Genomic DNA, 52,223 nt, shown 5'->3' with positions numbered 1-52,223 from the left:
GTATATCCGCTGCAACAGATGCGGCTATCAGCTCTCCCGCCAATGGCCAGATATTGCAATATAATATCGTTACCGGCAAATGGGTAAATACAACCCCTGGTTTCCTGAGTTCTTATACGGAAACAGATCCGATTGTAAGAGCCATTAGTGGTATTGTTAAGAGCAACGGAACTACAATCAGTGCCGCTGTTGCGGGTACCGATTATGTAACTCCTTCAGGAAATATCACAGGTAGTGCAGGCTCTTTTACAGGAAGCCTGGCAGGTGAAGTTACAGGCACGCAAAGTGCTACGGTTGTAGGAAATGCAGCAGTAATTGGAAAGGTACTGACAGGGTATACTTCTGGATCAGGAACAGTTGCAGCAACGGATAATATTTTACAAGCCATCCAGAAATTAAATGGCAATAATGCCTTAAAGGCACCGCTTGCCTCGCCGTCATTAACAGGAACTCCGCTAGCACCAACAGCAACGGCGGGTACAAACACCACACAAATTGCGACGACAGCTTTTGTAACTACTGCAGTAAGCAGTGGTACAGCAGCAAATTTTACCGGCAGTCTTGCAGGAGATGTTACAGGCACACAAAGTGCTACCGTTGTAGGAAAAATAAATGGCACTTCCCTGGCGGGACTTGGCACCGGTATTCTTAAAAATACCACCGGTACAGGTGTTCCCTCTATTGCAGTCGCCGCTGATTTTCCAACCTTAAATCAAAATACAACTGGAACAGCTGCAGGATTATCAGCGAATATTGCCGAAAGCCAGGTTACTAATTTAACTACTGACCTGGCTGCGAAAGCACCTCTTGCTTCACCCACGCTTACAGGTGTACCGGCAGCACCAACAGCAACCGCTGGCACCAACACCACTCAAATTGCCACGACGGCTTTTGTAAATGCAGCAGTTAGTGCAGGTACCTCAACGTCATTCTCGGGCAATCTTGCGGGTGAGGTTACCGGCACGCAAAGTGCTACCGTTGTAGGCAATGCAGCGGTGATTGGCAAAGTATTGACAGGGTACACCTCCGGATCAGGAACAGTTGCTGCTACCGATAATATTTTACAGGCTATACAAAAAATAAATGGCAATGATGCTTTAAAAGCTCCAATTGCGTCACCCTCGCTAACAGGCGTACCGGCAGCACCAACAGCAACTGCCGGTACCAACACTACACAAATTGCGACAACGGCCTTTGTAACGAATGCAGTAAGTAGTGGTAGTGCCGCAAATTTTACCGGTAGTCTTGCAGGAGATGTTACAGGTACGCAAAGTGCCACCGTTGTAGGAAAAATAAATGGTACAGCTTTAGCCGGATTGGCCACCGGAATATTAAAAAATACTACAACAACAGGCATACCCTCTATTGCTGTAGCCGCTGATTTTCCTACCCTCAATCAAAATACAACAGGAAATGCCGCAACGGTTACTACTAATGCCAATTTAACTGGGGAAGTCACAAGTATTGGTAATGCTGCAACAGTAACCAATGCTGCAGTAATCGCAAAAGTATTGACAGGCTATACTTCCGGTGCAGGTACAGTTGCCGCAACGGATAATATTTTACAGGCCATCCAGAAACTAAGTGGAAATGATGCTTTAAAGGCACCGCTTGTCTCGCCATCATTAACCGGAACTCCGCTTGCACCAACAGCAACAGCGGGCACCAATACCACACAAATTGCAACAACGGCTTTTGTTACAGCCGCCGTCAGCAGTGGTACAACTACCAATTTTACAGGCAACCTTGCAGGAGATGTTACTGGCATGCAAAGTGCAACTGTAGTTGGAAAAATAAATGGTACAGCTTTATCCGGATTAGCGACCGGTATTTTAAAAAATACAACAACAACCGGCGTGCCCTCCATTGCTGTAGCTGCAGATTTTCCTACATTGAATCAAAACACCACAGGAACCGCAGCGGGATTATCAGCGAATATTGCTGAAAGCCAGGTAACCAATTTGACTACCGACTTAGCAGCTAAAGCTCCCGTAGCCTCACCAACGCTAACAGGAATACCGGCGGCACCAACCGCTACGGCGGGTACTAACACTACTCAAATTGCAACTACAGCGTTTGTAACTGCCGCAGTTAACAGCGGTACTGCTACAGCATGGAGTTTAACCGGCAATGCAGTTACTGCAGGATCACAGTTTTTGGGCTCAACCAACAATGTGTCGCTTAGAATGAGAACCAATAATGTTGAAAGGATGGTGGTTGACAGTACAGGTAAAGTTGGAATTGGAACAGCTAGTCCGGCACAAATTCTTCACGTTGCGGGAGAAAGCGATAACGCGGGGGTTGGCCCTTTATTAATAAAATCTCTGGCCGGGCAAGGCGCCGTCGGAACATCATTGACTATTGATAACACAGCTGCGTCTGGCGGCTATAAATACTCTATAATCTCAACAGGATCATCCGCTGGCGGTGGTGCAGGTCAGTTGGGCATCTATGGTGGAGCTGGCCCTGGATATGTTTTTAGATTAAATACAAATGGGCAATCTATAGCAGGATTAAATAGTTATACTTACCTGGGTCAATTGACTGCTTACCCTTATGCCGCAACAATACCAGGCATAGTTGTTCAGGGATTTACAAGCCAATCCGCCAATTTACAGGAATGGCGCAATTCATCCTCTACTGTTTTAGCTGAAATTTCAGCAAATGGTAAGCTCGGCATTAATCAAACAACACCCACATCACTATTGCATCTCGGGGCAGGTACTGCAACTGCAAACACAGCTCCCTTGAAATTTACAACAGGCACAAATCTTACCACTCCTGAAGATGGAGCAGTAGAATACAATGGCACCCACTTTTATGGAACAATAGGATCTACCAGATACCAGCTGGATCAGCAAGGCGGTGGTACTGTGACCAGCGTTGCTGCATTATCGCTCGGCACAACCGGAACAGACGTATCTTCTTCTGTTGCCACAGGAACAACCACACCTGTTATTACCCTGAATATACCAACCGCATCGGCAGCAAACCGCGGTGCTTTGTCGGCCGCAGACTGGACTGCTTTTAATGCCAAGCAAGGGGCCCTTACGCTTACCACAACGGGAAGCAGTGGTGCTGCTACCCTGGTAGGTAACACACTAAATATCCCTTCCTATACACTTGCAGGTTCGGCCTGGAGTTTAACGGGCAATGCTGCAACCGCAGGATCAAATTTTTTAGGTACAACCAATAATGTTTCGTTAAGAATGAGAAGCGCCAATGCTGAAAGAATGGTGATAGACAGCGTAGGTAATGTAGGCCTTGGCGTAACCAATCCGGGGGCCCGGTTTGTACTTAAAGACAGTATGGAAATCAGACGGGTTGGTTCTGTAGCTCAGTTGCTTTTTACCAATACTGCAGGCTCTGGTGACTTTAGAATTGGCGGCGATGGAAATGATATCTACTGGCAGGGTGGTGGCGGAAGATCTTTGCAAATGGGATCTTACTGGGCAACCATCATTGGTGGCGACAGGCAATTAGGAACACTTCCCGCATTCGTTAACGGAATTACAGGCACAAGTGTAATAGCTCAATCGTACCGGGATGCAAGTGTTCCTTTAGCTGTGCAGGGTAACAGCGCTACCCAGTCGGCCAACCTGATGGAATGGAGAAACTCCAGCGGTGCTGTACTTGATTTTATAGATAAAAGTGGCAATGCCAGTTTAGGTGGAACTACTTTAAATACCACCAACCCTGAGCAATTGCTGGTGGATGCCGGAACTACTACTTCTGTAAATGCCATCGTAGGCAAAGGTTCTATTAACAGTTATCTGCAATTAAATATCCAAAATAATTCCTCAGGCACCGCCGCATCATCAGACGTGGTAGCTACAGCCAACAATGGCGATGAAACCACCAACTACGTGGACATGGGTATCAACGGCAGCGGAAATACAAGTAATATAATGGGTGGCGCAGATGATGGCTACCTGTATACCATGGGTAATAATTTTTTGATTGGCACAGGCAATGCGTCAAAATCCTTGATATTTATGACGGGTGGTACTTCACAGTCAACCAACGAAAGAGTGCGCATTGATGGTAATGGCAATGTCGGCATCGGCAATACCAGTCCTAATTCTACTTTATCCATTACAGGCTCACAGAGTGTAAGCTACAGGAGTGGTACCGGTGCATATACTGTTTTAAATACGGATTACGTAATTATTAATACCGGTGGAAGCACGCCTACATGGACTTTACCTGCAGCCAGCAGTTATGCCGGAAGAGTGTACCGGTTAATAAACCACGGTACTACCAGCGTTACCTTATCGCAGCCGGTTACCACAGCCAATGGAACAACATCTACAACACTTTCAAATACAGCAGGGAGCAATACGTATGAAATAATATCAGACGGTTCTGTGTGGAGAAAAATCAATTGAAAATGCTATCTGTCATTGGTTTTGTTAAAGGGTATTAATTTTTTGATATTGGACCTTTCTTAATTAATGCCCCTTATAACTCCTATACAGAGCGATGGACAGAGCATGGATAAGCCCATCCCTGGAAAGCATAAAATACCCGCTAAAGTCCACACCTTTCAAAGCTTTGTTTTACATTTAAAGATGGAACATATACTTCACCTTAATAAAGACAAAAAGCTTAAAAAAATAATCGCCTTGCAGGAACCATATGTACTGGTAAAAAGAAAAAATGTGTACCTGCATTTGTGTAGTTCCATCATGAGCCAACAGCTAAGCACCAAAGTAGCTGCTGTTATTTACGACCGCTTTTTAAATTTATACAAAAACAAAAAGCCCACACCGCAACAAATTATTGACACGCCGGTTGAAACACTGCGCAGCATTGGCCTGTCCAATGCCAAGGCGCAGTATGTCCAGAATGTATGCAGGTTTTTTATTGAGGAAAAAATAACGGATGCAAAGCTGTACAAAATGAATAATGAAGACCTGATCCACTATCTCTCCTCCATAAAAGGTGTCGGCCAATGGACAGTTGAAATGATATTGATGTTTACCTTGGGAAGAGAAGATGTTTTTGCATTAGATGACCTGGGTATTCAACAAGGAGTTGCCCGGTTATACCAGCTGGATATGACTGATAAAAAAGCACTAAAAGAAAAAATGCGGGAGATTTCAGCAAAATGGAGTCCTTACAGAACTTACGCCTGCCGCTACTTGTGGGGCTGGAAAGATAATGAGCCAAAAGTTTAAAAAACGATGGAAGCAACAATTTCTTCCAGGTACTGCTGATCTGTTTCATCAAACCAGTTTTCTTTTTCGCTATCTGCATCCAGCACACCAATTACTTTATTGTTGCGTATAACAGGCACTACAATTTCTGATACAGATAAACTGCTGCATGCAATGTGGCCCGGAAATTTTGCAACATCCGGTACAATAATAGTTTGAGCTTGCTGCCAGCTGGCACCACAAACACCACGGCCTTTTTTTATCCTGGTACAGGCAACCGGTCCCTGGAAAGGCGCCAGCACCAGCTCTTCTTTTTTAACCAAATAAAAACCAACCCATAACCACTTGAATTGCTCTTTTAATGCAGCAGCAATATTGGCCAGGTTAGCTACCAGGTCTACCTCTCCTTCAATCAGCGCTTTTATTTGTGGCAACAGTGCTTCATACATTTCCTGTTTGGTGCCTTTTACTATTTGTAAATCGTCTGCCATATTGCGAAGTTAATAAAGCAAAATGGCAACGGTTAACCCACTGCCATTTTACTATTCTGTTAAAAAATAAATGCTTCCTATTCACAATTGACCATTCACTCACTGACCATTCACTAAAATATTGTTTTAAAAAAATCCTTCATATCGTTCCATGATTTTTTATCCGCAGCTTCGTTGTAGGCAATTGGCATATTGAACTTTTTGCCATTGGCTGTAGCATCCGGGTTACTGAATGCATGCGTAGCATCGGGATAAGAAATAAAAGTGTAAGGCACTTTTAAAGAATCAAGATTGCTTTTAAAATTTTTTATATCCGCATCGCTGATAAATTTATCAGCTGCACCATGGCACACCAAAATCTTTGCCTTTGTAGAACCGGCAGTGGCGGGTACGGTAGCCAACCCGCCGTGAAAACTTACCACGCCTTTAAAATCCATACCCAGCTTAGCTGCATTCAATACCATTGAGCCGCCAAAACAATATCCAATCGCAGCCATTTTTGTGGCGTCTGTTTCCGGGTATTCTTTTAATTTATTCACAGCAGCTGTAATTCTTTCCTCACCCAATTTTGGATCTTTATAAAAGGGCGTTGCATAGTCCTGTGCCTGTTTGGGATCCGCGGCTATTTTGTCGTCACCATACATGTCCACCGCAATAGCAATATATCCCAGTTCCGCCAGCTGATGTGCCCTCCATTTGGAATATTCATTGTTACCCCACCATTCCGGCACAACAACAATGGCTGGTCTTTTTCCTTTTTGATTACCATCATAAGCTACAAAGCTTTTACAGGTAACGCCGCCAGATGTATAGGTTACCTCTTCGGTTTTTATACCGGGTTTATTTTGTGCCGAAAGGGAAAGTATTGAGCTCATAAAAATGGCTGTTAATAATAAATGAAGTTGTTTGATCATTGTGTAAGTTTTAGTTGATGTTATAAAGAAACATTTATTCTGACTGATTGTTTACAGCAAAAATAAAACCGTAGTTTTTTGTACTACGGTTTTTGTTAATTTATTTAATCAGCTTCAACTCATTAATAATGTTTTTTGCACCTCCTAATTTGTCAATACACCAAAGTACATAACGTACATCCACACAGATGGTACGATTTAAATCCTTGTCAAACGCAATTTTGTGGCTAAGCGCCTCGTAGTTACCGTCAAATGCAAGGCCTATCAAATTTCCGCTGCCATCAATTACCGGGCTGCCGCTGTTACCGCCGGTAATATCATTGGTGGTAATAAAATCAACCACCAGGTCGTTCCTGCCCTTATCGATATACTGGCCAAAATCTTTTTTCTTCATCAGCTCAATTTGTTTGGCAGGTAAATCAAATTCATAATCGCCTGCTTTGTATTTTTCTATCACGCCTCTACCCGTAGTAACATAATCATAATGCACAGCATCCCGCGGATTGTAGCTTTTTACATTGCCAAAACTTACCCGCATGCTAAAGTTGGCGTCAGGATACATTTTGCTGGCTGCTGCCGGATTCATTTCCATAATACCCTTCATATAACTTTTACCCAGTGCCGCATTGGTACTGTTAAACGCAGCATACAAGGGCGCATATTTCAGATTGTAGTTTTTTATAAAGGCAGATGCATATGCAAAAGCGGGGTCCGCCTGTAAAACAGTGGCGTCGGGGTTGGCAACAAAAGCAACCCATTTGGCATCATCTAAAATCATCGTTTTATCAAACACATTACCGGCCCATTTTTTAAATGTCAGTTCTTCTTTTAAATCGCCAAATCCGTTTCTAATGCCATCATAAAAACCAATCGGGTGCTGGCTTTTATCAATATCTGTATAAAAGAGCCGGGCTGTTTGAGCCATAATTTTTTCATCGCTTGGCCTGTCTTCAGCAGCCAAAAAAGTTTTCCGCGCAGCAGTCGCAGCATCAACCGATTTTTTGATATCGGCAGAAGAAATACCCTGCTTTACAAGGTTGGTTTCGACCCCGATTAATGAAGCTGCAAAAGCTGCAAGTGGTGAGCCCATGATGCCTTCGTTAATGTACTGCCGTTGTTTGCTATAAGGTGTCCATGCCGCATAGTTTTTTGCATAGTCTGCAAAAATATTTTCATAGTCAGCTTTGCCTTTTGCCCATGCGGCAAACTTATTTTCATACTCCTGTTTTTGCTCCTGGGTATGAAACTTAATCAGCTGTTTTGTTTCGCCATCAAAAAATTTCCAGTAATTGGCAATGCTGGCATAGCTGCTCGCCAGCTTTAATTTTACGGCCGGATCTTTCAGCATTTGTTCATGCATAATTTTTAAACGCACATCCCTCAAATTAACCAGCGAAGGATTTTCAATTTCATTTTTTAATTGAATGCCATAGCTTGTTTCGTACCGGTTGGTACCGCCGGGGTATCCGTAAATCATTGCATAGTCGCCGTCTTTAATGCCTTTGATACTTACAGGCAAAAAGTATTTGGGTTTTAATGGCGTATTGTCTTTGCTGTAATCTGCGGGCTTGCCGTCTTTTGTTGCATATACCCTGAAGATAGAAAAATCGCCTGTGTGGCGGGGCCATTCCCAGTTGTCGGTATCTCCACCAAACTTGCCCACGGTTTCCGGAGGAGCACCTACCAGCCGGATATCCCGGTAGGTTTTGTACACGTACATAATGTACTGGTTGCCTTTAAACATCGGGTATATTCTTCCCGCCAGCGCATTCTCTTTGTCCAATACTTTATCGGTGATAGCCTTATATACTTCCGGCATTTTAGCAACCCGGTCTGACCAGGCCAGCCCTTTCACCGCGGCTTCCACATCAGCGGTAACGTCCACAATCCTGTCTAAAAACTGCACCGTCAATTCACTTTTTATTTCCTGGTCTTTATTAAATGCATAAAAGCCATCCTGCAGGTAATTGTGCTCTACTGTACTGGCATTGGCGATAGCTGAGTAACCGCAATGGTGATTGGTAAAAATGAGGCCTTCGCTACTCACGATTTCACCGGTACAGCCGCCGCCAAAAATTAAAATCGCATCTTTTAAAGATGATTTATTAACTGAGTACAATTGCTCTTTTGTTAATTTTAATCCTTTCTTTACCATGTCATTGTATACCTGCTGGCCCAACAACATTGGTAACCACATTCCTTCATCAGCACTTGCTTTTAACAGGGAGAAGGATAACAGCATTAATACCAAAACTTTCTTCATATCGTTTAAATTTAATGAACAAACCTACGCCATATTGACGGATGAAACATCAGTTATTTGTATTATTAACCTCGATTTTTAGGATATCTATTGATAGTACTTTTGTATATTTTTCCCGTAATTGTTACCATTGTCCGGCACTATTTTCCGTTTGTAAATTATTACCTGTAAGCCAATTGTAAACAGTAAATTTGTTGTATCATCAAGCACGATATGCATGGCAATTATTGATTTAAAACTTCCGGCAAGCATTGCAAGGGCGCTCAACCTGCCCATCAGTACGCCGCGGAGTCAGCAATTACGGGTTCTTAAAAAGTTGTTGCGCAAGGCCAGGTTCACACAGTTTGGGCAGGCATACAGGTTTGATGAAATTTTAATGAGCAGGCACAGCGGTAAAAAATTTCAGCAACTGGTACCGACTTATAATTACAGTAAAATATACAAAGAGTGGTGGCATAAGGCAGTGGAAGGAACTTCCGATGTTTGCTGGCCGGGCGTGGTAAAATATTTTGCGCTCAGCAGCGGTACCAGCGAAGCTGCGAGTAAATACATTCCTATTACAAAGGACTTAATCCGCAGCAATACCATTACCAGCTTCAAACAATTATTGAGCTTAGCCAAATACCAGGACGTTCCCAAAAGTGCCATCGGCAAAGGCTGGTTATTACTGGGTGGCAGTACACAATTACAAAAAGGAGCCACCTATTATGCAGGCGACCTCAGCGGTATTCAGCAAAAAAATATTCCTTTCTGGTTCCAAGGATTGGGCTTATATAAACCCGGGAAAAAAATTGCGAGGGAAAAGGACTGGGAAAAGAAACTGGAAGAAATAGTAGAGAATGCCCCTAACTGGGATATAGGTTTTATAGTAGGCGTACCTGCATGGCTGCAGTTGTGCATGGAAAAAATTATTGAGCGATACCAGTTAAAAAATATCCATGAAGTGTGGCCCAACCTTGCCTTTTATGTGCATGGCGGCGTGGCGATGGAACCATACAAAAAAGGTTTCGTAAAACTATTGGGCAAACCCATCACCTACATTGAAACTTACCTGGCAAGCGAAGGCTTTTTAGCCTATCAAAACCGGCAGGATTCAACCGGTATGCACCTTGCATTGAATAACAATATCTTTTTTGAATTCGTGCCTTTTGATGAAAATAACTTTGACAGTGAAGGAAACATGGTCGACAATCCGGAAGTATTGATGATACATGAGATTGAAGAAAACAAAGATTATTCTATCTTAATCAGTACCAACGCCGGAGCCTGGCGCTATGCCATTGGCGATACGGTAAAATTAATCAATAAAGAAAAAAGTGAAATTATCATCACAGGTAGAACCAAACACTTTTTGAGTTTGGTAGGCGAACATTTAAGTGTGGATAATATGAACAAGGCCATCGAGATGGTGAGTGAGGAGTTGAATATTTCTATTCCCGAATTTACGGTGGCCGGTGTACCGCATGAATTATTTTTTGCGCATCACTGGTATGTTGCTACAGATGATGCGATAGACAAAGATGTATTACGGTTACGCATAGACGAAAAACTAAAAGAATTGAATGATGATTATGAGGTAGAGAGAAAACATGCGTTGAAAGATGTGTTGATAACCGTGCTTTCAGAAAATACTTTTCTGGAGTTTATGCACTCCAAAGGCAAAGTAGGCGGACAACACAAATTTCCCCGCGTATTGAAAGGCAAGATGCTGGAAGACTGGCAAAAGTTTTTGCAAAACAATATGTCCGCTGCAGCATATGCCGAACTTGGCTGATGCAATCATTGAAATGCATTTTTCTAAAAGATGTCAACTATTTACACTCTGATCAAGTTGGTATTGTACCACATTTTATAAATAATCAGAAGCGATTTAAATTCCTGTAAGACCGCTTTTATTTAATCAATCTCACAATTTGTAACGCATCCGTAGCGTCTATCATCATTATTGTATTCCTTTGATGCTTATCTTTAAGCATAATAAAAAGTCAATGACGCAACAACCAATTACACCAAATGAGGGCTCTGCAACGGAATTAAAAAGAACACTTGGTCCGGTAATGTTATGGGGATTGGGCGTTGGTTATGTTATCTCCGGGATGTACTTTGGCTGGAATCTCGGGCTACCGGTTGGTGGCACTTTAGGGTTGGCCATTGCCACATTTTTTATCATCATCATGTATGTTACATTTACCTTTTCTTACACGGAACTGGCATGTGCCATACCCAAGGCCGGCGGTGTATTTGATTATGCTACCAGGGCGATGGGAAAAGACATTGGCTTTGTAGCCGGCATGGCGCAGATTATAGAATTTGTTTTTGCACCACCCGCTATCGCTGCGGCCATCGGTGCTTATTTTCATATTTTTTTACCGCAGTTTTCTGTTACCGGCATTGCTGTAGTTGCCTACTTTATTTTTACCGGACTTAACATGTATGGTGTAAAAGCAGCGACTACTTTTGAACTGATCATTACCGCCTTTGCAGTTTTTGAGCTGGTATTATTTAGCGGCGTTACCCTTCCGCATTTTCACTGGACCAATCTTACACAAAATGCGTTCCCTAATGGATGGGAAGGTGTTTGGGCTGCAACACCTTTTGCAGTTTGGTTTTTTCTCGGGCTGGAAGGCGTTGCCAATGTGGCGGAAGAAACAGTAAATCCCCAGAAGAACGTATTAAAGGGTTTTGGTTCTGCTTTATTGACGCTGATCATTTTGTGTGCGCTGGTATTTATCTCCTCTGTTGGTGTTGGGGGATGGGAAAAAATAGTCTATGCAACTCCCGGAGCAGATGCTTCTGATTCGCCGCTACCACTGGCTTTGGGACAAATTACCGGTAACAGCGGATGGTTATATCATTTACTGATTACGATTGGTTTAATGGGGCTGGTTGCTTCCTTTCATGGATTGATACTGGCTGCAAGCCGGGCTACGTATGAGTTTGGTAAAACCGGATGTATCCCTGTTGTGTTTGGTAAAATTCATCCCAAATTTAAAACGCCTGTCAATGCGCTGCTGCTGAATATGGCCATCGGTATCATTGCCTTGTTCACGGGCAAAACCGGCGACATTATTACTATCGCCTGCTTTGGCGCAATTGTGTTATATATATTTGCCATGATAGCGGTGTTGGTGTTGCGTAAAAAAGAGCCCCAAATGCCAAGGCCATTTAAAGTTCCCCTGTATCCCTGGTTTCCTGTAACAGCACTGATCATTGCTGTTATTTCTCTTGTAGCCATGACAAGCCTCAACATAAAACTGGCCGTGATCTTTTTTGCTATACTTGCACTTGCTTATATTTGGTTTCATTTTATCGTAAAAAGAAAAACAGATGTCCAATCAACCACAGTTAATAGATAAAGTGTTGCGGCTGTTAGCTGAACAAAATACCGAAAAAGTAAAACTCGCCATCACCGATATGGATGGCATACTCCGCGGCAAGCTGATGAGTTTTGAAAAATTCAGCGGCATTGTTGAAAAAGGATTTGGCTTTTGCAACGTGGTGTTTGGCTGGGATTCGGCAGATGTGGCATACGATAACAGCCAGTATACCGGCTGGCATTCCGGCTATCCTGATGCAACCGCAGTGGTTGACCTGAATACTTTTCGCCAGGTGCCGTGGGATAATGAAACTCCTTTTTTCCTGGCAGATTTTTGCGATAGTAAAGGCAAAGGGTTGGAAGTTTGTCCCCGCAGTTTATTAAAGAAAATTATCGGGCAGGCTAACAGCAACGGCTACACGCCGTATTTTTCACAGGAGTTTGAATGGTTCAACCTGCAGGATAATACAGAAGAATTATATAACGGAAAATTCCGCGATACAAGGCCGATGACGCCTGGCATGTTTGGTTATTCGTTACAAAGGGTGGCACAAAAAAATGACTATTTTAACGACCTCTTTGATTTGTTGAAAAAGTTTGGCGTTCCCATCGAAGGCCTGCACACCGAAACAGGCCCGGGTGTATACGAAGCAGCCATCACTTATTCAGAAGTACTGGAAGCCGCAGACAGGGCGGTACTTTTTAAAAGTGGTGTAAAACAGATAGCCCATCTGCATGGCGTAATCGCCACATTTATGGCTAAGTTCAACGAAAATTTGCCGGGTTGCAGCGGGCATGTGCACCAAAGTTTGTGGAGCACTGCAAAAAAACAAAATCTTTTTTACGATAATAAAAAGACAACGGGCATCAGCGGTTTAATGGAAAGTTATATGGCCGGTCAGCTGACCTGCCTGCCGTTTATACTGCCTATGTTTGCGCCTACAGTTAACAGTTATAAGCGTTTGGTAGAAGGAGCCTGGGCGCCCACAACCTTAACCTGGGCCATCGACAATCGCACCACGGCTTTAAGGGCTTTACCCGGAAGCAGCAGCAGCACGCGGCTGGAAACAAGGGTAGTTGGTTCCGACAGCAATCCGTATCTCGCAATGGCGGCTTGCCTTGCGGCTGGTTTGTATGGCATTAACAATAAATTGAAATTAAAAACGCAGCCAACAGTTGGTAACGGTTACGCAGACATCAGGAATGGTACGCTGCCCAGGAATTTATGGGAAGCAACACAGGCAATGAAAACTTCACCCATTGCAGCTGAATTATTTGGTGCCACATTCGTGGAGCATTTTACTGCAACAAGAGAATGGGAGTGGAGACAATTTTCAAAAGTGGTCACCGACTGGGAACTGAAAAGGTACCTGGAAATTATATAAAAACATTTCGAATTGAAGTGGTAAATGATTTTTTGTCCGGGCCAGTACAGCTATGTGGCTCTTCAGTTGCGTCGCACACTTTTACTTTTTCAGCTTTATGGTACACTTCCTAACTTTGAGGTTTTACGTGGCTTTCGAAAAATTCAAAAACTAAAAAATCCGCGGTGATCCGTCCAAATCAGTATCATCAGCGTTCCTATCAAAAAAATAATTTGTATGACAGATTTTAATGTAGTAAGACAATTTAATTTCCCCACCATTGTCCGCTTTGGCGCCGGTGCCATCAAAGAATTACCGGATCATTTATTGACCAACGGCTTAAGCAGGCCGTTGCTTGTTACCGACCCAATGGTTAGCGGTCTGGACTTTTTTAAAGATATAAAAGATAGTCTTGCTGCAAAAGGAATTTCTGTAGAAGTGTTTGCCGATATTCATAAAAACCCGGTTAAGAGTGATGTATTAAAAGGGGGAGAAGCATACAACGAAACGGGGAGAGATTGTATCATCGGCATCGGGGGTGGTGCAGCAATGGATGTGGCCAGGGCCATCGTATTGCGCATCAACCATCACCGCGATTTATTTGATTACGATGACCTGATTGGCGGCGATCAATATGTTACTGAAGACGTTCCCTATTTTATAACAGTGCCCACAACTAGTGGTACCGGAAGCGAAGTAGGCAGAAGCGCCATTATTTCTGAAGATGATACACACCGCAAAAGAATTTTATTTGCTCCCAAATTAATGGCCAAAATAGTTTTTGCAGATCCGTTGCTTACAATGGAATTACCGCCGTTTGTTACCGCAGCTACCGGCATGGATGCACTGACACATAATATGGAGGCATTCATCGCCAAAAATTTTCATCCAATGGCAGCAGGTATCGGGCTGGAAGGAATTTTCCTCATCAACCAATCCATTGCTGAAGCGGTAAACAAACCCAGCCTGGAATCAAGAAGTAAAATGATGATTGCCTCATTGATGGGCGCCGTCGCTTTTCAAAAAGGATTGGGCGTGGTGCACTCCCTTGCGCATCCATTGTCGTCCCTGCTTGATACACATCACGGCCTGGCCAATGCTGTGAATCTTCCATTCGGTATGCGTTTTAATGCACCGGGGCTGGAAACAGAGTTTAAAAGAATGGCGCTGGCCATGGACCTGGAAAAAACAACCGGTGAAGCCGTAGTCAATCACTTGTTTGAACTAAACCAACGGGTCGGCTTACCGGTAAGATTGCGTGATATTGGAGTCAAAGAAGAACATATCGAAACATTGAGTGATTTAGCGCTGGCAGATTTTTGCCATCCCAATAACCCTAAGCCCGTCTCAAGAGCGGATTTTAAACAATTGTACACCGAAGCTTTGTAATGATGCACCCTGCAATAAAAATTGGCGTTACCTATACCGGGTCAGATGAAAAGCATAGCAACTATGTACAATGGTTAAAAGGCAGCGACCCGATAGAAATAATTACCCTGCAGCCGCAGCATACAGACTTAAGTTCTATCAAGGATTTTGATGCCATCGTTTTATCCGGCGGAGTAGATATGCACCCCCGGTTTTATAATAATCCTAATATTATTTATCCAAACGCACCGTTACATTTTCATGAAAAAAGGGATGAGTTTGAAATTGCTGTTTTTCACGAAAGCCAGCAATGCCAGTTGCCCTTATTGGGCATCTGTCGCGGTATGCAGTTGATCAATTGCATACAGAGCGGCACTTTGCGGCAAGACATTGGCACAATTTCTAATGCGATTCATCGTTTTGAAGAACACGATAAAGCGCACGGTATTAATATCGTTAAAGGCACTTTGCTAAGCGAAATTACCGGCGTTACCAGAACCATGACCAATAGCGCCCACCACCAGTGCATTGATTTACTCGGTGAGGGATTAACTATTAACTGCGGCTCTGATGATGGCATTATTGAAGGAGTTGAATGGACGGAGAAAGAAAACAGACCTTTTTTTTTGGCAATACAATGGCATCCTGAGCGGATGTATAAATTTCATTTGGGTGAATTGCCATCTGCCAAAAACATCCGCGATCGCTTTTTGAAAGAGATTAAAAAAATTGCCTGATAAGCTGGCCTTGATTGTTGCACGTCATTTTAAGTAACTGCGTCTATGAGTCAATCAGCGACATTATACAGAGTTTCACAGGCCATTTTTAGACAGTTAGAGCAATCAATAAAAGAAGGACCTTTTGATATTGATTCAGCAAAAAGCTACACAATATTCCAAGGCTCTTTTATGGGACTTGAATTTATTTTATCTAAAGGACAAGATGCTTCAACTGCAAAACTTGTGAGTGAAATTTTCAATCCGAGCCAATCATTTGGGGGAGAGGAATTTAAAAGTTTAGCGTCTGAAGACCGATTTGATTTTTATGAAAGTGGAAAATTAATTCCATACTTAGACATAGCAACAATTTCTAAGCTTGATGAGTTCTTGGGTAAAGTATCAGAAACTGGCATTGATATGAATTATGACTCAAAAGAATTAAATAATAATGGAATTTATCCGGAAGTTTGGCACGATGACAACGCTCCGAATACGCATATAATAAACGGCATATCTTGGAAGATTTAGCGGAGCTTAAAAAAACTATAAAACAAGCAACCCAAGAAAACGATCACATTTTAATTTCGTTGGTTGAAAAAAAACGGCGTGCAATAAGTTACAAGTGTAGCGTTTAAAACGCCTTACAATAATAATTTATAGGCAATTTTTCAGCTAAAATAAATAACTTGGTGAGCCCTCCCGAAAGGAGGGCTTATCAATTATTAAAGAGCACTAAAACACTATCATGAAAGTAATCAACCCGGCAACAGAAACCGTTATAACAGAAATTGCAGAAGATACCAGTCAATCTATCCTCGAAAAATTTGATCTACTGACAAAAGGACAGCAGGCCTGGTCCAAAATAAATATTACTGACCGCATAGCTGCTATTCAAAAATTTTACGACTTATTGGATGAAAATAAAGATGAACTGGCGGCTACGCTTACCAGCGAAATGGGCAAGCCGCTGCAACAATCTTACAATGAGTTGAATGGTGCCCGGGGCCGTATTAAATATTTTATCGACAATGCTGTCAAATATTTGGCGGAAGAATGGGTTACAACAGAAGGCGCTACCAAAGAAAAAATTGTATTTGAACCGCTGGGTGTGATCGCAAATATATCTGCATGGAATTATCCCTTTCTTGTAGGCGTAAATGTTTTTATTCCGGCGCTCATCAGCGGCAATGCTGTTTTTTATAAACCGTCGGAGTATGCCACGTTAACCGGGTTGCACATACAGTCGCTCTTATATAAAGCCGGCGTTCCTGAAAATTGTTTTCAAATGGCCATAGGCAAAGGTTCTGTTGGTGAGCAGTTACTGTTGTTGCCGCTGAATGGTTATTTTTTCACCGGCAGTTACCGCACCGGAAAATACATTGCTGAAAAGGTAGCAGGCAAGATGGTTCCCTGCCAGCTGGAGCTCGGCGGAAAAGATCCTTTGTATGTAGCTGATGATGTAGACAATATTAAAAAAGCTGCGGCAGATGCGTTGGAAGGCGTTGTCTATAACAGCGGTCAAAGCTGCTGCGCCGTGGAAAGAATTTATGTACAGGAGAATATTTACGATGATTTTGTAAACGCCTACGCTGAAGAGTGTAAAAAATTAAAAATCGGTGATCCGCTGGATAAGGGTACAGATATTGGTCCGTTGAGCAGAAAAGAACAGCAAGCCTTTTTGGAAACCCAGGTAGATGATGCCGTTATTTTGGGTGCCCAAATAGTATGTGGTGGAAAAATACCGGATCGTAAAGGCTACTATTTTGAACCGACAGTGTTGGTGAATGTAAATCACAACATGAAGGTGATGATGGAAGAGTCTTTCGGACCGGTGGTTGGTATACAAAAAGTAAAAGATGACGCTGAGGCTATTGCGTTGATGCAGGATACCAGCTACGGGCTTACCGCAGCAGTATTTTCAAAAAGCTTTGACCGGGCGGAAAACATCATGCAGCAAATGAACACCGGCAGCGTGTACTGGAACTGCTGCGACAGGGTTAGCGCCTCTTTACCATGGTCGGGCAGAAAACATTCCGGTTTAGGTGCTACTTTATCTTACCAGGGTATCAGGGCATTTGTTCAGCCAAAGGCATACCATATCAGGGGATAGCTTCTCCAATACTGGAAAATTGATCAATATAAAAGCCAGCATAGAAAGCAACGTTATTGGCTTGTTTTGCGATTGAATGTTTTGTAAGAGCATTTCAATTTTTAAACAATTAAATAACTTGCGTATGAAACGTTTTTCAATCAATCAATCATTATTTGTAAAGAGTGTTGCAGTCATTTTTATTGCAGCAGCAGTTGCATCCGGCTGTCAAAAAAATCCCAACAATTTAAAAAAGCAGGATGGCCTTTCGGAGGCTTCTTCAAAACATGTAAAATCCAAAAAGAATTTTACACAGGTCAACCTGGTTGCTTCCTCCGCTGAATATGGCCCCGGGAGAATAGACCCTTTATTGCTAAATGCCTGGGGGCTTTCCTGGAGCACTACGGGTGTTGCGTGGGTGGCCGCACAGGCTGGCCACGTGAGTACGGTATATAGCAGCGAAGGTTTGCAGGTACGGCCGGCCGTAAATATCCCTTCTCCCGGCGGAAAAACTGGTGGCAACCCGACTGGTACTGTTTTTAACGGAGGTACCGGTTTTGTACTTCCGGCACCCAATAATCAACCGGCACGTTTTCTTTTTGTTGGTGTTGATGGTGTGCTTTCCGGGTGGAATGGAGCCGCAGGTAATAATGCGATGCTGATCAAAAACAATGTGGCTACTTCCGCCTATACTGGTCTTGCAATAGCGGCAAGTAATGGCGCCACTTATTTATACGCTGCTGATTTCAGGGCAGGCAAAATTGCTGTTTTTGATAATGCTTTCAATACTGTATCCATGAGCTTTACCGACCCGGGTCTTCCGGCCGGTTATTCTCCTTTTAATATTCAGAACGTAGGCGACAAATTATACGTGATGTACGCAAAAGTAGGATCCAACGGACGGGATGAAGCCGGAATGGGCAACGGTTACGTGAGTATTTTCAACAACGACGGCTCATTCGTAAAAAGGTTTGTTTCCGGCGGCCAGCTAAATGCACCCTGGGGTATAGCGCAGGCTCCAGCAGGGTTTTTTGAAGATGACGACGATGAGCTGGAAACATCGGAACATACTGTTTTGCTTGTGGGTAACTTTGGCAACGGGCATATCAACGCATACAGAAATGATGGCAAGTTTATGGGTGAACTGGCGCTTCATAAAGAACCGTTGGTAATTGATGGTCTCTGGGCGCTTTCTTTTCCCCCGGTTACAGCCACCACGATTGATCCTAACAGGCTTTATTTTACAGCTGGTCCTGACGAAGAAAGCCAGGGTATTTTCGGCTACATTCAGAAAAAAACAGATGATTAGCTGTTGGATCTAATTGCGTAATTATACCATACAAAAAGCTTCCTGCTACAGTCAGCAGGGAGCTTTTTTGTATAAACACCGCTCGTAATTTACAGCTTGAAACATCTCAACAACATCGGAAATTACGGTTTATAATTTAAGCAAAATCACTCTAGGCTTGGCTTTGCCTATTTGCTATCTTTATAATTCAATCCTATCCTATGCAAAGTAAAACAAGCTCCCGGCCTGTTGCGCTCAGGCTTATTCAATTGCTGTCAACTTTTTTCGGTAACCTGTTTCTTTCCCGATCAGAAAAAAATTTTAAACGTCTAAAAGATTTTATCTGCTGATATAGTTTAATGGGAAAACCAATTGGTTCAGATCTTGTTTACAATTGATCTCACCAGGTCATTTTCGTACCCTTTCTGAAGCAAATGATCCTGCAGTTTCTTCTTTTTTATAAAAATGTTTTTTTCACCTTTCAGGCTTTTTAGCTTCAGTTCTGCCAGCCTGTCCAGGGTTTTTAAGTATTCATTCTCATCAATAGAACTCAATGCTTTTTTGATACAATATGCGCTTACCTGCTTCTTTTTTAATTCATATTTTATTTTTATCCTGCCCCAGTTTTTGGTGCGAAAATGTCCCCCGGTATAATGCACGGCAAAGCGTTCTTCATTTAAATAGTTATCCGTAATAAGTATAATGGTAATCTCTTCCACTTCATTTTTATTCAGTCCATAGCCATATAATTTATCCTGCACTTCGCTGTGGCAACGCTCCTGGTAGGCGCAGTAATTCTTTGCCTTAGGTAATGCCTGTTGTGGCGTTAGGCGTTGTTGCATTTTATCTGTCATTCGTTAACCGAAAATAATAAATTTCAAACCGATGTTGCTGTCAAAAAGAAAGCGTTTGATTTTATCGCCATGCGCATTGTCAACTCTGTCGGCTAATCCGCAGGGGTGTGTCATATGTCGCATAACCTGATAACAGCTGGCGGTACAATCACGGGTACTTAAAAATTATACGCCCAATCAATCTTGAAATCTAACCTGCTGTTCTTTTTTAGTTACTTTAGCCGTCCGCGTGTGAATAACCGGTTACAAATAATATCTTGGTTTCATTACCGTCATTATTTTATCTTTGATTTTTAATAAAATATATTATGAAGTTTATTGTTTCTTCTTCCGCCTTGCTTAAACAACTGCAGCAGATCAGCGGTGTTATCAATGCCAACACCGTATTACCCATTCTGGAAGATTTTTTGTTTGAAATCGATAAAAGCCAGCTAACTGTTGTAGCCACCGACCTGGAAACAGTAATGAAAGTACACCTGGATATTGAGGCTAAAGACAGCGGAAGAGTTTGTATACCTGCAAAAATATTGCTGGATACACTTAAAAATATCGCTGAACAACCGCTCACTTTTACCATTGATAAAAACTTTGGCGTAGAAATTACAAGTGATAATGGTAAGTACAAGGTAATGGGCGAAAACCCCGATAACTTTCCTAAAGAACCTTTGGCCGATGATGCCAACTCTTTTACCATGACCTCAACAGCACTCGTTACAGCCATCAACAAAAGTTTGTTTGCTGTAAGTAATGACGATTTGAGACCCGCCATGACCGGAGTTTTTTTTGAACTGGATAAGAAAGGATTGACCTGTGTAGCAACTGATGCCCACCGGTTGGTGAAATATAAAAGAAGTGATGTTAGTTGTCCAAAAACGGATACATTTATTGTTCCCAAAAAACCGTTGAATCTTTTAAAAAGTGCTTTGCCGGATAATGCAGATGAACTGACTTTATCTTATAACAGCAACCATCTTTTTGTAAAGCATGGCGGAACAGAACTGGTTTGCCGGTTGATTGATGCCCGTTTCCCCGATTATAAAGTGGTTATTCCTGTTGACAATCCTTATAAATTAACTGTTAATAAAAGTGATTTTCAAAGCGCCCTGCGCAGGGTAAGTGTATTCAGTAATAAGAGTACCAACCAGGTTGCGTTAAGTATCAGCGGCAGTGAATTGCAGCTTGCGGCACAGGATGTTGACTTTAGTTTTGAAGGCAATGAGCGGATGGCCTGCCAGTACGATGGCGAAGATTTGCAGATTGCATTCAATGCTAAATTTTTAATTGAAATGCTGAACGCTGCCGAAACACCGGAGATCGTTATTGAATTAAGCACCCCAACAAAAGCAGGTATTATTAAACCTACTGAAGTAGATGAAAACGAGGAACTGCTGATGCTGGTGATGCCTCTTATGTTGAATAATTAAGCGCTCAATCAAGTCTTTTGATATAACAGGATCTGCAAAGCCGCAGATCCTGTTTTCGTTTTGAGAAACGATAAAAAATGATTGCCTCAAAATGGATGCCGTGGTGAATTTCAGGCTGGGTGTAGTTCTTTACCTTACCTTGCGTAAAATAACTAGCCATGCTATTAATCATTTTGGGATTCATCATCTTTATTGCCGTCAATGTGGTGGCAAAAACCAACCCGGTGGCTGCAAAATTTACGGGCGCCGGCCGGATATTGGGACTGGTGTTTGTTTTGCTCGGTATCTCCTCTGCCTGTGTTAAACAGATAGATGCCGGAGAAATCGGTGTAAAGATTTTGTTTGGTAGTATTCAGGATGATGTCATGGGTAGCGGTTTGCATTTTATCAACCCTTTACTGGATGTAAAAAAGCTGGATGTAAAAACACAGAACTATACTATGAGCGGCGTGAACGATGAAGGCAATAAAGCCGGCGACGATGCTATCAAGGTGCTGACAAGTGACGGGTTGGAAGTAACCATTGATTTGACGGTATTGTATCGGGTTGTTGGCGCAGATGGCCCAAGGCTGTTGAGAGAGACTGGTGATGACTACAGGGACAAAATTGTTCGGCCCATTACAAGAACCAAGATCCGCGACAATGCCGTGTATTACCAGGCCGTCGATTTATTCGGGTCAAAAAGAGATGAATTTCAGCAGCGCATTTATAAAAGCATTGAAGATGATTTTAAAAAAAGAGGGCTGATGCTGGAACAATTACTGGTAAGAAATATAACATTACCCAACTCAGTAAAAGCATCTATTGAATCGAAAATAAATGCAGAGCAGGATGCAAAAAAAATGGAGTTTGTTTTACTAAAAGAAAAGCAGGAAGCGGAAAGAAAAAGAGTAGAAGCACAGGGCATTGCCGATTACCAAAAGATCATCAACACCGGCCTTACTGACCAGCAATTACAATATGAACAAATCAAGGCAATGAAAGAACTAGCACTCAGCGCTAACGCCAAAGTAATTGTGATGGGTAAAGGAAATACACCCTTGATCATTGATGGTAAGCAATAGCACCCTTTAAATGAAATTAAAACACCCATTCTGTTATTATTGCGATACACTATGCAAGTATATTAAATTTTAGTCCCCATTTTCCTAATAACTGGCAGTAGAAAGCCGAATCATTACCCGGTTTAACAGTTTGTTTTGAAGCCGCATGCTGCGGTATGCGCAAGCCTGATAAACCATCCTTAGCACCAAAGACCGGGAAAACCCCTATCTTTGCCGCCTACTCCACTTTAATAATGCGGCAAGTTGTAAGCCGGGTGGTACAAAAATTTCCGCTGATTCAGAAAATGCAACGTCTTTCCAGCCTCAAAAAAATCAAAACCATTTAATGGCATTTAGAAAATTAGAATTAATTGAACCTATCCTTAAAGCATTGGCTGAAGAAGGATACACTACACCGACACCCATCCAGCAGCAATCCATCCCGTTGATACTGGAAAGAAGAGATTTGCTCGGTTGCGCACAAACCGGCACCGGCAAAACTGCCGCATTCGCTATCCCGATTCTGCAGATTTTACATGAAGAAAAATTGGCCGTTCGTGGACCAAAACATATTAAAACGCTGATATTAACGCCTACAAGAGAACTGGCTATACAAATTGGTGAAAGCTTTGCTGCATACGGAAAATATACCGGCTTAACACATACTGTGATTTTTGGCGGTGTCTCTCAAATGCATCAAACCAACCAGCTGCAAAGAGGCGTGGATATTTTAATCGCTACACCCGGCCGCTTGCTCGACCTGATGAGCCAGGGTTATATTGGCTTGCAGCATTTAAAAATATTTGTACTGGATGAAGCAGACAGGATGCTTGACATGGGTTTTATCCATGATGTAAAAAGAGTGATAATAAAATTGCCTGCGAAAAGGCAAACTCTTTTCTTTTCAGCAACAATGCCGCCCGAAATTCAAACGCTGGCGAATGTATTGCTCACCAATCCGTCTAAAGTTGAAGTTACTCCGGTATCTTCTACGGTTGACGCCATTGAACAAAGTTTGTATTTGGTTGACAAGGCCAACAAGCCGGGACTGTTGTTGTATCTTTTAAAAGATAAAGCAATTGTTACCGCCTTGGTTTTTACCCGTACCAAACATGGTGCAGATAAAGTGGTAAAATTACTGCAAAAAGAAAATATTACGGCTGCGGCCATACATGGCAATAAGTCACAGAACGCCCGCCAGCATGCACTTACCAATTTTAAAAGCGGCAATCTTCGCGTATTGGTGGCAACAGACATTGCTGCCAGGGGAATTGATATTGATGAACTGACCCATGTGATCAACTTTGAATTACCCAATGTTCCTGAAACCTACGTGCATCGTATAGGACGTACCGGCCGTGCGGGCAATACAGGTATTGCAATTTCTTTTTGCGATCATGAAGAAAAAACAGAACTAAAGGATATCCAGAAACTCATCGCTAAAAACTTACCGGTAGTGGATAGCCATCCTTATCCCTTAAGTGCGGCAACATTTATACCCCAGGTAGCTGGTCCCAAAATCAAACCTTTCAACCGTAGCGGACGCAGTATGCATTCCAGCGACAGGGGTGGCAGAAAAGGATATGGCACCCAGCGCACGGGAAATAAATAAACCTGTTTTATTAAATAAGTATAACGCTGTTTAGAAATAAACGGCGTTTTTTGTTATAAGAACAGGCCGCTGCCTGTTCTTATAACCCCTCAAGAAAGCATTATATAATTTAGTTTTAATTTATTGTAATTTTGATTGTATAAAAATCCACTTCATGTCTTCTCTTACACTTACTATCATTCAAACAGATCTTAGTTGGGAAAACAAAGCTGCCAACCTTCAACGGTTGAAAGAAAAAATTGAGGGCATGGAGCAAAGAACGGAAATTGTTGTACTGCCGGAAATGTTCAGCACCGGTTTTACAATGGTGCCTGAATTATTTGCCGAAACTATGGATGGGGAAACTGTGGCGTGGATGAAAGATGTAGCAGAAACCAATAAGATAATTGTTACCGGAAGCCTGATTATAGAAGAGGATGGATTGTATTTTAACCGCTTAATCTGGATGTTGCCCAATGGCCAGTCGGGCCATTATGATAAGCGGCATTTGTTTGGTTATGGTGAAGAAGACAAGCATTATACTGCTGGCAACAAAAGGTTGATTGCTTCGGTAAAAGGCTGGAGAATTAACCTGCAGATTTGCTATGACTTGCGTTTCCCGGTGTGGAGCCGCCAGCAGCAGTCAGCAAGCGCAGAAAGTGAATACGACCTGTTGATTTATGTAGCGAACTGGCCGGAAAGAAGAAGCCATGCCTGGAAAACGTTGCTTTGTGCAAGGGCAATAGAAAATCAATGTTTTGTTGCTGGTGTAAACCGCGTTGGCAATGATAATAAAAACGTGTACTACAGTGGCAACAGTCTGGTGATTGATCCATTGGGACAGGTCCTTTATCATATGGCCGACGAAGAAGATGTATTTACCATTACCCTGCAAAAAGAAGATGTTGATAAAGTACGAGCTCAATATCCCTTTTGGAAAGACGCAGATGTTTTTACCATCCACTAAACTGCGTTTACCCGTAACCGTTAGATTATCCTGATTTCTTTTTTAAAAGAAATTCATTCCTGTTTTATTTGTTGACTGGACTTGATAAGGCTTTTTACAATTTCCATTTTTCTGTCAGCAGATCTTCGAACACCGTCTACCGTTGGCGCAATGAAAAGATCCGGCGGTACGCCGCGGCCATTTTTTATGGTATGGTTAAACTGTACGATTTTAAAAAAAGGAAGCCGCACTTTTAATTTTGTATTCGGCAGGGTTATGTCCGGAATCAGCAAGCCGCTGTTGCCATACCACCCTCCGCCTGTTTCTTCTCCCGCAAGGGTAATATTGCTTTGGCCCTTTACGGCATTGCAAAATATAGTGGTGGCTGAAAAACTGGGGCCATTGATAAGCACGTATGTTTGGCCATCAAAATGGTTTCTTATTTTGGGCTGAAACCAATGCCGCTCCCAGTAACCAAAATGTATATTACCATCTTTTTTCTTTTTGGAGATAAACAATAAACCAATATTACTAAGCAAACCCTGGTGAATATACTTTGAATACGGGCCAAAAGATTTTGCAACAGCATAAGCCGTATCGACCACTTTAAACGGAGCGTTCCGCAAGTATTTTGTAAGCAGGGCAGACATGTTAATATCCCCGCCACCATTACTTCTCAGGTCGAGGATACAATTTTTTACCTGCTGTTTTTTTATTTTTTTAAACGATCGCCTCATAAATGAACGCAGGTGTCTTCCTCCGCCGTTGCTGAACGTATTTAATGTAATAACAGCCGTATTGATAGTACTGTCTATTTCCATAGACCGGTAACTCTCCCTACGCTCTTTATTCAACTGGCTGCGGGGTGGCTTGGGTTCCATGGGCGGTTTCCGGCGCCGGAAAAATGTATCAATCACCGGGTTAAACATCGGCAGCAAAATTGTTTTCTCAACGCCGGAACTATCTGTATATCCAACACGATAATTTTTATAAATGCCGTATATGTTTCGATGGTAATAGGGAAAGTTACCGCTGATGCGTACATAATTTACATTGTCTGAATAACCATCCAATGGAAGGTATTGAAACATCTGCCGGATCATTTCATGATTGCGGATGCCATTGATGGAATTGATCAGCATCCCTTTTTTTATGACAGAATCCTTGTGGTTCAAATTTCCGGTCACCACCATCGTATCTCCCATCACTTTTAAAAACAGGGGAAAGGATGGCGTGATTTTATCACTGATGTACTTGTTCCAATGTTTGCTCATACTAAAACTGGTATGACCACAATGAATATTGTGCGTCAGTGGCGCCAGTACCTGCCAGCCGAATTGCAGCTCGGTCATTGAATCGGCAATGGCATTGTAACAGCTGTCGAAATAAAAATTCATGCTGTCTTTTGGTGTGTACCAATAAAGTGCGGGATGTTTTTTTTCTAAAATATTTCTAAGCAAAGCGTAATCTTCCTGTAATTCCTGGCGGGTGTATTTTTTATTGGGGTTATAATTTTTATTGCTTACAGCACATCCTGTAAAGAAAATAAAAGCGGTTAAAAGAGGAAAGAAAAACTTTTTAATCATGTGAAGTATTGACTGCATGCGCCGGTTCAATAACAATAAACGCGTCAATTTATTGCGGTGGCTGATTCATATGGTTCCAGCCCTGTGCAACCAGCTGGTGCTTATTACCGCCCCTTGTTATTATATGGGTTCCCTCTTCTGCTTCCGTCATGTAACCAATTACGCTAATTTGCTCATTCAGCACAATTTTATCATAATCGGTTTGAGAAAGCGTAAACAACAATTCATAATCCTCGCCGCCACTTAACGCACAGGCAGTAGGATCCAGTTCCAAAGTGTAAGCAAACTGGCGGGCATCTTCATGTATAGGTATTTTATCTTCATAAATAACACAGCCCAAATTGCTTTGCTTACAGATATGAAGCGTTTCGCTGCTCAGGCCATCGCTTACGTCAATCATGGCCGTTGGCATAATTCCTTTTTCAGCAAAAAACTCAACGATATCTTTTCTTGCTTCCGGCTTCAGTAAACGGCCAACAATGTAAGCCTGGTTTTCCAGGTCGGGCTGGGCGCCGGTTTCAGCAAAAATTCTTTTTTCTCTTTCTAATATCGTGAGGCCCAAAAATGCGCCTCCTAAAAAACCACTCACGCAAAGCAAATCTCCTTTTTTAGCCGAGCTTCTTTTTACAAAAGTATCAGGGGTTACTTCGCCGATGGCGGTAACAGAAATAACAAATCCTTTTTGAGAAGAAGTTGTATCTCCGCCAACAAGGTCTACACCATATCTTTCGCAGGCCGCGTAAACGCCTTCGTAAAATTCATCCATTGCTTCCAGGCTGAAACGGTTGCTGAATGCAATGCTGAGTGTTATCTGCGTTGGCGTTGCATTCATAGCATACACATCACTCAAATTGGCTACTACAGATTTATATCCCAAATGCTTTAAGGGTGTATACATCAGGTCGAAATGAATTCCTTCTATCAGCATATCCGTAGTTACCACAATTTGTTTACCGAAATGATCCAGTACCGCTGCATCATCGCCAACACTTAAAACCGTGGAAGCATTTCTTGTTTCATTATTTTGAGTAAGATGATCTATTAATCCAAACTCGCCCAATGCATTTATTTCTGTTCTGTCGTTGCTCATATTTCGTTACTGTTTATTGTCCCGCTTTTATTGACCTGGCTTTCTTAAAAGCCCTGATTTACAAAAGGATCATACATTGCGTATTCGTCAAAATTAACAAAACTGCCTGACACTTTCCGTTGAATGCATAACCATAGAGCCTTTTCATTGTTTACTGTTGGTTATTAAACTGTTGACTAATACTTTTTATAAGTCGTGTAAGTTTTTTATCTTGCTGGGAATGAAATTCCTTTCTCCTACGATATCAAGGCTTGCACGAATGCGTTTTTGGCGCATCAAAAACTGGAGTAACCATCCGGTGGCCAGCCAGCGGGAGGTTTTACAGGAACTGGTAACCGCAGCCCAATACACGGAGTTTGGAAAAAAATACAATTTCTCCCGGCTGTTTACATTAAAAGATTTTAAACGCAATGTGCCGATACAGGAGTACGACGATGTAAAACCATACATTGAGCGGATGATGAACGGGGAAGAAAATGTTTTGTGGAATACACCCGTTAACTGGTTTGCCAAAAGCAGTGGCACCACTTCTGCAAAAAGTAAATTCATTCCCATCAGTGAAGAAAGCTTAACAGATAACCATTTCAAAGGTTCCAAAGACGTAATCACAACCTACTATGAAAATTTTCCTTCCAGCGATCTGTTAACAGGAAAAGCGCTTGTTATCGGCGGCTCACATCAACTCAGCAAAGTAAAAGACGATATACAGTTTGGTGATTTAAGTGCCATCCTGATGCAAAATTCCCCCTTTTGGGGCCAGTGGCTGCGTACGCCAGAATTAAGTATTGCCTTATTGGATGAATGGGAAAACAAAATTGAAAAACTGGCCAGGGTTACGGCAGATGAAAATGTTACTTCTATTGCCGGCGTACCCACCTGGACCTTGCTGCTATTAAAACGCATACTGGAAATTAAAGGAAAGCAAACCATTAAAGAAGTTTGGCCCAACCTGGAGTTATACATCAATGGCGGCGTTTCGTTTGTGCCTTACCGGGAGCAGTTTGAAAAAATCATTGGCGGCAAAGTAAACTACCTTGAAATTTACAATGCCAGCGAAGGTTTTTTTGCAGGTCAGCAAAAGCCGGATGATGATGGTATGTTGCTGTTTACCGAGCATGGCATTTTTTACGAGTTTTTGCCTGTCGAAGAATATGGCAAACCGAATCCTCAAACTATCGGATTAAAAAATGTTGTTCCCGGAAAGAATTATGCGCTGGTAATTAGCACTACAGGCGGCTTATGGCGATACCTGATTGGCGATACAATACAGTTTACTTCTATCAACCCATATAAAATAAAAGTAAGCGGACGGTTAAAACATTACATGAACGCTTTCGGTGAAGAAGTAATTGTGGACAACAGCGATAAAGCGATTGCGATCGCAGCGGAAAAAACCAATGCGATTGTAAACGATTATACGGCCGCTCCTGTTTACTTTAGTGAACACAATAACGGTGCCCATGAGTGGTTGATTGAATTTGATAAAGAACCAGCAAACCTGCACCAGTTTACTGTTGAGCTTGACGCTGCGTTAAAAAATCACAACAGCGATTATGAGGCCAAGCGGCAAAAAGACATTGCTTTGCGTTTACCCATCGTACATGCTTTGCGAAAAGGGATTTTTACAGAATGGTTGCGTAGTAAGGGCAAATTGGGCGGGCAAAACAAGGTGCCGCGGTTAAGTAATGAACGCATTATGCTGGAAGAGATTTTGCTGCTTCGGTAAACCCTTATCTTAATTCTCCCTTCTTCTTACTATTAAAAACCAATCATTTTCAAGTGGCAAATATCCAAACTCGTAACAAAAAAAATAGGTGTTGCCTTTTTTGTTTATGTAAGTGTGTGTGATGTATTTAAACTGAAATTCTTTGTGCAACAATTTATCTTTTGTCGTCTTCGCCATTTCTTCATTGTCGGGCAATAAGGCTTCCAGTATGCGCCGGTTTTTGCGTAAAGCGTTGTTGATATTGCGCACGTAGTTGTTATCAGTAGCTTTCAGCTGATTATTATATCCGTTCCGGCAATAGTCATCGCAAAACTTTTTGTCCGTTCTGCCTTTCAGAGGCTTTCCACAGGTTAAACATTTTTTAGCAGCAATATCAGTTGTCATAAGCCATGGTATTGATTCATGAAGAAAAGATACAATTTGTTTTTTACAAGTACAAGCGTTTACAAACGGTTATATACAGCTATAAACGACTAAAGTACGGTTATCGCTTTTAGCCAACTGCATCTTTGTGTTGTCAATCGGTACGGCGCCTTCCGGTTGATTGAAATAACAAAATTTAAAAATTCTAAAATTTACAACCATGTACGCACTAAAAAACAAAGTTCAACTGATTGGCAATTTGGGTAACGCTCCTGAAATTAAAAATACCGAAAGCGGAAAAAAGCTTGCCCGCTTCAGCATCGCCACCAACGAAAATTACCGTAACGCAAAAGGAGAAAAGGTAACAGAAACAACCTGGCACAATTTGGTGGCTTGGGGCAAAGTGGCTGACCTAGCAGAAAAATTTTTACAGAAAGGAACAGAAGTAGTGATCGAGGGAAAACTGATCAACAGAAGTTACACTGATAAAGACGGTATTAAAAAGTACGTCAGCGAAGTACAGGTAAATGAGTTGCTGTTGCTAAATAATAAAGCTCAGTTATAACCCTTTACCTTTAAGGATTGCATGGTTTTCTGCAATTGGTATTGCATCAAACCGTGCAATCCTTTTTTCTTTGTTATCGCTTTATCTTTATATGATTAAAGTGAAGTCTCTTTATAAAGAAGTCCAATAATTCTTTAACCGGTATGGTCATCAGTAAACAATCAATTGAGTGGGCACCAACACAACAGATATCACCAACACGTCATTTCAACTGGCCTCAGATTTTGTCAATTATACAAATGCATCTGTCTTTTTAACCGGCAAAGCCGGTACCGGCAAAACCACGTTCTTAAAACACGTAAAAGAAAATGGAATAAAAAATACGGTAGTGGTAGCACCTACAGGTGTTGCAGCAATCAACGCTGGAGGCACAACAATTCATTCATTTTTTCAACTGCCCTTCACTCCATTTATTCCGGTTAGCAAGGGTTATGGCACCAATGACGCTATAACCGATAAGCATAGTCTCGTAGGAAGACTTCGTTTAACAAACGATCGCAAAGAGGTAATGCAAAAATTAGAGCTGCTGATTATTGATGAGATAAGTATGGTGCGTTGCGATGTGCTGGATGCTATTGACACAGTATTACGCCATGTGCGTAGCCAGTATTCAGTGCCGTTTGGCGGCGTGCAGGTATTATTGATTGGTGATATGTACCAGTTGCCGCCCGTAGTGAAAGCTGAAGAATGGGACTTGCTGTCTCCATATTACAAAAGCGAATACTTCTTCAACAGCCATGTTATCGAAGCACAGCAACCTGTATATATAGAACTTGACAAAATTTACCGGCAGAACGATAGCGCATTTGTGCAGGTTTTAAACCAGGTTCGAAATAATGAAATGGATCAGGATTGCTACCAGTTGTTGCATACCCGTTATCTTCCCGGTTTTAATCCCGCAAGAGAAGAAAAATATATTACACTTACAACACACAATAGCAAAGCGGATGCAATTAACTTTAAAGCCCTGCATGAACTGGATGGTAAAGAATACAGGTTTGATGCTGCTATAGAAGGTGAATTTTATGAAAAGTCCTTTCCTGCGGATCTGAATTTAAAATTAAAGATAGGTACACAGGTGATGTTTCTTAAAAATGACATTGAAAAAGTACGCCGGTATTTTAACGGCAAAATTGGTATAGTTGACAAGATCGAGGATGATAAAATTTTTGTTCAATGCCAGGGAGAACCAACACCAATTGAAGTAAAAAAAGAAAAGTGGAGAAATATCCGTTACAACATTGACAAAACAACTAACCAGATTGAGGAGAATGAAATCGGTTCTTTTACTCAATTTCCCTTGCGTCTTGCGTGGGCTATCACCATTCATAAAAGCCAGGGCCTTACATTTGAGAAAGCCATTATTGATGCGGGTGAAGCTTTTGCACCCGGTCAGGTATATGTTGCTCTAAGCCGTTGCACTACATTGGCAGGTATGATATTGCACAGTCGAATTAATAATCATAGTTTACGCAACGATAGGCGCATTGCTGAATTTGCTTCAGCGCAACGAACATCTGCTGCACAATTGCAATTGTTGCAACAAGCAAAACACTTATTTCAGGAACAGATTTTATTGCAATTATTTGATTTTGAAGAACAGCAGTTGCATGCAAAAGCATTATTTCATTTTATAAATTCTCAAATCGCCGTTTTTAATAAAGAGGCTGTTTCCTGGGCTGATATGATAAAGTCGGCAATTGCAAACATGGAATCTACGGCAACAAAATTTCAACCCCAGCTGAAGGAATTATTAAATTATCCTACACTCCCTGAACACAATGAAACCTTACAAAAAAGAATTGCAGCAGCAAGCAATCATTTTTATGCAGAGCTTGACAATTGCCTGCAACAAATAAATAAATGTATAGCTGTAACAGACAGTAAGGTCGTTGCCATGGATGGCAATAAAATGCTGGCTGACTTGTACCAAAGCCTCTACTTTCGTAAGCATTTATTAGCTGTTTGTAAAGATGGTTTTATTGTATCTGGTTATCTGCATCAAAAAAGAACTTTTGTAAAGCCCTACCTGCCGGTGAATTTCTATGCCGGCAAATCTTCTTACCAAAAAAATGACAGCCCTCATCCGGATTTACATAAGCAACTTCGTGCAAAGCGGGACAAACTCTGTGATCAAAAAAACGTGGCTGTTTTTATGGTTGCCAACAGCAATACGCTGGATGAAATGGCCCGCTATCTTCCGCAGACTTTTGAAGAATTAACCATGATCAGCGGCTTTGGAAAAGTGAAGACACAACAATTTGGCGAAGCTTTTTTAGCAATCATCAATGCCTACTGCGAAGAGAATAACCTGCATACAAACATTGAAGCGATACCTGTAAAAGCAAAGCGAAAGGTGAAAACAATGGAAGTAAAAACAGATACAAAAACAGCCAGCTTTCGTTTGTTTAAAGAAGGTAAAACCATTGCAGAGATTGCAGCAGAAAGAAATTTAGCTGTAGGAACCATTGAAGGACATCTTGCTTATTTTGTTGAACTGGGAGAAGTTGATGTAAGCGGGTTGCTTAGTACAACTAAACAAGATTTAATAAATGAAGCCGTATCAAAGCATGGTACAGAAGGACATAAAAAAATCATGGAAAATTTACCTGCTGGCATTAGTTATGGCGAAGTAAAAATTATGCTGGCTTCATTAAAAAAAGGTCAACCGGTTTGATAGCATACCGAACTACGCTACAAATTGATTTGTACAAGACGATTAATAACTTCCTGTATCTTCGCCAATCCTTCACGTTGTGTATAATTTGAGTACCTTTCCTTTGTCTATTTGTGTTAAAACCATCAACATAAAAGATTTAATGATTCAAATCCGTTATTATTTTTTATTGAAGGACTTCCATTAAAAATAATGGGGTATAACTAATAATATAGTTATACCCCATTACCAAAAAATTGTTTTATCTTCCGAAGTCATCCTGTACTCTTACAATATCGTCTTCATCGCTCGGATTTTCCTGGTCTGTATGCCGCCAGATTTCTGCAACAACTCCCCAACCGTCCATACCTATCAGGCGATGACGTTCGCCTTGTTTCAATTGTATAATATCGCCGATTTTTAATTCTGTTATTTCTTTTTCCTCATCCGTATCACTGGTAATTACTCCCGCAACACCTCCGATTAATTTCCAGATTTCTGCCCGCCGGTGATGGTATTGCCAGCTTAATCTTTTATGTGGTGCGACAATCAATATTTTGGGACTTAATTTTCCTGAGATGCTCAACTCTTCTTTTGTCAAATGGGGAAAGTATAGAGCTATAAACTTTCTTGCTTCCCCTTCTTCTAACACAAAAAAACCTCCCCATGGACGGGAACTATCCTGGCTTGCTACTTTTAACTCCCTTTCATGCAGGTAGGCTGCAATTTTTTCAAAAATTAATTCTTTAGAGGTATCAGCAGAAAAATTCAATGCCATAATTGTTCATTTAATTATTATAAAATCGAGTGCAAATGTAGTTATAATCCAATTTTTAAACTTTTCCTCTTTATTTACCTGCCCATAAATACCATCAATATCTGCACGTCGCTCGGGTTAACACCAGATATGCGGGAGGCCTGACCAAGCGTGCGTGGTCTTATCTTGGTAAATTTTTGACGGGCTTCGTTACTAAGCGAAACCAGTTTTGTATAATTGAAATTATCGGGAATAATAAGATCTTCCAACGTGCTCATTTTAGCTACCAGTTCCCGCTCCTTCTCAATGTAGGTATCGTACTTTGTTACGATCTCAACCTGTTCAAGCGTTTCAGTATCAAACTCTTCTAATGCCAATTTAATTCTTGCCACGGAAACTTGCATATCTGTCAGGCTTATGTTTGGTCTAAGCAGCAATTGCAAGATTTTCTGCTTATTTACCAATGGAGCGGATTGAACACTTCCTAAAAATTCGTTTATTTCTCCCGGTTCCACTGATAGCATGCTTAATAAGTCTGTTGCCTTCTTTACTCCTGTTATTTTGCCTTCTACTCTATCCATTCTTTCTTGGGAGGCAAGGCCTAATTTATAGCTTAATGGTGTCAGGCGCACGTCCGCATTATCCTGTCTTAAAAGTGTTCTGAATTCTGCCCTGCTGGTAAACATACGGTAAGGTTCATCTGTGCCCTTGTTAATCAGATCATCGATCAAAACACCAATATAAGCTTCGCTCCTTTTCAATACCAGCGGTTCCAGTTCTTTTACTTTCTGATGTGCATTGATTCCCGCCATTAAACCCTGACAGGCAGCCTCTTCATACCCGGTAGTACCGTTTATCTGACCTGCAAAAAATAGATTTTGAACCTGTTTGGTTTCCAGGCTGAACTGCAACTGGGTGGGTGGAAAAAAGTCGTATTCAATCGCATATCCCGGGCGGAACATTTTGCAGTTTTCAAAACCAGGAACCAGTTTAAGTGCCTGGTATTGAACTTGTTCAGGTAAGGAAGAGGAAAATCCGTTTACATATATCTCGACAGTGCTAAAACCTTCTGGCTCTACAAACAACTGGTGCCTGTCTCTTTCTGCAAACCGGTTTATTTTATCCTCAATACTTGGACAATATCGTGGACCAGTACCTTTTATTCGCCCCTGGAACATCGGACTCTTTTCAAACCCTGTTTTCAATATATCATGAACCTGCTCGTTGGTATAGGTCATCCAGCAACTTCTTTGTTGTTCAGGCTTTATTCTGGGCACATTAAGAAAACTAAATCCTGTTATCTGCTCATCCCCCTTTTGTTCCTCCATCTTACTATAATCCAAACTGCGCCCATCGATTCTTGGAGGTGTTCCTGTTTTTAAACGCTGACTTTCAAATCCGAGACTGACAAGTTGTTCAGTAATACCAGTAGCTGCCTTTTCGGCCATTCTGCCCCCGCCCAATTGCCTTTCACCAATATGAATTACCCCATTTAGGAAGGTTCCATTGGTTAATACCACAGCCTTACTTTTAATTTCATGACCAAGCCCGCTTATAACACCACTTACCCTGCCACCCTTGATGAGCAAGCCATTTACCATATCCTGGTAAAAATCAACATTTGGAGTTTGTTCCAGCATCTCCCGCCACTTACCGGCAAACAGCATCCGGTCGCTTTGAGCTCTGGGGCTCCACATTGCCGGGCCTTTTGATCTGTTCAGCATCCTGAACTGTATCATGCTTTGATCGGTTACAATACCGCTATATCCTCCCATGGCATCTATTTCCCTCACTATCTGTCCTTTAGCTATACCGCCCATAGCCGGATTACAACTCATTTGAGCAATGGTTTGCATATTCATGGTAATTAACAGCACTTTACTGCCCAAGTTAGCTGCAGCTGCAGCTGCCTCACAACCGGCATGTCCGGCTCCTACTACTATAACATCATATTCTGGAAACATTTTGCAAAGATACAATCGTCAAAATGGTTTTTAAAGGTCGTTTAAAGGATGAATCCCTCTTATCGAGGTGTTCCACGTGGAACAGCTATAAATAAACTTGGCTTTGAATGTTCCACGTGGAGCATTTAGCCAAAATATTCGTTGAGTGTTCTATCCTCCATTCTAGTCATCAAAGCTTTATCTTTCTTCGTCTTATCTTTAAAACCACAAAGGTGAAGTACTCCATGAAAGATAATCCTGTGTAACTCATTATTGATAGTTACCTTATTAGTCATCGCGTTCTCTTTGATCCTATCCAGGCTGATATAAATCTCGCCTTCTATAACTTGTGGATCCTCTGATAAATTGAAGGTTACTATATCTGTGTAATACTCATGCTGCAAGAAATCCCTGTTTATCTTAAAAAGATACTCGTCGGTACAGAAAATGATACTGAGATTATTCAATGACCTCATATTGGAAGCAAACAAATGCTGAATAAATTTCTTCAATCTACGCCTTTCTCTAAGCGCAATCCTTGCATCAATAAAAAAAAATTGTACTCCCATGATAATATATCGGATAACGAAATTATAGAACAATTACGAATGAATACTTTTGCATTAATAAAACACCAAGATGGATCGTAAATTATCGGAAATTAAAGTTGGTAAATCAGTTACCATTAAGTCTTTTGAAAAAGATGATATTTTTCTTAAGCTAATGGAAATGGGGTGTGTTCCTGGCGAAGTTATCATGGTAGACCAAATTGCACCATTGGGTGACCCTATTTCTATATTGGTCTCTGGCTATCACTTAAGCCTTAGGCTTAACGAAGCTGAAAATATATGGGTAGAAGAAATCCAGGTTGCAAACAAAAAAAATGATCCAGCTCTATGAGGATAGGCCTTTACTTTGGATCGTTTAATCCTGTTCATATTGGCCACTTAATCATTGCAAATTGCGCAATAAACAGCACAGCTCTTCAACAAGTATGGATGGTTGTATCTCCACAAAATCCGTTAAAACTTTCAGCTACATTACTAAATGAGTATTCAAGGCTCCATCTTATTCAAACTGCACTGGAGGGCGAGTATAATATCAAAGCGTCTAAAGTTGAATTTTCGCTGCCAAAACCCTCTTATACTATTGACACTTTAACCTATCTTAAAGAGCGGTATCCTCAACACCAGTTTTCAGTTATTATGGGAAGCGACAGCCTCTCAAATATAACAAAATGGAAAAACTACAAAAGGCTTTTGGAGGAATATGAACTGTTTGTCTACAAAAGACCCCGTTTTGATGTACTTGAAGGAGTCGGCCCAAAAGTTAATATTTTAGATGCTCCCTTACTTGAAATCTCATCTACCTATATTCGTGACCTGATTAAAGAAGGAAAATCAATCCGGTATCTTCTGCCAGATGCTGTAAAGGATGAAATTGAAAAAAATAACTATTACCGGTAGTCTAGCATATAAAGCCTAATAAGAGACAGAACAACACAATAACAGGTGCGGGAATTTTTGAAAACTTTAGAATAAGAAATGTACCTGCAATGACTGCAATATTTAACAATGCAACTCCATCAAATCCCAGAAGCGAAATATCCTTCAACAAAAACAAAGTTGATCCCGAAATCAAACCAACCACCACCGCATTAATACCTTCGAGCGCCCGGTAAACTACAATGAATTTTTTTAGATTTTGCCAGACTGGAAAAAAAAATAACACCAACAAAGCACTGGGTAGAAAAATGCCAACTGATCCTATTACACAGCCTAAAAGCTGGCTTATTGTACCCTGCTTTTTTAATGCAATTCCGCCTGTATAAGAAGCAATAGAAAATACGGGTCCCGGTATAGCCCGTACTATTCCCGCTCCTGTCAGTAATTCGCTCTTATCAATCTTTATAATATTTTGTGAACCACTGGCAAACTTAGGTGCAGTGGGCCTGACAACATATTGATCAAGCATCATGGGTATCAGCACATCGCCGCCTCCAAAAACAAAACTGCCGAATCTGTAAAAGTTTTCGAACAAGTTATAAGCCTTCCTGTTCTGCCACTCTTGCTTTCTCGCAGTTTCGCTTAAATAACCAGCTACCAGGAAAATCAGCACAAATAGCCAAATATTTGTCCAGCGGATTTGCCTTGGCCTAATCTTCTCTTTTTCCGGGATACGGTTACTACTAAAATTTGTAGTAATTCCTCCTAAAATAATTAGTACAGGAAATACCCACGGAGTTTTAAAAAGCAAAAATGTTATAATGGTAGCGCTTACCATTATAATCCTGGTAATCAAATTATTTACTGAAATGCCAAACGTTTTCACTGCAGCATAAGCCAGAAAACCAATTGCCATAGGCTGGATAAATTGAAACAGTCCCGTCTGAAGATTGGCTGTTCCAATCTTGCTTACCACAAATGACAGCAGGCCCATTAAAATGCATGCCGGTAAAATCCAAATTATCAAAGTAGCTACCGCCAGTGAAATTCCTCCTCTTTTATAGCCAATTAAGGTTAGCGTTTGGGTAGAAGATGCTCCAGGCAGCATCTGGCAAAACGACACGTATTCCATTAATTCTTCTTTTGTAACATCCCTTCGCTTTTCAACGAAAGTTTTCATCATCATACCCAGATGCCCCTGAGGACCACCGAAAGCAGTGACGCTATGCAAAAGAACCGATTTCAGAAATGGAATATGCCGCAGAAACTTCAACTTAATATATTCTAATTAAAAATCACTTTGTAAGATGTAATAAAACAAAAATAGTTGGGTTATCAAATCAAAGTACCCGTTAGTTTACTTTTTTAGACCAATCTCCCGTAAGCGTTCATCCAGATATTCCCCGGCGGTTATATCGTCGTAAGCTTTAGTATTCTCTTTATCCACGCAATTATCAAGGCAACGCAAACTCATAGCTGATACCGGATGCAAAAAAAATGGTATCGAAAACCGGGATGTATGCCACAATTCCCTTGATGGGTTAACTACCCTGTGGGTAGTACTTCTTAGCTTGTTATTTGTAAATCTCTGCAACATATCACCAACATTTACAACTATTTGATCTGGTAATGATGTTACAGGAATCCATTTATTTTGACGGTTAAGAATCTCTAATCCATCCGCAGAAGCACCTACCAATAAAGTAATCAGGTTGATATCCTCATGTTGTTCAGCACGAATCGCAGATTTCGGTTCTTCTGTTATAGGTGGATAATGTATTGCACGTAAAATAGAATTGCCGTTTTTTATAAAGGGCTCAAAATAAAACTCCTCCAAGCCAAGATAAAGTGATATTGCCTGCAACAAAGCACCGCCCGATTTCTCAAAAGCCCGGTATGCTTTCTCAAATATTTCATTAAAACCATCTACTTCTTTTACGGAAATATTTGGCGGGTATTCTTCAGCGGAGAAACCGTCAAGGGGAACCTGCCCGTATTGGTAGAATTCCTTTAAATCTGCAGCTTCACTTCCCTTTGCATGCTCTTTACCGAATGATGTATATCCCCGCTGGCCTGCAAGTACAGGATCCTCATAGGTAACTTTCTGCAATGCGGGTAATGAAAAAAACTGCTGCACCCTCAAATAGAGGTCATTAATGAGCTCAGCTGAAACACCATGGTTCTTCACCGCTACAAAACCTACCTCTTCATACGCTTCCCCTAACGCCCTCACAAAGCTTTTTTTCGACTCATTAGTGCCTTTTACAAAATCATCCAGATCAACTGATGGTATATTCATAAACAACTTTATTGTGAATGTGCAATCGAATTAAGCGTTAAATTGATAACAAACGAAATTAAATGTACTACAAACCATATTGCTTGCTTATTTCAAGCATCCTTTGTATTGGTCTTTTAGCGGCAACAATCAATTTTTCATCCATTGTAATTTCGGGCGTTTCATATTCCATGCATAAATACAATTTCTCTAACGTATTCAATTTCATATGCGGACAGTCATTGCAGGCACAGCTGTTATTCGGTGGTGCCGGAATAAACGTCTTATCCGGGCTGCTTTTTTGCATCTGGTGTAAAATACCTGTCTCTGTAACTACAATAAATTCATTTGCATTGCTGTCAATAGAATATTTTAATAAACCTGTAGTACTACCCACATAGTCTGCAACCCGTAATACAGCATCTTCACACTCGGGATGTGCTATTACTTTAGCATTGGGATGGCGCACTTTCAACTTAATAATCTTTTCCAGGCTAAAAATTTCGTGAACCATACATGCACCATTCCAAAGTACCATATCCCTTCCTGTCTTCTTATTTAAATAAGCACCCAGGTTTTTATCAGGGGCAAAGATTATTTTTTGCTCACGGGGAAGACTCTCTATTATTTTCTCCGCATTGCTGCTGGTACAGATAATATCACTTAGTGCCTTCATACCTGCAGAACAATTAATGTAGCTGATTACAATATGATCAGGATATTTATCCCTGAATAACTTGAATAATTCCGGCGGAGCACTGTCACTCAATGAACAACCCGCTTTTAAATCCGGAAGCAATACTTTTTTATGGGGATTTAAAATCTTGGCTGTTTCTGCCATAAAATGAACGCCTGCAAAAACGATGATGTCTGCGCTTGTCTTCTCAGCCTGTTGCGCCAACCCAAGACTATCACCAATAAAATCCGCAACATCCTGTATATCCGGCTCCTGGTAATAATGTGCCAGCACAATTGCATTCTTTTCTTTCTTCAATTTTTCAATCTCAGCAAATAAATCTATGCCCGGGTCAATATCAATATCTAAAAAACCTGCTGTTTCAATATTGGCTTTTGCAGTGTTAATATCTCTCATAATATGTTTTAGTATTTCTTATTTTTAAATTAACCTACTACTATTAGGGATGTTAATTTGTGGAAATAAATATTTCTGATTTTTTGTAAAATTAAATTAATCATCTTATCCACCATCATCCACACCTAATTAACATTTTATATTAACTACATGTTACAGTACATTTTCTAATCCACTCATCATTCCCAGCTTCTGCAATAATTTTTTCTCACACCGGTGCATAAAATTCAATGCTGAAAAATAAATTGATTTATTGAATTTCATCTATGTTAATGAACTACCTGATAAACTGTTATTGATGCACACCCTTTATAATTCTTCGTTGCTAACACCAAACTTTTGCTCCAACTCTCCCCTTTTTCTGAAGAAGAATAGTACGTTTATGCACAGTAATGCATGTTTATACACAGCCCCCTGTTAATATTAATAAGCATAAAAAATTTACAATAAAATTCATTTTTTAATAATGCTGGTGGTGCTGCAATTGCGCCTTGTTATCCACAGTTTGTTAATATATATAATTACCCTATTTTTGCCGTCCATTTTAATATAAGTATAACAATGCAGATTATTCAGAATATTCGTGAAAAAGGATCAGCCATAGTAATCGGTGTGATTGCCCTGAGTTTAATTGGTTTTATAATGATGGATTCCAGAACTGCAAGCAGCCGAAGCAGTTCCAGTTCTTCCATTGGTAAAATTAACGGAGAGACAATAGACAGCAAAACTTTAGTTGATAAAGTAAAACAGCTGGAAGATCAGCGTGGTGGCCATGTTTCCGGATCTGAATTATACCAGTTGCGCCAAAGTGCATGGGACCAGTTGGTAGCCGAAAAAGTCTTAAGCAGCGAATTTGATAAATTGGGTCTTGTTTTTTCTCCAAAAGAATTAAGCAGTATACTTTTTAGTGAAGATGCACCGCAAACATTAAAGCAGGCATTTACTGATAAGACAACGGGACAATACGATATAAATAAAGCGAAGGAATGGTGGCTGCAGGCAAAAAAAGCAAAAGGTGAACAAAGAGATGCCATAGATGCACAAATTGTGGAACCATTGATTTTACAAACGCTTGCCAATAAATACAGCAGTTTGATAGCAGCAAGTGCCTATTATCCGACCTGGATGCAGGAAAAAGAAAATGCTGAGACAAATAGTTTTGCCAACATTTCTTACGTTTCAGTTCCATATAACACCATCAGCGATAGCACCGTAAAAGTGAGCGACGATGAATTAACAGATTATATGGGTAAGCATAAAAATATTTATAAGCAGGATGGTGGAAGAATAATCTCTTACGTTAGTTTTAGTGCGCTTCCCAGCAATTCGGACACCGTTAAAACTTTTGAACTGGTAAGTAATTTAAAAAGTGCTTTTGCTGCGGACACCAATTCAAAGGCATTTGTAGCAAGAAATATGAGTGCCATCGCTTTTGATGACAGTTATACACTGAAGTCAAAATTAACGATGTCTCAAAAAGATTCTGTTGCAGCATTATCAAACGGCGCTGTATTCGGGCCTTACCTGGATGGTAAAAATATTGTGCTGGCAAAAATGCTCGGCAGCCGCCAGTTACCTGATAGCGTTAAATGCCGTCACATATTAATAGCAACAAAAAATCAGCAAACTGGAGAGCCAATATTAAGTGACAGTTTGGCTAAAGCAAGAATAGATAGTATTGCTTCTGCCATAAAAGGCGGAGCAGATTTTAATACAATGGTATTGAAGTATAGCGATGACCAGGGTAGTAAAGATAAAAAAGGAGAATACGATTTCAGTGCAGCACAATTAGCAGGCCCCAATTCACTTGCAAAAGAATTTGGAGAAACTATTTTCTACGGTGCAACCGGAGATAAAAAAGTAGTTAAGACTGAATTTGGCTATCACTATATTGAAGTGTTGAACCAGAAGAATTTTGAACCTGCTTATAAAATAGCCTACGTTGCCAAAGAGATTTTACCAAGCGACGAAACAATTAACGGTGCAAGTGCGCAGGCAACAAAAATGTACAATGAAGCCCGTGATGCAAAAGCAGTGGAAGCTTATGTTGCAAAGAACGGATTGAGAAAAATAGACATTCCTATGTTGGTTAAAGAGAATGATTACCAGTTTGGTTCACTGCAGGATGCAAGACAATTAATTAAATGGGCATTTGAAGCGAAGCAGGGTGATGTGAGCGAACCCTTTAATATAGAAGACCAGTTTGTTGTTGCAGTACTCGATAAAATTCAGCCAGAAGGTTTGCCAGATGCTAAAACAGCCAGGCCAATGGTTGAACAAACAGTGCGTAACCTGAAGAAAGCTGATGAGATAATAAAAAAACTAGGCTCATCATCAACCCTGGAGGCAGCAGCAGCAGCATACAAGGTGCAGGTAAATACTGCAGGTGCAGATTCAACTATAACGTTTTCATCTCAGATAATTAATGGTGTGGGCCAGGAACCAAAAGTAATTGGTGCAGCTTTTAATAAAGCCAACCAGACAAAAGCATCCGAACCGATTGCCGGAACAAATGGTGTTTATGTTATAAAGGTGAACAGTATAGGAAATAAAGCTGCGGTTGCACCAGAACTTGCTACCACTCAGGTTGCAGAAAAAACCCGGACGATGGTGCAAACAACCTATAGCTTTTTTGAATCGCTGAAGAAAATCGCTGATATAAAAGATAACAGAAGCAAAATTTTTTAGGTTAACAAACGTATTTTAACCGGGCATAAGCCCGGTTTTTTTATGTCCTGACTATAGCCTTGCCAGTAAACTTTTTCGTCAATCGAAAGTGATAGTAAACAAAACAAATCCTATTAGTGTTAATTTTGTACTGATGGAAGAAACATTTGTAAATAAAGTAAGTGAGAGTGGAATTCTGTCATTAAATCTGGAAGAGTATTATCCAAAGGAGACAGAAATTGCATTGTTTGATATGAAGGACTATTTATTTATGGGCCTGATATTAAAAGAAAAGGATTTTAGGGAGAATCTTAAAACACTTGATCTGACAGCTTATACGGATAAAATTGTAGCTGTTACCTGCAGTGCCGATGCAGTTATACCCATGTGGGCATACATGCTCGTGGCGAGTAACCTTCAACCCGTTGCCAGGGAAGTAACATTTGGCACCGTTGAGGAAATAAAAAAAATGACGTTGTTAAAAAATATTAACCAGTTGCCTGTTGACGAATATCATGATAAACGAGTTGTAATAAAAGGCTGCGGTGAAATACCTGTTGGAGAAGCAGCTTATTTGCTGGCCACGCAAATTTTAAGGCCAGTCGCTAAAAGCATTATGTACGGCGAGCCCTGCAGTACCGTACCTATCTTCAAAAAAAAGCAGTAAATTTCCTGCGTCGGCTTTATTTTTTATCTTCACTTCCTTTCTCTACACCTCATCATGCATGAATGACTGAAGCATTGTTAAAAGGTTTTGCCATTAGCCTGTTGCTGATTTTTTCAGTTGGTCCGGTCGCTTTTACAATTCTTAAACAAAGTATCAATAATGGCCGTGGTGGCGGTTTTAGTTTTGTTGCTGGCGTTTGGCTAAGCGATCTTTTGCTGGTGTTGTTAAGCAACGTGTTTACAGAGTGGGTTGCCGAACTTATGGATTTTAAAAAAGTAATCGGCTTTACCGGAAGCTGTTTACTGATAGCAATGGGGATATATTATTTGTTCTTTAAAAAAATACACATTAAGGAAGACGAAAACCAAATTGTTATAACCGCCCGAACGCATGCGAAACTGGTTGTCTCCGGATTTTTTATAAACACGTTAAATCCGGCGCTGTTGCTTTTTTGGCTTACAACAGCTACAGCTCTTGCAGTAACGCACACCATTAATCAGCGTATAATAATTTTTGCTACCTGCCTTATAATAAACAGTGCCGCCGATATTGTAAAAGTAATATTAGCAGGTAAGCTCAGAAGCAAACTCAACGAAAAGAATATATCTCTCATCAATAAAATCTCCGGCTTAATACTCGTGATATTCGGGATTGTGATTATAGCGGGTGTATTTTATTCAACAGCCAAACATTAACCAATCAATTACGTGTAATCTGACTCACTTGCACTTATTTTACAGTATGAAGCCACTGCTTTTCATTGTCGCTGCTTTTATTTCGCTGCAGGTTTTTTGTCAGAGCGCAGATTTCATCCTGCTAAAAAAACACGACCGCACCATCGGCACATATTACAAGGGAAATAATATTGCTTTTACAAATCCACAAGGCAGTTATATTGAAGCCCTGATTACCGATATAAAAAACGACACCCTATTTTTAAGACAATTTATCATAAGGCAGGTACCCACAACACTGGGAGTATATATGCTGGATACTGTTGCGAGCTACCGCTATCAGTATAATTATAAAGACATAAAAGCCATAGGCCGGGCTGGTGGTAAATTCAATGTGTCCGGCAGTGCGGCAGCGCTTATGGGCGGCGGCGCTTTACTAACAGTTGCCAGCGGTGTTGTTTATTTAGCCGATAGAAATAAATTTAGTCCGCAGTTAATGGTGGGCTCCATGGCTCTGGGAGGTATTGGATACCTGATGGCCAGGTTAACCGGAAAAGGAATGATCATAGGAAAAAAATATTCACTCGTATATGTGGAAGTAAGCAATAATAAAAAGCCATAAGCTATATTGCACAAAATTAACGGCCCATTCCTATGCAGAAAGCCTGGCATATTTGTAAAAAAATTTTTTTGTGGCTTTTTATTTTACAGTTTGTATACATCCTTTTTTGTAAATGGATCAATCCCCCCATCACGCTTACACAAACAGCAAGTCTTTTAACGGGCAATGGTTTACACAGAGATTATGTTTCCTTTAATGAAATGAGCCCTAATATAAAACTGGCTGTTATGGCGAGTGAAGACCAGCTGTTTCCAGAACACAATGGTTTTGACATTAAGGCGATAAAGAAAGCCATGACCTACAACAAAAAACATGCAACCAAAGTTCGTGGTGCCAGCACCATCAGCCAGCAGGTTGCTAAGAATGTTTTTTTATGGCAGGGCAGAACTTTTATCAGAAAGGGCCTGGAAGTGTATTTTACTTTTATGATTGAAAAAGCGTGGAGTAAAAAACGCATATTGGAAATGTATTTGAATGTAGCAGAAATGGGAAAAGGAATTTTTGGCGTACAGGCCGCGGCAAAAGCGTTTTTTAACAAAGACGCTAAAAACCTCACCAGGTCCGAAGCTGCCATGATAGCAGCAGCATTGCCTAACCCCAAAGTGTTTACGGTGAAACCGCTGAGTAATTATGTGGCCAGGCGTTATCCTGAAATAATGCGTCAAATGGATAACCTAGATGGTGACGAAGGAATTGACGACCTTACAAAATAAATCAGGCCTTTTTTCTGCAAAAAATAGTGTTTTATTTTGGTGCCTGGCAGCCGGGCTAATCTTACCCGGGGTAATAACCTTAACAAAAATAGTTTGCTTTCATATAGCTGTTTTAGTAGAAATTTGCACAATGAATTTTAGAAACTTCAAAATGATTGGCTATGTTATTTACGGACGTGGCGCTTTCAATCAATTAGATGAAATTTTGCAACCCAACAGAAAGGGTGATGCACCCATGATATTTTTAGTAGATCATTTTTTTCAAAATAAAACGCTTGCCAATCGTGTTCCTTTGCGGGGAAAAGACAAAATCATTTTTGTAGACGTTACGAATGAACCGAAAACCACATACGTAGATAAACTGGCTGGTGATTTAAAAGATGAGTTTGGTACAGTGAGTGGCATCATTGGTTTAGGTGGAGGATCTGCAATGGACCTGGCGAAAGCTGTTTCACTGATGATGAATAACCCGGGCAGCAGTGCCGATTACCAGGGATGGGATTTGGTAAAAAATGCCGGCGTGTATAAAGTCGGTATTCCTACCTTAAGTGGCACCGGTGCTGAAGTAAGTCGTACGACTGTTTTAACAGGCCCAACAAAAAAACTGGGCATGAATTCGGACTTTACACCATTTGATCAGATAGTACTTGATCCTGAGTTAACCGCCAATGCACCTGCCAATCAGCGTTTTTATACCGGTATGGATTGCTATATACATTGTATCGAAAGTCTTACGGGCACTTATTTAAACGAGTTCAGCAAAAGTTATGGCGAAAAAGCATTGCAGCTTTGCCGCGACGTATATGTAGCAAAAAATGGCTGGGACGAAACAAGTGACGACAAATTAATGATGGCATCTTACGCCGGAGGAATGAGTATAGCTTATAGCCAGGTAGGTGTTGCCCACGCCGTAAGTTACGGATTGAGTTACCTGTTGGGAACCAAGCATGGCATTGGCAATTGTATTGTATTCAATCACCTCGAAGACTATTATCCCGAAGGTGTAAAAGAATTTAAGTACATGGTTGAAAAAAACCAGATAGATATTCCCCAAAAAATCTGTGCCAATTTAACCAATGAAGAATTTGACAAAATGATTGACGTGTCGCTGGGCATGAAACCACTTTGGGAAAATGCCCTGGGTAAAAACTGGGAACAACAAATTACCCGGACAACCTTAAGAAAATTGTACGAAAAGTTATAAGCAGGCGTCAATACAAGCACAAATTTACAACATGGATTTAGAAACCGTAAAAACATTCGACAGCTATTTTTTAGCGAATATTATCCTGGGTCGTTTACAGGCTGAGGGCATTGAATGCTATTTAAAAGATGAAACAACGGTTACCATGGACCCCATTTTAACCAATGCCATTGGTGGTATAAAGCTGGTTGTCAAAAGCGATCAGGTAGATGCCGTAAAAGCTATTTTAAAAGGTTACGATGAGGAATATCTTAACGCGGCAACCTGCCCCCGGTGCGGCGCCCACCAGTTTAGTTATATTGCCAAACCTGGCGTAACCAATTTTTTAACTGCGGTTGTTACAACGATTTTTGGCAGTTATGCCGTTGCTCCGGACTATGTCTATCAATGTGGTAATTGTGGCTATGAGAGCGAGCGCTTGCCGGGCTATGATACAGATTTGATGGAAAAATAGACCTTTCCTACTGCTGCTGCTGCTGCATTTCCATATATTTCCGGTACGAATTATTGATAGTACCATCTTCATTTAGTTTTACCGTTACAACCTGTGGTGTTAAAACAGCCGAGATCTCTTTGGTTACCAGGCCATCTTCTGCAACGGAAACACCAACTTCCAGGCTTTGCTGGGCGGTACCTTTATAAGTGCCTTTAACTGGGGAGCAGTCGCTAAAGTTTCGCCCGATCGCAAGGCGTACGTGCCGATCATTTACAATACAATTGTTGGTAGGATCAAGGCCAAGCCATCCATAAAAAGGGATATAAGCTTCTACCCAGGCATGTGTTGCACCTTCGCCGCGAAGATCATTATCATGCGGACAAACATAGCCGCTTACATACCTGGCGGGGATGCCCAGCAGGCGCAACATTACCAATAGCATATGTGCAAAGTCTTGGCAAACGCCGGCCCTTAATTTCCATATTTCATCCAGCGTAGTTTCAACTCCTGTAATTCCTTTGATGTATTTGAAATTCTGATACACGTAAGTATTCAACTGCTGTACGGCTACGTACACAGAGACCGATTTATAAAAACCAGCATCGGCAATTTTTTTTACTTCACCCAGCGCAACAAAATTTTCCTGTTTTAAGAAATCAATAAAAGGCACAACATATCTTATCTGGTATAAATGATTCCATTGTTCTTCAATTGCAATATCATCTGCAGGAAATATTCTGAATTTTGTTACAACAGCAATAGTAGAATCAATTTTCAATTCCGTGTGTGGTTCAAGCGTCATAAACGTGCCGGCTTCGTTTCCATAATAATCTTTGAATACTTCTACAAAAGGTTCTCCTGTAATAACCAGTTGCTGGCTCTGTACTTCCTGATTCTCGTCTTTAACCGGAAACAACATAATCTGATTGGCGCTGTCTCTCACAGGTTCTTCATAAGTATATCTGGTTACATGATGTATAATAAATCTGGGCATAATTGTTATGTGCTTTAAATGTAGTGCTGGTAAAATGGTGTTTGCTGGTAAGTTGCTATGTATAAGAAAAATAGTTTTGACTCAGTGTTTTACCAATCACATAGAGATCATTTTTTGTTTCAGTTAAAAATTGGTGCAAGCCCTCCTGGAAAATGGTTTCAGGTGTAGAAAACTTCACTTTACTTTTCAGCTTTCCAATCATAAAATCCACCTGGTTAAAATCGTTTACGTTGCGTTCATTTTTTAAACGCTCGAAGTACCTGTGCAACCTGTTGACGGAATAAATGACTGACCTGGGAAAGTGATCATTTAAAATTACCTGCCCAACCACGTTGCGGGCCTCAAAGCCACCGCGGTAAGTTTTTAAATACAACTCATAACCGGAGATGGATAATAATAAATATTTCCAGTAAGTAGTATCCTTCGCCTCGTCCATATCATAGTTGCTGTCGCTGAACTTTACATCCAGGATATCTGCAGACTGAATGGCTCTTTCAATATACTTACCGATATTGATAAAAGAATTACCTTCTCCCCTGGCCATTGTAATATCTGTTGTGCCAAAATATAAAACCCCGTGTTTTATCAGCATATCCAGGATAGTGATCGGGTCATCTTTTTGTAACCATTCCGCAAGTTTTTCCTGCCGCACGGTATGATAAAAATCGTTCAGGCATTGCCACATTTCCTTGGTGATATGATCCTGCACACTGCGTCCATTTTCTCTCGCCAGTGTAACCATGTTCAACACAGAGTTGGGGTTATCCTTATCAATTACCATGTATTGTAACACGCCTCTTGTATTGTGCGCTAAAGCTGAAGCTTCTTCATCGTTTAAAAATGTAAAAATTTTCAGCACCGGTTTCCAGCTGAAGGCTTGTACATCATCCTGCGAAGATGCATAGTTGATTTTCAGCATCCGCAGAATGCCATCCGTTCTTTCCATATAACGGCTCATCCAGTATAAACTATCTGCAACTCTACTAAGCATAAATAAAAACAAAGCCTCCGATCTTTCCCAAAAAGGTTATGACAGGAATCTTTTTTTAATAAGGTGAATAATTATGTTTCAATGATATTATCAGACAAATAGTTGAGAAAGCTTTACTCTATCAACAGTACAGGTTTAACAACTTACTCAGCTAATACCCAGGTATCCTTACTGCCTCCACCCTGCGACGAGTTAACAACAAGCGAGCCTTCTTTTAAGGCCACCCTTGTTAAACCGCCCGGCACAATTTCAATTCCTCCCGGTCCGCATAATGCATATGGTCTCAGGTCAATCCTGCGTGGTGTTAATTTGCCGTCCATGTAACACGGCGCAGAAGATAAACTAATGATAGGCTGTGCAATAAATTGCCTTGGATCCAGTAACACTTCGGCCTTGTATTTAGTAATCTCTTCTTCCGTTGCTGCACTGCCCATCAGCATGCCGTATCCACCACTTTCGTTGGTTTTTTTAATCACCATTTCGGTAATATTTTTAAACACATGTTCCCGTTCTTCATCTTTACCCAAATGATAGGTTGGCACATTCTTTAAAATAGGTTCTTCGTTTAGGTAGTATCGTATCATTGCCGGAACGAAGGTGTAAATGGCTTTATCATCTGCTACGCCATTACCCACCGCATTTACAATAGCCACATTGCCTTTTCGGTAGGCGCTCATTATACCAGCAACACCCAGTCTGCTGTTGGCATCAAAAACCAAAGGGTCCAAAAAGTCATCATCTACCCTCCGGTAAATTACATCAACTTTCTGCAGCCCTGAAGTTGTTTTCATGTACACTTTGTGATTGTCAACCACCAGGTCACTTCCTTCTACCAACTCAACGCCCATCAGCCTTGCGAGGGTGGTATGCTCAAAATACGCAGAGTTATAAATGCCCGGCGTAAGTAAAACTACCGTAGGATTTTTTGTCTGTCTTGGCGAAAGAGATACCAGGTTTCTATGCAGTATAGTAGGGTATTCTGTTACACTGCGTACATTATTATTAGGCAGCAAATCTGGAAAAATACGCTTGGTAATTTCCCTGTTTTCCAGCATATAACTTACACCACTTGGCGTACGCAGGTTATCTTCCAGAATGTAAAATGAGCCATCATTATTACGTATTAAATCAATTCCGGAAATATGAATATAGATATCGTACGGCACAGGAAAATTATGCATTTCCCGCAGATAATGCGGGCAGCTGTAAATCATTTCCGCCGGCATTACACCGTCTTTAATAATGAACTGGCTACTGTAAATATCTTTTAAGAAAAGATTGAGCGCCCGAAGCCGTTGCTTAATGCCCTTTTCAATGAAGTCCCATTCTGACGCTGTGATAATCCGTGGAATAATATCGAAGGGAAATATCTTTTCGATGCCCTCACCACTGCTGTAAACGGTAAAGGTGATGCCCTGGCTCATGAACAGGCGTTTCGCCAATTCTTCTTTTTTATTGAGTTCATCAACCGAAAGTTGCTGCATAAACTCAACCGCCTTTTTGTATTGTTCCCTTACAGATGCATTGGCGTACATCTCGTCCCAGGTGTTGGCATCTACTAAATAAGACTGCAGTAACTCGCTTGTGTGCATAATAAATCGTTTTAGAGATTAGCTGGCATGCAAATCACAAAACCGATTATATTCAAATATAGCAAATGAATGTTGTTTTTGACAATGTGCCAAATTTTTACCTTTAACTTTATCGCTGTTAAATTTTACTGATGATAAAAATAGCAATGATACCGGCCCGGTATGCGGCCACCCGTTTTCCAGCCAAACTAATGCAGTTGCTGGGAGAAAAAACAGTTATCAGGCACACGTACGAAAATACGGTAGCCACCGGTTTATTTGATGAAGTGATAGTGGTGACAGATAGTGATATTATTTTTAAAGAGATTGTAGATAACGGGGGAAAAGCGAAAATGAGCGTCCGGCAACACGAAAGTGGCAGCGACCGGATTGCAGAAGCGGTAGCAGAAATGGATGCGGATATTGTTGTCAATGTACAAGGTGACGAGCCTTTTGTACAAAAGGAACCATTAAAAAAATTGCTGGATGTATTTGAAGGAATGGACGGCGAAAAAGTGCAGGTTGCTTCGCTGATGCAGGTATTAAAAGAACCACAGTTTATTGCTGACCCCAATTATGTAAAAGTGGCGGTGGATAGAAATATGAACGCCTTGATGTTTAGCCGCAGCGCAATCCCTTATCACCGCGATCAGCAGGTTAACCCAGTTTATTACGAGCACATTGGTGTATATGCCTTCCGCAAACAAGCACTTATGAATTTTACCAGCTGGCCGGTTACATCGCTGGAAGCAGCGGAAAAAATTGAATGTCTTCGCTATCTTGAATATGGCGTTCCATTAAAGATGATCGTTACACAATATATGGGTATTGAGATTGATACACCAGAAGATTTGTTGAGAGCTGCTGAGTTATTGAAATAGTATATTGAAGTTTTATTTAGTTAGTCGTCCCTCAAAAAGTTTACAATCCTATTGAATACTGTATTGTGCGGTATTTAATAGGATTTTTAATTGCCGGGTATTTGCAAATTTGTAAAAAAGCTTGCAAATTTATGAATGCTAATTACGCCAAAATACACTCCACAATTAGGTTTGTTTCATAGCCTGGGAGATCAGCTGGATGAGAAGCATCCATTATATCTGCTGGCCAATACAATTAATTGGTCTGTTTTTGAAGATGCTTTTAAAAAGCATTACAGTGAAAAAATGGGTAAGCCTGCCAAACCGATTCGGTTGATGGTATCACTGCTGATCTTAAAGTATGTTCGCAACATCAGTGATGAAAACCTGGTGGAGCAATGGTCTGAAAATATCTACTTTCAATATTTTAGTGGTGAGCAAAATTTTTGTGCCGATATTCCGTGTGTGCCTACTGAACTTGTTGCTTTTCGTC

Annotated in this window: 44 protein-coding genes; 28 read left to right on the top strand and 16 right to left on the bottom strand. The window is 40.9% G+C overall.

Features of this window, described 5'->3' with window-relative positions; genetic code table 11:
- On the top strand, nucleotides 1-4,388 hold a 4,388-nt coding region (locus QWZ08_RS28095; RefSeq protein ID WP_290341365.1), incomplete at its 5' end, for a beta strand repeat-containing protein.
- A gap of 183 nt (nucleotides 4,389-4,571) precedes the next feature.
- The gene (locus QWZ08_RS28090; protein ID WP_290341363.1) at nucleotides 4,572-5,180 is read left to right on the top strand and encodes a DNA-3-methyladenine glycosylase family protein; all 609 of its coding nucleotides are present in this window, start codon (nucleotides 4,572-4,574) and stop codon (nucleotides 5,178-5,180) included.
- On the opposite strand, the gene QWZ08_RS28085 is transcribed toward QWZ08_RS28090, so the two are convergent.
- The 3 genes from QWZ08_RS28085 to QWZ08_RS28075 all read right to left on the bottom strand — a co-directional run bounded on the left by QWZ08_RS28085 (nucleotide 5,177) and on the right by QWZ08_RS28075 (nucleotide 8,827).
- Nucleotides 5,177-5,650, bottom strand: a complete 474-nt coding sequence (locus QWZ08_RS28085) for a GAF domain-containing protein (protein ID WP_290341361.1) — start codon at nucleotides 5,648-5,650, stop codon at nucleotides 5,177-5,179. The two genes, QWZ08_RS28090 and QWZ08_RS28085, sit on opposite strands and share 4 nt — an antisense overlap.
- Before the next feature lie 113 nt (nucleotides 5,651-5,763).
- Nucleotides 5,764-6,564, bottom strand: coding sequence for a dienelactone hydrolase family protein (locus tag QWZ08_RS28080; protein ID WP_290341359.1), 801 nt, complete (start codon nucleotides 6,562-6,564; stop codon nucleotides 5,764-5,766).
- Nucleotides 6,565-6,664: 100 nt separating this feature from the next.
- Nucleotides 6,665-8,827, bottom strand: a complete 2,163-nt coding sequence (locus QWZ08_RS28075; protein WP_290341357.1) for a S46 family peptidase — start codon at nucleotides 8,825-8,827, stop codon at nucleotides 6,665-6,667.
- A gap of 217 nt (nucleotides 8,828-9,044) precedes the next feature.
- On the opposite strand from QWZ08_RS28075, the gene QWZ08_RS28070 reads away from it, so the two are divergent.
- The 8 genes from QWZ08_RS28070 to QWZ08_RS28035 all read left to right on the top strand — a co-directional run bounded on the left by QWZ08_RS28070 (nucleotide 9,045) and on the right by QWZ08_RS28035 (nucleotide 18,992).
- Complete coding sequence (locus QWZ08_RS28070) at nucleotides 9,045-10,601, top strand: GH3 family acyl-acid amido synthetase (protein WP_290341355.1); 1,557 nt, start codon at nucleotides 9,045-9,047, stop codon at nucleotides 10,599-10,601.
- Between the two features lie 214 nt (nucleotides 10,602-10,815).
- A complete protein-coding gene (gene eat / locus QWZ08_RS28065; protein ID WP_290341353.1) occupies nucleotides 10,816-12,183 on the top strand; it encodes an ethanolamine permease in 1,368 nt (455 codons plus the stop codon).
- Entirely contained in the window at nucleotides 12,155-13,528 is a 1,374-nt protein-coding gene (locus QWZ08_RS28060; protein WP_290341351.1) for a glutamine synthetase family protein, read from the top strand. Before eat ends, QWZ08_RS28060 begins: the two co-directional genes overlap by 29 nt.
- 216 nt (nucleotides 13,529-13,744) lie before the next feature.
- Nucleotides 13,745-14,896, top strand: a complete 1,152-nt coding sequence (locus QWZ08_RS28055) for an iron-containing alcohol dehydrogenase (protein ID WP_290341348.1) — start codon at nucleotides 13,745-13,747, stop codon at nucleotides 14,894-14,896.
- Nucleotides 14,896-15,612 carry a gamma-glutamyl-gamma-aminobutyrate hydrolase family protein gene (locus QWZ08_RS28050; RefSeq protein WP_290341345.1) on the top strand — a complete coding sequence of 239 codons (717 nt, stop codon included), beginning with the start codon at nucleotides 14,896-14,898 and terminating at the stop codon, nucleotides 15,610-15,612. The genes QWZ08_RS28055 and QWZ08_RS28050 overlap by 1 nt, the downstream gene beginning before the upstream one ends.
- 45 nt (nucleotides 15,613-15,657) lie before the next feature.
- Nucleotides 15,658-16,122 carry a DUF1877 family protein gene (locus QWZ08_RS28045; protein WP_290341343.1) on the top strand — a complete coding sequence of 155 codons (465 nt, stop codon included), beginning with the start codon at nucleotides 15,658-15,660 and terminating at the stop codon, nucleotides 16,120-16,122.
- A 217-nt stretch (nucleotides 16,123-16,339) separates the two neighbouring features.
- Nucleotides 16,340-17,704, top strand: coding sequence for an aldehyde dehydrogenase family protein (locus QWZ08_RS28040; RefSeq protein ID WP_290341341.1), 1,365 nt, complete (start codon nucleotides 16,340-16,342; stop codon nucleotides 17,702-17,704).
- A 124-nt stretch (nucleotides 17,705-17,828) separates the two neighbouring features.
- The gene (locus QWZ08_RS28035) at nucleotides 17,829-18,992 is read left to right on the top strand and encodes a TIGR03118 family protein (protein WP_290341339.1); all 1,164 of its coding nucleotides are present in this window, start codon (nucleotides 17,829-17,831) and stop codon (nucleotides 18,990-18,992) included.
- A gap of 356 nt (nucleotides 18,993-19,348) precedes the next feature.
- Here QWZ08_RS28035 and QWZ08_RS28030 read toward each other — a convergent pair whose 3' ends face one another.
- A complete protein-coding gene (locus QWZ08_RS28030; RefSeq protein ID WP_290341337.1) occupies nucleotides 19,349-19,825 on the bottom strand; it encodes a regulatory protein RecX in 477 nt (158 codons plus the stop codon).
- 308 nt (nucleotides 19,826-20,133) lie between these two features.
- On the opposite strand from QWZ08_RS28030, the gene dnaN reads away from it, so the two are divergent.
- The 4 genes from dnaN (at nucleotide 20,134) to QWZ08_RS28010 (ending at nucleotide 24,850) form a co-directional block, all read left to right on the top strand.
- A complete protein-coding gene (gene dnaN, locus QWZ08_RS28025; RefSeq protein WP_290341334.1) occupies nucleotides 20,134-21,249 on the top strand; it encodes a DNA polymerase III subunit beta in 1,116 nt (371 codons plus the stop codon).
- Nucleotides 21,250-21,407: 158 nt separating this feature from the next.
- Nucleotides 21,408-22,313, top strand: a complete 906-nt coding sequence (locus tag QWZ08_RS28020) for a prohibitin family protein (RefSeq protein WP_290341332.1) — start codon at nucleotides 21,408-21,410, stop codon at nucleotides 22,311-22,313.
- Nucleotides 22,314-22,638: 325 nt separating this feature from the next.
- The gene (locus QWZ08_RS28015) at nucleotides 22,639-23,904 is read left to right on the top strand and encodes a DEAD/DEAH box helicase (protein ID WP_290341330.1); all 1,266 of its coding nucleotides are present in this window, start codon (nucleotides 22,639-22,641) and stop codon (nucleotides 23,902-23,904) included.
- A gap of 154 nt (nucleotides 23,905-24,058) precedes the next feature.
- Complete coding sequence (locus tag QWZ08_RS28010; protein WP_290341328.1) at nucleotides 24,059-24,850, top strand: amidohydrolase; 792 nt, start codon at nucleotides 24,059-24,061, stop codon at nucleotides 24,848-24,850.
- A 53-nt stretch (nucleotides 24,851-24,903) separates the two neighbouring features.
- Here QWZ08_RS28010 and QWZ08_RS28005 read toward each other — a convergent pair whose 3' ends face one another.
- Together QWZ08_RS28005 and thiL are read right to left on the bottom strand one after the other, a co-directional pair.
- On the bottom strand, nucleotides 24,904-26,415 hold the full coding sequence (locus QWZ08_RS28005) for a S41 family peptidase (protein WP_290341326.1): 1,512 nt from the start codon (nucleotides 26,413-26,415) through the stop codon (nucleotides 24,904-24,906).
- Nucleotides 26,416-26,464: 49 nt separating this feature from the next.
- A complete protein-coding gene (gene thiL, locus QWZ08_RS28000; protein WP_290341324.1) occupies nucleotides 26,465-27,505 on the bottom strand; it encodes a thiamine-phosphate kinase in 1,041 nt (346 codons plus the stop codon).
- A 220-nt stretch (nucleotides 27,506-27,725) separates the two neighbouring features.
- Between thiL and QWZ08_RS27995 the strand changes: the two genes are divergently transcribed.
- Entirely contained in the window at nucleotides 27,726-29,231 is a 1,506-nt protein-coding gene (locus tag QWZ08_RS27995; protein WP_290341322.1) for a GH3 auxin-responsive promoter family protein, read from the top strand.
- A 9-nt stretch (nucleotides 29,232-29,240) separates the two neighbouring features.
- On the opposite strand, the gene QWZ08_RS27990 is transcribed toward QWZ08_RS27995, so the two are convergent.
- Nucleotides 29,241-29,615, bottom strand: coding sequence for a hypothetical protein (locus QWZ08_RS27990; RefSeq protein WP_290341320.1), 375 nt, complete (start codon nucleotides 29,613-29,615; stop codon nucleotides 29,241-29,243).
- A 199-nt stretch (nucleotides 29,616-29,814) separates the two neighbouring features.
- On the opposite strand from QWZ08_RS27990, the gene QWZ08_RS27985 reads away from it, so the two are divergent.
- Nucleotides 29,815-30,159, top strand: coding sequence for a single-stranded DNA-binding protein (locus tag QWZ08_RS27985; protein WP_290341318.1), 345 nt, complete (start codon nucleotides 29,815-29,817; stop codon nucleotides 30,157-30,159).
- Between the two features lie 169 nt (nucleotides 30,160-30,328).
- The gene (locus QWZ08_RS27980) at nucleotides 30,329-32,836 is read left to right on the top strand and encodes a helix-turn-helix domain-containing protein (RefSeq protein WP_290341316.1); all 2,508 of its coding nucleotides are present in this window, start codon (nucleotides 30,329-30,331) and stop codon (nucleotides 32,834-32,836) included.
- Between the two features lie 241 nt (nucleotides 32,837-33,077).
- On the opposite strand, the gene QWZ08_RS27975 is transcribed toward QWZ08_RS27980, so the two are convergent.
- The 3 genes from QWZ08_RS27975 to ybeY form a co-directional block, all read right to left on the bottom strand.
- A complete protein-coding gene (locus tag QWZ08_RS27975) occupies nucleotides 33,078-33,593 on the bottom strand; it encodes a cupin domain-containing protein (RefSeq protein ID WP_290341314.1) in 516 nt (171 codons plus the stop codon).
- Between the two features lie 74 nt (nucleotides 33,594-33,667).
- A complete protein-coding gene (gene mnmG, locus QWZ08_RS27970; RefSeq protein ID WP_290341312.1) occupies nucleotides 33,668-35,536 on the bottom strand; it encodes a tRNA uridine-5-carboxymethylaminomethyl(34) synthesis enzyme MnmG in 1,869 nt (622 codons plus the stop codon).
- Nucleotides 35,537-35,661: 125 nt separating this feature from the next.
- Nucleotides 35,662-36,084, bottom strand: a complete 423-nt coding sequence (ybeY, locus tag QWZ08_RS27965; RefSeq protein ID WP_290341311.1) for an rRNA maturation RNase YbeY — start codon at nucleotides 36,082-36,084, stop codon at nucleotides 35,662-35,664.
- Between the two features lie 70 nt (nucleotides 36,085-36,154).
- Here ybeY and QWZ08_RS27960 point away from each other — a divergent pair, with 70 nt between their 5' ends.
- Together QWZ08_RS27960 and nadD are read left to right on the top strand one after the other, a co-directional pair.
- A complete protein-coding gene (locus QWZ08_RS27960) occupies nucleotides 36,155-36,415 on the top strand; it encodes a FeoA family protein (protein WP_290341310.1) in 261 nt (86 codons plus the stop codon).
- Nucleotides 36,412-36,981 (top strand): nicotinate (nicotinamide) nucleotide adenylyltransferase, encoded by a 570-nt coding sequence (gene nadD, locus QWZ08_RS27955; protein ID WP_290341307.1) that lies wholly within the window; start codon nucleotides 36,412-36,414, stop codon nucleotides 36,979-36,981. Before QWZ08_RS27960 ends, nadD begins: the two co-directional genes overlap by 4 nt.
- Nucleotide 36,982: 1 nt before the next feature.
- On the opposite strand, the gene QWZ08_RS27950 is transcribed toward nadD, so the two are convergent.
- From QWZ08_RS27950 to nadA, 3 genes are all read right to left on the bottom strand, one after another.
- Nucleotides 36,983-38,191 (bottom strand): chromate transporter, encoded by a 1,209-nt coding sequence (locus tag QWZ08_RS27950; RefSeq protein ID WP_290341305.1) that lies wholly within the window; start codon nucleotides 38,189-38,191, stop codon nucleotides 36,983-36,985.
- A gap of 126 nt (nucleotides 38,192-38,317) precedes the next feature.
- Nucleotides 38,318-39,259, bottom strand: a complete 942-nt coding sequence (locus tag QWZ08_RS27945; RefSeq protein WP_290341302.1) for an isopenicillin N synthase family dioxygenase — start codon at nucleotides 39,257-39,259, stop codon at nucleotides 38,318-38,320.
- A gap of 67 nt (nucleotides 39,260-39,326) precedes the next feature.
- Entirely contained in the window at nucleotides 39,327-40,331 is a 1,005-nt protein-coding gene (gene nadA / locus QWZ08_RS27940) for a quinolinate synthase NadA (RefSeq protein ID WP_290341300.1), read from the bottom strand.
- Nucleotides 40,332-40,892: 561 nt separating this feature from the next.
- Between nadA and QWZ08_RS27935 the strand changes: the two genes are divergently transcribed.
- From QWZ08_RS27935 to QWZ08_RS27905, 7 genes are all read left to right on the top strand, one after another.
- Complete coding sequence (locus QWZ08_RS27935; RefSeq protein WP_290341298.1) at nucleotides 40,893-43,019, top strand: peptidylprolyl isomerase; 2,127 nt, start codon at nucleotides 40,893-40,895, stop codon at nucleotides 43,017-43,019.
- A gap of 133 nt (nucleotides 43,020-43,152) precedes the next feature.
- On the top strand, nucleotides 43,153-43,665 hold the full coding sequence (locus QWZ08_RS27930) for a DUF2480 family protein (RefSeq protein ID WP_290341296.1): 513 nt from the start codon (nucleotides 43,153-43,155) through the stop codon (nucleotides 43,663-43,665).
- A 62-nt stretch (nucleotides 43,666-43,727) separates the two neighbouring features.
- The gene (locus QWZ08_RS27925) at nucleotides 43,728-44,360 is read left to right on the top strand and encodes a LysE family translocator (RefSeq protein WP_290341293.1); all 633 of its coding nucleotides are present in this window, start codon (nucleotides 43,728-43,730) and stop codon (nucleotides 44,358-44,360) included.
- Nucleotides 44,361-44,406: 46 nt separating this feature from the next.
- Nucleotides 44,407-44,961 (top strand): hypothetical protein, encoded by a 555-nt coding sequence (locus QWZ08_RS27920; protein ID WP_290341291.1) that lies wholly within the window; start codon nucleotides 44,407-44,409, stop codon nucleotides 44,959-44,961.
- A 32-nt stretch (nucleotides 44,962-44,993) separates the two neighbouring features.
- Nucleotides 44,994-45,674 (top strand): monofunctional biosynthetic peptidoglycan transglycosylase, encoded by a 681-nt coding sequence (mtgA, locus tag QWZ08_RS27915; protein WP_290341289.1) that lies wholly within the window; start codon nucleotides 44,994-44,996, stop codon nucleotides 45,672-45,674.
- A gap of 130 nt (nucleotides 45,675-45,804) precedes the next feature.
- Nucleotides 45,805-46,878, top strand: coding sequence for an iron-containing alcohol dehydrogenase family protein (locus QWZ08_RS27910; protein ID WP_290341287.1), 1,074 nt, complete (start codon nucleotides 45,805-45,807; stop codon nucleotides 46,876-46,878).
- Nucleotides 46,879-46,909: 31 nt separating this feature from the next.
- Complete coding sequence (locus QWZ08_RS27905) at nucleotides 46,910-47,332, top strand: putative signal transducing protein (protein WP_290341285.1); 423 nt, start codon at nucleotides 46,910-46,912, stop codon at nucleotides 47,330-47,332.
- Nucleotides 47,333-47,339: 7 nt separating this feature from the next.
- On the opposite strand, the gene QWZ08_RS27900 is transcribed toward QWZ08_RS27905, so the two are convergent.
- The 3 genes from QWZ08_RS27900 to QWZ08_RS27890 all read right to left on the bottom strand — a co-directional run bounded on the left by QWZ08_RS27900 (nucleotide 47,340) and on the right by QWZ08_RS27890 (nucleotide 50,891).
- Complete coding sequence (locus QWZ08_RS27900) at nucleotides 47,340-48,308, bottom strand: transglutaminase family protein (protein WP_290341283.1); 969 nt, start codon at nucleotides 48,306-48,308, stop codon at nucleotides 47,340-47,342.
- Nucleotides 48,309-48,363: 55 nt separating this feature from the next.
- Nucleotides 48,364-49,299 (bottom strand): alpha-E domain-containing protein, encoded by a 936-nt coding sequence (locus tag QWZ08_RS27895; RefSeq protein ID WP_290341279.1) that lies wholly within the window; start codon nucleotides 49,297-49,299, stop codon nucleotides 48,364-48,366.
- A 143-nt stretch (nucleotides 49,300-49,442) separates the two neighbouring features.
- Nucleotides 49,443-50,891: a circularly permuted type 2 ATP-grasp protein gene (locus QWZ08_RS27890; RefSeq protein WP_290341277.1), complete on the bottom strand. Its 1,449-nt coding sequence runs from the start codon at nucleotides 50,889-50,891 to the stop codon at nucleotides 49,443-49,445.
- A gap of 131 nt (nucleotides 50,892-51,022) precedes the next feature.
- Here QWZ08_RS27890 and kdsB point away from each other — a divergent pair, with 131 nt between their 5' ends.
- Together kdsB and QWZ08_RS27880 are read left to right on the top strand one after the other, a co-directional pair.
- Nucleotides 51,023-51,751, top strand: a complete 729-nt coding sequence (gene kdsB, locus QWZ08_RS27885; protein ID WP_290341275.1) for a 3-deoxy-manno-octulosonate cytidylyltransferase — start codon at nucleotides 51,023-51,025, stop codon at nucleotides 51,749-51,751.
- Between the two features lie 135 nt (nucleotides 51,752-51,886).
- The coding region (locus tag QWZ08_RS27880) for a transposase (RefSeq protein ID WP_290341272.1) at nucleotides 51,887-52,223 on the top strand (337 nt) is incomplete at its 3' end.

It is taken from the genome of Ferruginibacter paludis (assembly GCF_030409685.1).
GTDB classification, from domain to species: Bacteria; Bacteroidota; Bacteroidia; order Chitinophagales; family Chitinophagaceae; genus Ferruginibacter; species Ferruginibacter paludis.
This window is presented reverse-complemented; position numbering and strand designations above follow the sequence as displayed.

Coding starts and splice junctions, on each gene's coding strand:
- QWZ08_RS28090 (WP_290341363.1), top strand. CDS start 4,572: ATGGAACATATACTTCACCTTAATAAAGACAAAAAGCTTAAAAAAATA.
- QWZ08_RS28085 (WP_290341361.1), bottom strand. CDS start 5,650: ATGGCAGACGATTTACAAATAGTAAAAGGCACCAAACAGGAAATGTAT.
- QWZ08_RS28080 (WP_290341359.1), bottom strand. CDS start 6,564: ATGATCAAACAACTTCATTTATTATTAACAGCCATTTTTATGAGCTCA.
- QWZ08_RS28075 (WP_290341357.1), bottom strand. CDS start 8,827: ATGAAGAAAGTTTTGGTATTAATGCTGTTATCCTTCTCCCTGTTAAAA.
- QWZ08_RS28070 (WP_290341355.1), top strand. CDS start 9,045: ATGGCAATTATTGATTTAAAACTTCCGGCAAGCATTGCAAGGGCGCTC.
- eat (WP_290341353.1), top strand. CDS start 10,816: ATGACGCAACAACCAATTACACCAAATGAGGGCTCTGCAACGGAATTA.
- QWZ08_RS28060 (WP_290341351.1), top strand. CDS start 12,155: ATGTCCAATCAACCACAGTTAATAGATAAAGTGTTGCGGCTGTTAGCT.
- QWZ08_RS28055 (WP_290341348.1), top strand. CDS start 13,745: ATGACAGATTTTAATGTAGTAAGACAATTTAATTTCCCCACCATTGTC.
- QWZ08_RS28050 (WP_290341345.1), top strand. CDS start 14,896: ATGATGCACCCTGCAATAAAAATTGGCGTTACCTATACCGGGTCAGAT.
- QWZ08_RS28045 (WP_290341343.1), top strand. CDS start 15,658: ATGAGTCAATCAGCGACATTATACAGAGTTTCACAGGCCATTTTTAGA.
- QWZ08_RS28040 (WP_290341341.1), top strand. CDS start 16,340: ATGAAAGTAATCAACCCGGCAACAGAAACCGTTATAACAGAAATTGCA.
- QWZ08_RS28035 (WP_290341339.1), top strand. CDS start 17,829: ATGAAACGTTTTTCAATCAATCAATCATTATTTGTAAAGAGTGTTGCA.
- QWZ08_RS28030 (WP_290341337.1), bottom strand. CDS start 19,825: ATGACAGATAAAATGCAACAACGCCTAACGCCACAACAGGCATTACCT.
- dnaN (WP_290341334.1), top strand. CDS start 20,134: ATGAAGTTTATTGTTTCTTCTTCCGCCTTGCTTAAACAACTGCAGCAG.
- QWZ08_RS28020 (WP_290341332.1), top strand. CDS start 21,408: ATGCTATTAATCATTTTGGGATTCATCATCTTTATTGCCGTCAATGTG.
- QWZ08_RS28015 (WP_290341330.1), top strand. CDS start 22,639: ATGGCATTTAGAAAATTAGAATTAATTGAACCTATCCTTAAAGCATTG.
- QWZ08_RS28010 (WP_290341328.1), top strand. CDS start 24,059: ATGTCTTCTCTTACACTTACTATCATTCAAACAGATCTTAGTTGGGAA.
- QWZ08_RS28005 (WP_290341326.1), bottom strand. CDS start 26,415: ATGATTAAAAAGTTTTTCTTTCCTCTTTTAACCGCTTTTATTTTCTTT.
- thiL (WP_290341324.1), bottom strand. CDS start 27,505: ATGAGCAACGACAGAACAGAAATAAATGCATTGGGCGAGTTTGGATTA.
- QWZ08_RS27995 (WP_290341322.1), top strand. CDS start 27,726: ATGAAATTCCTTTCTCCTACGATATCAAGGCTTGCACGAATGCGTTTT.
- QWZ08_RS27990 (WP_290341320.1), bottom strand. CDS start 29,615: ATGACAACTGATATTGCTGCTAAAAAATGTTTAACCTGTGGAAAGCCT.
- QWZ08_RS27985 (WP_290341318.1), top strand. CDS start 29,815: ATGTACGCACTAAAAAACAAAGTTCAACTGATTGGCAATTTGGGTAAC.
- QWZ08_RS27975 (WP_290341314.1), bottom strand. CDS start 33,593: ATGGCATTGAATTTTTCTGCTGATACCTCTAAAGAATTAATTTTTGAA.
- mnmG (WP_290341312.1), bottom strand. CDS start 35,536: ATGTTTCCAGAATATGATGTTATAGTAGTAGGAGCCGGACATGCCGGT.
- ybeY (WP_290341311.1), bottom strand. CDS start 36,084: ATGGGAGTACAATTTTTTTTTATTGATGCAAGGATTGCGCTTAGAGAA.
- QWZ08_RS27960 (WP_290341310.1), top strand. CDS start 36,155: ATGGATCGTAAATTATCGGAAATTAAAGTTGGTAAATCAGTTACCATT.
- nadD (WP_290341307.1), top strand. CDS start 36,412: ATGAGGATAGGCCTTTACTTTGGATCGTTTAATCCTGTTCATATTGGC.
- QWZ08_RS27945 (WP_290341302.1), bottom strand. CDS start 39,259: ATGAATATACCATCAGTTGATCTGGATGATTTTGTAAAAGGCACTAAT.
- nadA (WP_290341300.1), bottom strand. CDS start 40,331: ATGAGAGATATTAACACTGCAAAAGCCAATATTGAAACAGCAGGTTTT.
- QWZ08_RS27935 (WP_290341298.1), top strand. CDS start 40,893: ATGCAGATTATTCAGAATATTCGTGAAAAAGGATCAGCCATAGTAATC.
- QWZ08_RS27930 (WP_290341296.1), top strand. CDS start 43,153: ATGGAAGAAACATTTGTAAATAAAGTAAGTGAGAGTGGAATTCTGTCA.
- QWZ08_RS27925 (WP_290341293.1), top strand. CDS start 43,728: ATGACTGAAGCATTGTTAAAAGGTTTTGCCATTAGCCTGTTGCTGATT.
- QWZ08_RS27920 (WP_290341291.1), top strand. CDS start 44,407: ATGAAGCCACTGCTTTTCATTGTCGCTGCTTTTATTTCGCTGCAGGTT.
- mtgA (WP_290341289.1), top strand. CDS start 44,994: ATGCAGAAAGCCTGGCATATTTGTAAAAAAATTTTTTTGTGGCTTTTT.
- QWZ08_RS27910 (WP_290341287.1), top strand. CDS start 45,805: ATGAATTTTAGAAACTTCAAAATGATTGGCTATGTTATTTACGGACGT.
- QWZ08_RS27905 (WP_290341285.1), top strand. CDS start 46,910: ATGGATTTAGAAACCGTAAAAACATTCGACAGCTATTTTTTAGCGAAT.
- QWZ08_RS27900 (WP_290341283.1), bottom strand. CDS start 48,308: ATGCCCAGATTTATTATACATCATGTAACCAGATATACTTATGAAGAA.
- QWZ08_RS27895 (WP_290341279.1), bottom strand. CDS start 49,299: ATGCTTAGTAGAGTTGCAGATAGTTTATACTGGATGAGCCGTTATATG.
- QWZ08_RS27890 (WP_290341277.1), bottom strand. CDS start 50,891: ATGCACACAAGCGAGTTACTGCAGTCTTATTTAGTAGATGCCAACACC.
- kdsB (WP_290341275.1), top strand. CDS start 51,023: ATGATAAAAATAGCAATGATACCGGCCCGGTATGCGGCCACCCGTTTT.